Annotated in this window: 52 protein-coding genes and 4 tRNA genes (2 of these 56 cut by a window edge); 33 read left to right on the top strand and 23 right to left on the bottom strand. The window is 65.5% G+C overall.

Annotated features, from left to right (window positions below; translation table 11 throughout):
• The 5 genes from C995_RS0110350 to C995_RS0110370 all read left to right on the top strand — a co-directional run.
• On the top strand, positions 1–387 hold the final stretch of the coding sequence (locus C995_RS0110350; protein ID WP_018864872.1) for a glycosyltransferase N-terminal domain-containing protein. Its footprint begins 753 nt before the window's first position; 387 of the gene's 1,140 nt are visible here — the last part of the coding sequence; its start codon lies off the left edge, out of view; it ends in the stop codon at positions 385–387.
• A gap of 2 nt (positions 388–389) precedes the next feature.
• Positions 390–1,415, top strand: a complete 1,026-nt coding sequence (gene lpxK / locus C995_RS0110355) for a tetraacyldisaccharide 4'-kinase (protein WP_018864873.1) — start codon at positions 390–392, stop codon at positions 1,413–1,415.
• Between the two features lie 29 nt (positions 1,416–1,444).
• The gene (locus tag C995_RS0110360; protein WP_018864874.1) at positions 1,445–1,639 is read left to right on the top strand and encodes a Trm112 family protein; all 195 of its coding nucleotides are present in this window, start codon (positions 1,445–1,447) and stop codon (positions 1,637–1,639) included.
• A 6-nt stretch (positions 1,640–1,645) separates the two neighbouring features.
• Positions 1,646–2,413: a 3-deoxy-manno-octulosonate cytidylyltransferase gene (gene kdsB / locus C995_RS0110365; protein ID WP_018864875.1), complete on the top strand. Its 768-nt coding sequence runs from the start codon at positions 1,646–1,648 to the stop codon at positions 2,411–2,413.
• 138 nt (positions 2,414–2,551) lie between these two features.
• A complete protein-coding gene (locus C995_RS0110370; RefSeq protein ID WP_018864876.1) occupies positions 2,552–4,450 on the top strand; it encodes a SurA N-terminal domain-containing protein in 1,899 nt (632 codons plus the stop codon).
• Positions 4,451–4,567: 117 nt separating this feature from the next.
• Here the strand turns inward: C995_RS0110370 and C995_RS0110375 are convergent, their stop codons facing one another.
• The gene (locus C995_RS0110375; protein ID WP_018864877.1) at positions 4,568–5,374 is read right to left on the bottom strand and encodes an enoyl-ACP reductase; all 807 of its coding nucleotides are present in this window, start codon (positions 5,372–5,374) and stop codon (positions 4,568–4,570) included.
• A gap of 498 nt (positions 5,375–5,872) precedes the next feature.
• Here C995_RS0110375 and C995_RS0110380 point away from each other — a divergent pair, with 498 nt between their 5' ends.
• Genes C995_RS0110380 through C995_RS0110395 form a run of 4 tightly spaced genes read left to right on the top strand, consistent with a single transcriptional unit; the run spans position 5,873 to position 12,014 of the window.
• Positions 5,873–7,732 carry a peptide-binding protein gene (locus C995_RS0110380; protein WP_018864878.1) on the top strand — a complete coding sequence of 620 codons (1,860 nt, stop codon included), beginning with the start codon at positions 5,873–5,875 and terminating at the stop codon, positions 7,730–7,732.
• 33 nt (positions 7,733–7,765) lie between these two features.
• Positions 7,766–9,145, top strand: a complete 1,380-nt coding sequence (locus C995_RS0110385; RefSeq protein ID WP_018864879.1) for an ABC transporter permease — start codon at positions 7,766–7,768, stop codon at positions 9,143–9,145.
• On the top strand, positions 9,138–10,391 hold the full coding sequence (locus C995_RS0110390; protein ID WP_018864880.1) for an ABC transporter permease: 1,254 nt from the start codon (positions 9,138–9,140) through the stop codon (positions 10,389–10,391). The genes C995_RS0110385 and C995_RS0110390 overlap by 8 nt, the downstream gene beginning before the upstream one ends.
• A 3-nt stretch (positions 10,392–10,394) precedes the next feature.
• The gene (locus C995_RS0110395) at positions 10,395–12,014 is read left to right on the top strand and encodes an ABC transporter ATP-binding protein (RefSeq protein ID WP_018864881.1); all 1,620 of its coding nucleotides are present in this window, start codon (positions 10,395–10,397) and stop codon (positions 12,012–12,014) included.
• 10 nt (positions 12,015–12,024) lie between these two features.
• Here C995_RS0110395 and folD read toward each other — a convergent pair whose 3' ends face one another.
• The gene (folD, locus tag C995_RS0110400) at positions 12,025–12,888 is read right to left on the bottom strand and encodes a bifunctional methylenetetrahydrofolate dehydrogenase/methenyltetrahydrofolate cyclohydrolase FolD (RefSeq protein ID WP_018860488.1); all 864 of its coding nucleotides are present in this window, start codon (positions 12,886–12,888) and stop codon (positions 12,025–12,027) included.
• Positions 12,889–12,979: 91 nt separating this feature from the next.
• Positions 12,980–13,855 (bottom strand): diguanylate cyclase, encoded by an 876-nt coding sequence (locus C995_RS0110410; RefSeq protein WP_018864882.1) that lies wholly within the window; start codon positions 13,853–13,855, stop codon positions 12,980–12,982.
• A 167-nt stretch (positions 13,856–14,022) separates the two neighbouring features.
• Here C995_RS0110410 and C995_RS0110415 point away from each other — a divergent pair.
• From C995_RS0110415 to C995_RS0110435, 5 genes are all read left to right on the top strand, one after another.
• A tRNA-Pro gene (locus C995_RS0110415) sits at positions 14,023–14,099 on the top strand.
• Between the two features lie 68 nt (positions 14,100–14,167).
• Positions 14,168–14,244 (top strand) — tRNA-Arg (locus C995_RS0110420).
• Positions 14,245–14,283: 39 nt separating this feature from the next.
• Positions 14,284–14,359, top strand: a tRNA-His gene (locus C995_RS0110425).
• Between the two features lie 14 nt (positions 14,360–14,373).
• Positions 14,374–14,449 (top strand) — tRNA-Lys (locus C995_RS0110430).
• 318 nt (positions 14,450–14,767) lie between these two features.
• A complete protein-coding gene (locus tag C995_RS0110435; protein WP_018864883.1) occupies positions 14,768–16,771 on the top strand; it encodes a nucleoside-diphosphate sugar epimerase/dehydratase in 2,004 nt (667 codons plus the stop codon).
• Positions 16,772–16,833: 62 nt separating this feature from the next.
• Here the strand turns inward: C995_RS0110435 and C995_RS0110440 are convergent, their stop codons facing one another.
• From C995_RS0110440 to C995_RS0110500, 13 genes are all read right to left on the bottom strand, one after another.
• A complete protein-coding gene (locus C995_RS0110440; RefSeq protein ID WP_018864884.1) occupies positions 16,834–17,841 on the bottom strand; it encodes a glycosyltransferase family 4 protein in 1,008 nt (335 codons plus the stop codon).
• A 118-nt stretch (positions 17,842–17,959) separates the two neighbouring features.
• Complete coding sequence (locus C995_RS0110445) at positions 17,960–18,928, bottom strand: D-2-hydroxyacid dehydrogenase (RefSeq protein ID WP_018864885.1); 969 nt, start codon at positions 18,926–18,928, stop codon at positions 17,960–17,962.
• The gene (locus tag C995_RS0110450) at positions 18,919–19,770 is read right to left on the bottom strand and encodes an aldolase/citrate lyase family protein (protein ID WP_018864886.1); all 852 of its coding nucleotides are present in this window, start codon (positions 19,768–19,770) and stop codon (positions 18,919–18,921) included. Before C995_RS0110450 ends, C995_RS0110445 begins: the two co-directional genes overlap by 10 nt.
• On the bottom strand, positions 19,767–20,417 hold the full coding sequence (locus C995_RS0110455; protein ID WP_018864887.1) for a sugar transferase: 651 nt from the start codon (positions 20,415–20,417) through the stop codon (positions 19,767–19,769). The genes C995_RS0110450 and C995_RS0110455 overlap by 4 nt, the downstream gene beginning before the upstream one ends.
• Positions 20,414–21,628, bottom strand: a complete 1,215-nt coding sequence (locus C995_RS0110460) for a glycosyltransferase family 4 protein (RefSeq protein ID WP_026279067.1) — start codon at positions 21,626–21,628, stop codon at positions 20,414–20,416. The genes C995_RS0110455 and C995_RS0110460 overlap by 4 nt, the downstream gene beginning before the upstream one ends.
• A 182-nt stretch (positions 21,629–21,810) precedes the next feature.
• The gene (gene tviB, locus C995_RS0110465) at positions 21,811–23,100 is read right to left on the bottom strand and encodes a Vi polysaccharide biosynthesis UDP-N-acetylglucosamine C-6 dehydrogenase TviB (protein WP_018864889.1); all 1,290 of its coding nucleotides are present in this window, start codon (positions 23,098–23,100) and stop codon (positions 21,811–21,813) included.
• A gap of 73 nt (positions 23,101–23,173) precedes the next feature.
• Positions 23,174–24,520 carry a glycosyltransferase family 39 protein gene (locus tag C995_RS0110470; protein ID WP_018864890.1) on the bottom strand — a complete coding sequence of 449 codons (1,347 nt, stop codon included), beginning with the start codon at positions 24,518–24,520 and terminating at the stop codon, positions 23,174–23,176.
• On the bottom strand, positions 24,517–25,653 hold the full coding sequence (locus C995_RS0110475) for a glycosyltransferase (protein WP_018864891.1): 1,137 nt from the start codon (positions 25,651–25,653) through the stop codon (positions 24,517–24,519). The genes C995_RS0110470 and C995_RS0110475 overlap by 4 nt, the downstream gene beginning before the upstream one ends.
• Positions 25,650–26,987 carry a phenylacetate--CoA ligase family protein gene (locus C995_RS0110480; RefSeq protein WP_018864892.1) on the bottom strand — a complete coding sequence of 446 codons (1,338 nt, stop codon included), beginning with the start codon at positions 26,985–26,987 and terminating at the stop codon, positions 25,650–25,652. The genes C995_RS0110475 and C995_RS0110480 overlap by 4 nt, the downstream gene beginning before the upstream one ends.
• Before the next feature lie 12 nt (positions 26,988–26,999).
• On the bottom strand, positions 27,000–27,719 hold the full coding sequence (locus tag C995_RS0110485) for a hypothetical protein (RefSeq protein ID WP_018864893.1): 720 nt from the start codon (positions 27,717–27,719) through the stop codon (positions 27,000–27,002).
• Between the two features lie 27 nt (positions 27,720–27,746).
• Positions 27,747–28,832: a sugar-transfer associated ATP-grasp domain-containing protein gene (locus C995_RS0110490; RefSeq protein ID WP_018864894.1), complete on the bottom strand. Its 1,086-nt coding sequence runs from the start codon at positions 28,830–28,832 to the stop codon at positions 27,747–27,749.
• Between the two features lie 34 nt (positions 28,833–28,866).
• Positions 28,867–30,702: an ABC transporter ATP-binding protein gene (locus C995_RS0110495; protein WP_018864895.1), complete on the bottom strand. Its 1,836-nt coding sequence runs from the start codon at positions 30,700–30,702 to the stop codon at positions 28,867–28,869.
• Positions 30,702–31,727, bottom strand: coding sequence for an NAD-dependent epimerase (locus tag C995_RS0110500; protein ID WP_018864896.1), 1,026 nt, complete (start codon positions 31,725–31,727; stop codon positions 30,702–30,704). The genes C995_RS0110495 and C995_RS0110500 overlap by 1 nt, the downstream gene beginning before the upstream one ends.
• A gap of 389 nt (positions 31,728–32,116) precedes the next feature.
• Here C995_RS0110500 and C995_RS0110510 point away from each other — a divergent pair, with 389 nt between their 5' ends.
• Genes C995_RS0110510 through C995_RS0110520 form a run of 3 tightly spaced genes read left to right on the top strand, consistent with a single transcriptional unit; the run spans position 32,117 to position 35,896 of the window.
• Entirely contained in the window at positions 32,117–33,247 is a 1,131-nt protein-coding gene (locus tag C995_RS0110510) for a polysaccharide export protein (RefSeq protein ID WP_018864898.1), read from the top strand.
• A gap of 2 nt (positions 33,248–33,249) precedes the next feature.
• The gene (locus C995_RS0110515; protein ID WP_018864899.1) at positions 33,250–33,693 is read left to right on the top strand and encodes a low molecular weight protein-tyrosine-phosphatase; all 444 of its coding nucleotides are present in this window, start codon (positions 33,250–33,252) and stop codon (positions 33,691–33,693) included.
• A 22-nt stretch (positions 33,694–33,715) separates the two neighbouring features.
• Positions 33,716–35,896 carry a polysaccharide biosynthesis tyrosine autokinase gene (locus C995_RS0110520; protein ID WP_018864900.1) on the top strand — a complete coding sequence of 727 codons (2,181 nt, stop codon included), beginning with the start codon at positions 33,716–33,718 and terminating at the stop codon, positions 35,894–35,896.
• Positions 35,897–36,580: 684 nt separating this feature from the next.
• Here the strand turns inward: C995_RS0110520 and C995_RS0110525 are convergent.
• The 4 genes from C995_RS0110525 to C995_RS14055 form a co-directional block, all read right to left on the bottom strand.
• Positions 36,581–38,674, bottom strand: coding sequence for a YjbH domain-containing protein (locus tag C995_RS0110525; protein ID WP_018864901.1), 2,094 nt, complete (start codon positions 38,672–38,674; stop codon positions 36,581–36,583).
• Positions 38,675–38,691: 17 nt separating this feature from the next.
• Complete coding sequence (locus C995_RS0110530) at positions 38,692–39,456, bottom strand: capsule biosynthesis GfcC family protein (protein ID WP_018864902.1); 765 nt, start codon at positions 39,454–39,456, stop codon at positions 38,692–38,694.
• A gap of 17 nt (positions 39,457–39,473) precedes the next feature.
• Positions 39,474–40,013, bottom strand: coding sequence for a YjbF family lipoprotein (locus C995_RS0110535; RefSeq protein ID WP_018864903.1), 540 nt, complete (start codon positions 40,011–40,013; stop codon positions 39,474–39,476).
• A gap of 147 nt (positions 40,014–40,160) precedes the next feature.
• Positions 40,161–40,469 (bottom strand): hypothetical protein, encoded by a 309-nt coding sequence (locus tag C995_RS14055; RefSeq protein WP_081618894.1) that lies wholly within the window; start codon positions 40,467–40,469, stop codon positions 40,161–40,163.
• Positions 40,470–40,746: 277 nt separating this feature from the next.
• Between C995_RS14055 and C995_RS0110540 the strand changes: the two genes are divergently transcribed.
• Entirely contained in the window at positions 40,747–41,202 is a 456-nt protein-coding gene (locus C995_RS0110540) for an RT0821/Lpp0805 family surface protein (RefSeq protein ID WP_018864904.1), read from the top strand.
• A 112-nt stretch (positions 41,203–41,314) separates the two neighbouring features.
• Here C995_RS0110540 and soxB read toward each other — a convergent pair whose 3' ends face one another.
• From soxB to C995_RS0110560, 3 genes are all read right to left on the bottom strand, one after another.
• The gene (soxB, locus tag C995_RS0110545) at positions 41,315–43,123 is read right to left on the bottom strand and encodes a thiosulfohydrolase SoxB (protein ID WP_026279068.1); all 1,809 of its coding nucleotides are present in this window, start codon (positions 43,121–43,123) and stop codon (positions 41,315–41,317) included.
• 406 nt (positions 43,124–43,529) lie between these two features.
• Positions 43,530–44,972 (bottom strand): M48 family metalloprotease, encoded by a 1,443-nt coding sequence (locus C995_RS0110555; protein WP_018864907.1) that lies wholly within the window; start codon positions 44,970–44,972, stop codon positions 43,530–43,532.
• Between the two features lie 58 nt (positions 44,973–45,030).
• On the bottom strand, positions 45,031–45,342 hold the full coding sequence (locus C995_RS0110560) for a hypothetical protein (RefSeq protein ID WP_018864908.1): 312 nt from the start codon (positions 45,340–45,342) through the stop codon (positions 45,031–45,033).
• 264 nt (positions 45,343–45,606) lie between these two features.
• On the opposite strand from C995_RS0110560, the gene C995_RS0110565 reads away from it, so the two are divergent.
• The 15 genes from C995_RS0110565 to C995_RS0110635 all read left to right on the top strand — a co-directional run.
• The gene (locus C995_RS0110565) at positions 45,607–45,936 is read left to right on the top strand and encodes a rhodanese-like domain-containing protein (protein ID WP_018864909.1); all 330 of its coding nucleotides are present in this window, start codon (positions 45,607–45,609) and stop codon (positions 45,934–45,936) included.
• Between the two features lie 140 nt (positions 45,937–46,076).
• Positions 46,077–46,307 carry a sulfurtransferase TusA family protein gene (locus C995_RS0110570; RefSeq protein ID WP_017941140.1) on the top strand — a complete coding sequence of 77 codons (231 nt, stop codon included), beginning with the start codon at positions 46,077–46,079 and terminating at the stop codon, positions 46,305–46,307.
• 187 nt (positions 46,308–46,494) lie between these two features.
• Positions 46,495–47,169 carry a 4Fe-4S dicluster domain-containing protein gene (locus C995_RS0110575; protein ID WP_017941141.1) on the top strand — a complete coding sequence of 225 codons (675 nt, stop codon included), beginning with the start codon at positions 46,495–46,497 and terminating at the stop codon, positions 47,167–47,169.
• 45 nt (positions 47,170–47,214) lie between these two features.
• Positions 47,215–48,621, top strand: a complete 1,407-nt coding sequence (locus C995_RS0110580; RefSeq protein WP_018864910.1) for a heterodisulfide reductase-related iron-sulfur binding cluster — start codon at positions 47,215–47,217, stop codon at positions 48,619–48,621.
• A gap of 23 nt (positions 48,622–48,644) precedes the next feature.
• The gene (locus C995_RS0110585) at positions 48,645–49,673 is read left to right on the top strand and encodes an FAD-dependent oxidoreductase (RefSeq protein WP_018864911.1); all 1,029 of its coding nucleotides are present in this window, start codon (positions 48,645–48,647) and stop codon (positions 49,671–49,673) included.
• On the top strand, positions 49,612–50,484 hold the full coding sequence (locus C995_RS0110590) for a hypothetical protein (RefSeq protein WP_018864912.1): 873 nt from the start codon (positions 49,612–49,614) through the stop codon (positions 50,482–50,484). The genes C995_RS0110585 and C995_RS0110590 overlap by 62 nt, the downstream gene beginning before the upstream one ends.
• Positions 50,485–50,533: 49 nt before the next feature.
• Positions 50,534–51,250, top strand: a complete 717-nt coding sequence (locus tag C995_RS0110595) for a 4Fe-4S dicluster domain-containing protein (protein ID WP_018864913.1) — start codon at positions 50,534–50,536, stop codon at positions 51,248–51,250.
• The gene (locus tag C995_RS0110600) at positions 51,243–52,154 is read left to right on the top strand and encodes a CoB--CoM heterodisulfide reductase iron-sulfur subunit B family protein (protein WP_018864914.1); all 912 of its coding nucleotides are present in this window, start codon (positions 51,243–51,245) and stop codon (positions 52,152–52,154) included. The genes C995_RS0110595 and C995_RS0110600 overlap by 8 nt, the downstream gene beginning before the upstream one ends.
• 95 nt (positions 52,155–52,249) lie before the next feature.
• A complete protein-coding gene (locus tag C995_RS0110605; protein ID WP_018864915.1) occupies positions 52,250–52,696 on the top strand; it encodes a glycine cleavage system protein H in 447 nt (148 codons plus the stop codon).
• An 8-nt stretch (positions 52,697–52,704) separates the two neighbouring features.
• Positions 52,705–53,112, top strand: coding sequence for a DsrE family protein (locus C995_RS0110610; protein ID WP_018864916.1), 408 nt, complete (start codon positions 52,705–52,707; stop codon positions 53,110–53,112).
• Positions 53,113–53,149: 37 nt separating this feature from the next.
• The gene (locus tag C995_RS0110615) at positions 53,150–53,587 is read left to right on the top strand and encodes a glycine cleavage system protein H (RefSeq protein ID WP_081618895.1); all 438 of its coding nucleotides are present in this window, start codon (positions 53,150–53,152) and stop codon (positions 53,585–53,587) included.
• Between the two features lie 76 nt (positions 53,588–53,663).
• Complete coding sequence (locus C995_RS0110620; protein WP_018864918.1) at positions 53,664–54,845, top strand: radical SAM protein; 1,182 nt, start codon at positions 53,664–53,666, stop codon at positions 54,843–54,845.
• Positions 54,838–55,929: a biotin/lipoate A/B protein ligase family protein gene (locus tag C995_RS0110625; protein WP_018864919.1), complete on the top strand. Its 1,092-nt coding sequence runs from the start codon at positions 54,838–54,840 to the stop codon at positions 55,927–55,929. Before C995_RS0110620 ends, C995_RS0110625 begins: the two co-directional genes overlap by 8 nt.
• Before the next feature lie 37 nt (positions 55,930–55,966).
• Complete coding sequence (locus C995_RS0110630; protein WP_018864920.1) at positions 55,967–57,049, top strand: NAD(P)/FAD-dependent oxidoreductase; 1,083 nt, start codon at positions 55,967–55,969, stop codon at positions 57,047–57,049.
• A 50-nt stretch (positions 57,050–57,099) separates the two neighbouring features.
• A protein-coding gene (locus C995_RS0110635) for a radical SAM protein (protein WP_026279069.1) crosses the window boundary here: on the top strand, positions 57,100–57,177 show its 5' end (the start). The gene runs 1,095 nt beyond the window's last position; the window shows 78 of its 1,173 coding nt (coding positions 1–78); its start codon is at positions 57,100–57,102; the stop codon falls past the right edge of the window.

Raw genomic sequence — 57,177 nt, forward strand, 5'->3', positions numbered from 1 at the left:
GATCTCCCGGGGGCCGGGCTGCGGGTCTCGGACTGGGATCGATCGGCACTGGCGCCGGGGACCGTCCTGCATCTGGATGACCGGCGCTGGTTTGCGGCCGCGGCCAGCGCCGCGCATGCGGTACACCTGGCCGCGCCCGACCGTCAGGCCCTCTGGCAGGGGCTTGCGGGGGGCGCGGCCGTGAGTCTGGGAGAGGTGCCGGCCGCCGAGGTGCCATGCCCGGTGCTGGAGGGTGCGTCCGCCGTGCTGGAGGCCTGGGCGCGTCTGCGTGACGACCCCGCCTCCCGGCGCCAGCAGGGCGATGCGGCCCGACGGCGCTTCTGGGAGGAGCGCCGTCAGGTGGATACTAATTTCGATGCCGTGCTGCGGCGGGTCTGGGACTGGTAGCCATGGGCCGGTTCAAGGCGTGGCTGGGTGCCCGAATCTGGGATCAGTGGTGCCAGCGCGGGCCGTTCGCGGCGGCGATGTATCCGCTGTCGCTGGCCTATGCCGGGCTTGTCGAGTGGAATCGCCACCGGCTGGAGCAGGCAAGGCGGGGCATCACGATCCCGGCCAAGGCCGTGATCGTGGTCGGTAACCTGACTGTCGGTGGCAGTGGCAAGACCCCGATGACGATATGGCTGGCGAAGCGGCTGGCGGATGCCGGGTATCGGCCGGGGATCGTCAGCCGGGGCTACGGCGGGCGCGGGGATGTCTCGGGGATTCGGGTGACACCGCTTTCCGACCCCGTGGTGGTCGGAGACGAACCCCTGCTGATCGCACAGCGCACCGGGGTCCCGGTACAGGTCGACCGCGATCGGGTGCGTGGGGCGCGGGCGCTGACCGACCAGGGTGTGGACGTGGTCATCGCCGACGACGGGATGCAGCATCACCGGCTGCCGCGTGACATCACCATCCTGATGATCGACGGCAAGCGCCGGCTGGGCAACGGTCTGTGCCTGCCCTCCGGGCCGTTGCGCGAGCCCCGGTCGGCGCGCGAGCGGGCGGATTTCGTGCTGGTGACCGGGGGCGAGCCCGGGCCTGGCGAGTTTTCGATGGAGCTGGTACCGGCCAGTCGCCTGCAGCGCGTGGATGGATATGGCGAGGGCTACAAGCCGCATCGCTTTGCCCGTCGCGATGCCCATGCGGTCGCCGGTATTGCCGACCCGGAGCGCTTCTTCCGCATGCTCGAGGCGGCCCAGATCGACATTATCCGGCACCCGTTTCCGGACCACCACCGCTTTCGTCCGCACCAGATTCGCTTCGATGACGGTCTGCCGGTTCTGATGACCGAGAAGGATGCCGTAAAATGCCGGACGTTCGCGCAGGAGAATCACTGGTACTGGCCGATTGCGGCCCGCGTGCCGTCTACCTTCGAGTCGGCTTTGCTGGCCCGTCTGGAAACGGTCGCCCGAATCAAGAAGGCGCTGATCTGACCGCGTCGCAACTACTATTGGGGTATTAAATGGACAAGCGTCTGCTCGATATTCTCGTCTGCCCGGTGACCAAGGGCCCGCTCAAGTACGACCGCGAGAACCAGGAGCTGATCTCGGTCTCCGCGGGTCTGGCCTACCCGATCCGCGACGACATTCCGGTGATGCTGGAGGACGAGGCCCGCGTGCTGTCGGACGAGGAGAAGGAGCGCTGGCGCGACGCCTGACTTTCCATGGCTGCCTTCCATGTCGTGATCCCGTCCCGGATGGCCTCCAGCCGGCTGCCGGGCAAGCCTCTGGCTGCGGTCGCCGGACGGCCCTTGATCGCGCATGCGATCGCCCGGGCCAAGGAGAGCCGGGCCACACGGGTAGTCGTGGCAGCGGACGACCAGCGCATCCTTGATGTCGCGCGCCAGTGCGGGGTCGAGGCGTTTGCCACCGATGCCGGTCTGCCCTCCGGTACCGACCGCATCGCGGCGGTGGCGGCCGCCGAGGGCTGGGGCGACGAATCCATCGTGGTCAATCTGCAGGGCGACGAACCGCTGACCCCGGGGCCGCTGCTGGATGATCTGGCCCGCCTGCTGGCCGACACGCCGGAAGCAGACATGGCGACCTTCGGCGTACCGATCCGGCGCCCCGAGGACCTGGCGGACCCGAACCAGGTCAAGCTGGTCACCGATGCGTCGGGGCGCGCCCTGTATTTCTCGCGCGCCCCGATCCCCTGGGATCGCGAGGCCCATCGGGAAGGCCGCGCCCCGGCGCTGGATCAGGCGACCCGGCATCTGGGCGTCTATGCCTATCGCGCCGGTTTCCTGCGCCGCATGAGTGCCGAGCCACCCGCCAGCCTGGAACGGCTCGAACAGCTGGAACAGCTGCGGGCCCTGGCCATGGGCGCCTGGATCCAGGTCGGGCGCCGCCACGAGGCCCACCCCCCGGGGGTCGATACGCCGGAGGACCTCGACCGGGTGGATGCACTGCTCTCTGGGCGGACTCGCGTTTAGCGCTGACCTCGCCCTCGCTACCCCGATTTCTCTGGGTTGACGGAGACTTGGGGCGCTGCTCCTGCTACCATCAACTGTTGATTTTGAAACCCCCGGGCACCGAGCGCCGGGGCGACCCCGGAGCACGCAGAGACCACCATGCTGCAAGCAATTCGCGACCGGGCGAGCGGTTGGCTCGCCTATGTGATCATTGGCCTGATTACCATTCCCTTCGCCGTCTGGGGGCTTGGGGAATACTTCGGTGGTGCGGCGCCGCGGGTGGCGGCCGAGGTGAACGGCAGCGAGATCCAGGTGCGCGACGTGCACAGCGAGGCGCGTGCCCAGCGGGACCAGATGGCCCGCATGTTCGGGGGTCAGATTCCGGATGATCTGCTTGACGAGGAAGGCATTCGCATGCAGGCGCTGGAGACCCTGATCCGCCAGGAGCTGTTGCGCCAGGCGGCTGACTCGGCGGGCTTCAAGGCCGCCCCAGACAGCATCATGCGCGAGATTCGCGGCATGCAGGTATTTCAGGAAGCGGGGCAATTCAGTCGCGAGCGCTATGTCCAGCTGCTCAGCGCCCAGCGCATGAGCCCGTCGGACTTCGAACGGGACATTGGCCAGTCCATCATTCTGTCGCAGCTTCAGGGTGGCATTCAGGCGACCGGCTTCGCGGCGGACGCGATGGTGGACGACTATGGTCGGCTGCGCAATCAGACGCGGGTCGCCAGCTGGCGCATCGTCCCGGTCGATGACTTCGATCAGCCGGACGTGGTCGACGACGAGGCAATCGAGGCCTATTACGAGGCCAATCAGGACGAGTTCACGACCGAGGAACGGGTACGCATCAGCTATCTGCAGCTGGACCCCGAGGCGCTGGAAGACGCGGTGGATGTTTCCGAGGAAGACATCCGCCAGCATTACGAGGTGAACCGCAGTCGTTACGAAGAGCCGGAGCTGCGCGAAGTACGTCAGATCCGGATTCAGGACACTGGCGAGGAAGGCGAGGCGAAGATCAACGAACTGCGTGATCGTCTGGACGACGGGGAGGATTTTGCGGAGCTGGCGGAAGAGTACTCCGAGGACCGCCTCAGCGCCGACCGTGGCGGCAGCCTGGGAGAGATTGCCCGGGGGGATCTGGATCGCACGCTCGAAACCGTCATCTTCACGCTCCCCGAGGGTTTGATCAGCCGTCCGGTGCGCACTGATCGGGGCTGGTTCATCCTCGAGGTAACCTCGATTGAGGAGGCCCGCCCGCAACCGTTTGAGGACGTGCGGGACGAGGTCGAGCGCGACCTGCGCGACCGCAGCGCCGAACAGATGCAGATCGACGCCCTGGATGACCTGATGGGTCAGGCCGCCGAGTACCCGGACAGTCTGGAACCCGCGGCCGAGGCCACCCGCCTGGAGGTCCAGACCAGCGACTGGTTCACTCGCGGTTCCGGCGATGGCATCGCCCAGCACCGTTCGATCCGCAATGCTGCCTTCGATCCCCGTGTGCTGGAGGATGGCCAGAACAGCGAGGCGATCGATCTGCAGGATGGTTCGACCGTGGTGCTGCGGATCGACGAGCACGAGCCGTCCGATGTGCGGCCGCTGGCAGAGGTCGAGGACGAGATTCGCGAGCGCCTGCGGCGCGAGGCGGCCGCCGACGCCGCGCGCGAAGCGGGCGAGGAGCTCGTTGCCCGTCTTCGCGAGGCCGACGACTGGGCGGCCGCCATCGAGGACGAGGAGGCCTGGCAGATGGAGCGCGAGGTGCGAAGGGATTCGCCGGTGGATGGCGACAACGGCGTGCCCGGTGGGTTGCAGCAGCACCTGTTCCGTCTGCCAGCCCCAGTCGAGGATGCGGTCGAGATCAGCGGTACTCAACTGGGGAGTGGCGATTACGCCATCGCGATCCTGCACGAGGTTCGGCTCGACGATGAGGCGGACGAGACGATGCGTCAGCAGGCCCGCGAACTGATGCATAACGCCTATTCCAGCGCCGAGTTCCGCGCCTATCTCGCCTGGCTGGAATCCGAGGCGGATATCAAGCGTTATCCGGAGAACCTGGACTAGCTGCATCCGCTGGGCGGTTCCGGTGAACCGTCTAACGAAAAAAGGCCCGGTCCGCAAATGCGGGCCGGGCCTTTTTCATGCCTCTACTCTCCCCGTGAACGGGGAGGGCGTGAAGACCTAGCTGTCCTTGTCGAGTCCGATCTCGGCGGCGCCCAGGCCGACGGTATTGTAGCCCGAGTCGACGTACATCACCTCGCCGGTGATGCCGGCGGCCAGGTCGGAACAGAGGAAGGCGCCGGCATTGCCGACCTGTTCGGTGGTCACGTTGCGGCGCAGCGGCGCGTTGGCCTCGACATGGTCGAGGATGCGCTTGAACTCGCCGATGCCCGACGCGGCCAGCGTGCGGATTGGACCGGCGGAGATCGCATTCACGCGTGTGGTTTCCGGCCCCAGGGTGTAGGCGAGATAGCGGACGTTGGCTTCGAGGCTGGCCTTGGCCAGCCCCATCACGTTGTAGTTGGGCATCGATCGCTCGGCCCCGAGGTAGCTCAGGGTGAGGATCGACGCGTCGCGGTCCTTCATCATGCCGCGACCGGCCTTGGCCAGCGCCGCGAGGCTGTAGGAACTGACATCATGGGCAATACGGAAGCCGTCGCGGGTCATGTTGTCGAGGAAGTCGCCGTCCAGTTGCTCCTTCGGGGCAAAGGCGACCGAGTGCACCAGGATATCGACGCCGTCCCAGTAGTCGTCCAGACGCTCGAAGACCTGTTCGATCTCGCGGTCGTCCTCGACGTTGCAGGGCACGAGGATGTCGGAGTCGAAGTCGGCGACCAGTTTTTCCACGCGGTCGCGCAGCCGTTCGTTCTGATAGGTGAACGCGAGCTCGGCGCCTTCGCGATGCATCGCCGAGGCAATGCCGTAGGCGATGGAGCGGTTACTGGCCACGCCGACAATCAGCGCGCGCTTGCCCTTCAGAAAACCCATGTGAATCTCCTTGAATCTGGTTCGTGCCGGCGCCCTTGAAAAGGACCGCCCCGTGGCGGCCGGACCAGGCGGGAACCCGGTGCCGACGCGACTGTCTCGGGATCATACCGATGTGCCGCGGGTCGGGCCAGCAAGGGGAACACTGACCAATGTACACGCTCGCTGCTTCGTCGCTTTTGCGTGCGAACAAGGCGCGGTGACTGCCGTGCAGTCATTCTGCACAAGGGAGCCGCAACGCAGTTCCCACGCAAAAGCGTCCGAGCCCCTAGGGGTTGGCACCCCAGGTTCCCCGATCCTGCGTTGCGCCGCTTGCGGGTAGAACCACTACCCGTGGTCTCGGAAAACCTGGGGTGCCAACGCGAGTGTGTACATTGGTCAGTGTTCCCCTGGACCCGGTGAGACCGACTGGCGGGATTGCTATAGTGCACTGAGTGCGGTCCGCGCCGGCCATCCGCGAGGCGAATGCGGACGGCGGTGCCATGTGAGAGTGGAGGCCTTGTGAGTCGTCATTTTGGTTGGATCGTCACCCTGATCGTGCTGGGCATCCTGCTGTTGCTGGTCATGGTGCAGGTGGACCGCCAGTGGCAGCGCATGGCGACCATGCAGAGCATGATGAGCGAGCAGGCGCGCGACCTGCGCGCGCTCCGCCGCAGTCTGCAGAGTCTGGAATCGGATCTGGCCGAGGGGCGTTTTGCGACCGGCGAGGGCGAGCGCGCACCGCGGGTCACGGAAGTGCCCTCGGCGTTCGGGCGAGCGGCCGAGGCCGCGGGACGTGAGGACTACGCGGAGGGTGACTGGCTGGTACAGGCCTTTGGTACGGGGCTGTCGACGATCACGCCGTATGTCTCCGCCGACGCCTACGCCTCCGAGGTCCAGAACTACGTGCTGGAATCGCTGGTGCAGCGCGACCCGGAGACGCTGGAGTGGCAGGGCCTGCTGGCGGCCTCCTGGGACTTCGATGATTCCGGCCAGGAGCTGACCTTCCAGTTGCGCTCCGGCCTGCAGTTCTCCGATGGCGAACCGCTGACCGCAGAGGACGTGGAGTTCACCTTCAACTTCCTGATGACGGACGAGATCGCGGTGCCGCGCGCGCGGGCCTTCCTGGAGAAGGTCGAGAAGGTGGAGGCAGTGGACGAGCGCACCGTCGTTTTCACTTTCGAGGAGCCGTACTTCGATGCCCTGCGAGTCGCGGGTGGCCTGGATGTCCTCCCGAAGCATTTCTACGAGCGCTACCTCGACGAGCCCGAGACCTTCAACGAGTCACGCGGGATCCTGCTGGGTTCCGGCCCCTACCGGCTCGAGGACCCGACCGGCTGGACGCCGGATGCCGGGCGGATCGAGCTGGAGCGCAATCCGCGCTACTGGGGGCCGGTGGAGCCCTCGTTCGACCGGCTCGTCTGGCGCGTGATCCAGAATGACTCGGCCCGCCTGACAACCTTTCGCAACCGCGATATCGATGTCTACGGGGCCCGGCCGCGCGAATATGCCCGGCTGCGCGATGACGAGGCCCTGCGCGAGCGGGCGGATACCCACGAGTACATGAGCCCCACCGCCGGCTATTCCTACATCGGGTGGAACCAGAAGCGCAATGGCGAGCCGACCCGTTTCGCCGATCCCCGCGTGCGCAAGGCAATGAGCTATCTGACGGATGTCGATCGCCTGATCGAGCAGGTCATGCTGGGCTATGCCGAGCGCGCGATCAGTCCGTTCAGCCCGCGCAGCGACCAGCACAACCCCGAGCTCGAACACATCCCCTTCGATGTCGAGCGGGCGCTGGAGCTGCTGGCCGAGGCTGGCTACTCCGAGAAGAACCGGGACGGGGTGCTGGTCAACGAGGAGGGCGAGCCCTTCTCGTTCGACCTGGTGTACTTCCAGGACAACGAGGATACCCGCCGCATCGCGCTGTTCCTGCGCGATCTGTACGCGCGTGCCGGAGTCCATATGCGGCCGCAGCCAACCGAGTGGTCGGTGATGCTGGAGAAGATCAGCCGCCAGGACTTCGATGCCATCACCCTGGGCTGGACCAGTGGCGTGGAGGTGGACATCTACCAGATGTTCCACTCCAGCCAGACGGTTTCCGGCGGTGACAACTTCATCAACTACGAAAACCCCGAGCTGGATGCCATGATCGAGGCCGCGCGCGGCGAGGTGGACGAGGACAAGCGCATGGAACACTGGCGCGAGGCCGAGCGGATCCTGGTCGAGGATCAGCCGTATACCTTCCTGATGCGGCGCCAGACCCTCGCCTTCATCGACCGGCGTATCCAGAACCTGGAGCAGACGGCACTGGGGCTGAACCTCGGGTTTGTGCCGGTGGAGATCTACGTCCCGTTCGACCAGCAGCGGTACGGGCAGTAGCCGGGAGGCCAACGTAGAGATCCCGCGCACGCCATGCTGACCTACATCCTGCGCCGCCTGATGCTGATGGTGCCGACGCTGTTCGGCATCACGGTCGTGGTCTTTGCCGTGATGGCGGCCGCGCCCGGCGGCATCAGCGCGCTGACCCTGATCGAGGGGCAGGGCCTGGAGCCGCAGGCGCAAAAGGCGATGGAGGAGTACTACAACCGCCTCTATGGCCTGGACCAGCCGCCGCCGGTGCAGTACGGGCGCTGGCTGAACAATATCTCGCCGGTGGGCTTTGCCCAGGACGAGGATGGCTCGCTCACCGGCTGGCCAAAGCTGAAGGCCCCCAATCTCGGGACCAGTTTCCGTTTCGGCCGCCCGGTGGCGGATCTGATTGCTGAACGCCTGCCGATTACTCTGCTGTTGAATGTGCTGTCCATACCACTGATCTACATCGTGGCGGTGGCCGTCGGGGTGCGGGCGGCCACCCAGCAGGGACAGGCCTTCGATTCCCAGTCTGGCGTCGTATTGCTGGCCCTGTGGTCGGTCCCGACGATGCTGGCCGGGGTCCTGCTGATTGGCTTTTTTGCCTCCGACCAGTTCTGGCAATGGTTCCCGACTGGAGGACTGAGCCAGCGCGCGGCGCTGGATATGACCTTCCTGCCTACGGTGGAGGTGGCCTGGGCCATACCGCTGCTGCTGGTGCTGCCGTTTCTGGGGGCGGCGCTGGGCCTTTACCTGGCGCGCTATCTGCCCGCGCTGATCCGGGGTGGACTGGGTGCGGCGATCGGGGCCTTCTGCGGCTGGCTGATGTTCAGTGACCTGGCCCCGGCGGGCTGGATCAGCACGACGGTTGCCATGGGGATCGGCCTGGTGCTGGGCTGGCTGATGGCGCACAGCGACTGGGGCGTGCTGCGCGGTTTCTACCTGGGCACGGTGGGGCTGGGGGCGGGGCTCGCACTGGCGCTGGGCCTCGCGCCTGGCAGCATGGTCCCGGGCTTCCTGCTCGACCGCGCCTGGCACCTGGTGCTGCCGGTGCTGTGCCTGTCCTACGGTGGGCTCGCCTTCCTGGCCAAGCTCTCACGTTCGTCCGTGCTGGAGAACCTGAACTCGGACTATGCGCGCACCGCGCGTGCCAAGGGTGTGCCCGACCACGAGGTGCTGTGGCGTCATGTGTTCCGCAACAGCCTGCTGCCGCTGATCACGGTCTCGGCGACGTTGTTGCCGTCACTGCTGGCCGGTTCGGTGATCGTGGAGGCGATCTTCTCCATCGACGGGATGGGCAAGCTCGCGGTGGAGGCGGTGCAGACCCGCGATCGCGAGCTGGTGCTGTCGATCACCCTGATCTCCGGCGTGCTGACCCTGGTTGGCTATCTGCTGGCGGATCTGGCCTATGCCATTGTCGACCCGCGGGTGAGTTATGACTGAGTCGGTGCAGCAGGGCGAGGGCCGTCGCAGCCGTTCCTGGGCACGCCGCGTGGTCGGCGAAGTGCTGCTGCGCTGGGGGGCGCGGCTGGGGATTGGCTGGATCGCGCTGCTGACGCTGGTGGCGATCCTGGCGCCCGTGCTGGCCAGCTCGCATCCGCTGCTGGTGCAGACGGCGGACGGCTGGTCCATGCCGTTTCTGCGCTACCTGACCGCGGCGGATGTCACGCTGTTCGGGATGCTGGTGCTGGCCGGCGTGTTCTGGCTGCTGCCCGGCCGGCCCTGGCGGCGCTTTGTGCTCTGGGGGGTGCTGAGTGCGATCCTGGGCGCGGTGGCCTGGCAGACGGTCTCGCCCCCCTCACTGGTGATCTACGAGCAGTACCGCGAGGCCGAGGTGCAGGGCGAGTACCAGACCGTGATCCGCGCGCCGATCCCGTATTCGCCGCGCGACTACCTGCGCGACTATGCGGATACCGGGCTCGAGGCCCCGCGCGAGGCCCCCGACCGCGTGCACTGGTTCGGTACCGACGACAATGGCGCGGATGCCCTTTCGCGCATGATCCATGCCTCGCGCATCGCCCTGTCCATCGGCTTCATCGCCACCGGGATCGCACTGGGGATCGGGGTGATCCTGGGCGGGTTGATGGGCTATTTCTCGGGAATCGTGGACATCATCGGCATGCGCCTGGTGGAGATCTTCGAGGCCATCCCGACGCTGTTCCTGCTGCTGACCTTTGTCGCCTTCTTCGGGCGATCGCTGTACCTGATGATGCTGATCATCGGCCTGACGTCGTGGTCCGGCTATGCGCGCTATGTGCGCGCGGAGTTCCTGCGCCTGCGCCAGCAGGACTTCGTGCAGGGGGCGATCGCCTCCGGGCTGTCGCTGCCCTCGATCCTGTTCCGCCACATGCTGCCGAACGGGATCGCGCCGATCCTGGTGGCGGCCAGCTTTGGCGTGGCCTCCGCGATCCTCGCCGAGGCCACGCTGTCGTTCCTGGGCCTGGGGCTGGTGGACGAGCCCTCCTGGGGGCAGATGCTGAACCAGGCGGTGCAGAGCTCGACCTTCAATTGGTGGATGGCGGCCTTCCCGGGGGGCGCGATCTTCCTGACCGTGTTTGCCTACAACCTGATTGGCGAGGCCCTGCGCGATGCGGTGGACCCGCACTCGCGCTCGGCCGCCAAGGCGGCCAGCCATGCCGCGCCGGCCCGGCCGGCCGCCTCGGGTGCCACCAGCGGGGGGGTGCGCTAGGCCATGCTCGAGGTGCGCAACCTCCGCATTCGCCATCGCGACAGCGAGGCGCCGCTGGTCGAGGACATCAGCTTCTCGATCCGCGCAGGCGAGCTGTTCGCGCTGGTGGGCGAGTCGGGGTCCGGCAAGTCGATCACCGCGCTGGCGATCATGCGGCTGCTGGACGGGGGCTTCGAGCCTTCCACGGGCGAGGTCTGGCTGGCCGGGCACGGCACTCGCCAGGAACTGCTGGGCTTGCCGGACCGCGTGATGCAGCAGGTGCGCGGCGATCGGGTGGGCATGATCTTCCAGGAACCGATGACCTCGCTGAACCCGGTGCTGACCGTGGGCGACCAGATCGACGAGGTCCTGCGCCTGCACCGTCCGCAGATGACCCCGGCCGAGCGCGAGGCCCGGGTGCTTGAAGTGCTGCGCGAGGTCCAGCTTCCGAACCCGGAGCAGCGCCGCGACGAGTACCCGCACAAGCTTTCGGGGGGGCAGCGCCAGCGCGTGATGATCGCGATGGCGCTGGTGGCGGAGCCGGATCTACTGATCGCCGACGAGCCGACCACCGCCCTGGACGTGACGATCCAGGCCGAGATCCTGAGGCTGATCGATCATCTGCGCGAGAAGAACGGCATGGCCGTGCTCTTGATCACCCACGACTTCGGGGTGGTCGCCTCGGTGGCCGACCGTGTCGCGGTGATGCACAAGGGCCGGCTGGTGGAACAGGGCGAGTGCCACCCGCTGCTGCGCGACCCGCAGGATGCGTATACGCGCAAGCTGATCGGAGCGTTGCCGGAGAATCTGCCCGCATTGCCCGCTGTGCCCGGGGCCGGTCGCGAGACGCTGCTGGACGTGCGGGACCTGCAGGTGCACTTCCCCGTGCTCAAGGGCCTGATGCGCCGGCAGGTGGATGTTGTGCGTGCAGTGGACGGTGTGTCGTTTCAGCTCGAAAACGGCGAGGTGCTGGCGGTCGTGGGGGAGTCCGGTTGCGGCAAGACCACGCTGGGCCGTGCGATCCTGCGCCTGATCGAACCCACCGGCGGCGAGATCCGCTATCGCGACCAGCCACTGACCGGGATGCCGCGCAAGCCCTTGCGGCGCCTGCGGCGTCATTTGCAGGTGGTGTTCCAGGACCCGGCCTCGTCGCTGAACCCGCGCCTGAATGTGATGACCCTGCTGACCGAACCCATGGCCGTCCACGGGATCGGCGAGGATCAGGAAGACCGCATCGAACGCGCCCGGGCGACCCTGGATCAGGTCGCGCTGCCGCCGGACACGCTGTGGCGCTATCCCCACGAATTCTCGGGCGGCCAGCGTCAACGTATCGGCATCGCCCGCGCGCTGGTGCTGGATCCGGATGTGATCATCTGCGACGAGGTGACCAGTGCGCTGGATGTCTCGGTGCAGGCGGAGGTCCTGCAGATCCTCGGACGGCTGCGGGTCGACCGCCGCCTGGCGCTGATCTTCATCACCCACGACATGGGCGTGGTCGAGTATTTCTCCGACCGCATGCTGGTGATGCACGACGGCCGCATGGAGGAGATCGGCAACACCGCCGAGGTGCTGGCCAATCCGCGCGCCGACTACACCCGGCACCTGCTGGACGCGGTCCCCCGGGTCTCGCGCTATGTGCAGTAACCTCCCCCGGCTAGCTTGCCTCGTGGGTGCCGAAGGCGCGGGCGCGCAGGGTGTTGTCCAGTAGCATCGCCACGGTCATCGGCCCGACCCCGCCGGGCACCGGCGTAATCCAGTCGGCCTTTTCCGCGGCTGCATCGAACTCCACATCACCGCAAAGGGTGCCGTCCTCGCGGCGGTTGATGCCAATGTCGATCACCGTGGCCCCGGGCTTGACCCAGTCGCCCTTGACCAGGCCCGGCTTGCCGGCCGCCGCGATCAGGATGTCGGACTGGCGCGCGATACCCGCGGTATCCGGCGTGAAGCGGTGGCAGATGGTCGGGGTCGCGCCGGCCAGCAGGAGTTCCAGCGCCATCGGGCGGCCCACGATATTGGAGGCGCCGATCACGCAGGCGGTGCGGCCCTTGAACGGTTCGTCCAGGTGGCGCAGCAGCTGGATCACGCCCCAGGGGGTGCAGGGACGCAGGCGCGGGATCCGGGCGACGAGCCGGCCGACGTTGTAGGGGTGGAACCCGTCGACGTCCTTGGCGGGCGAGATGCGCTCGATCACCGTCTCCGGATCGATATGGCTGGGCAGGGGGAGCTGCACCAGGATGCCGTCGATGGTGCGGTCGGCATTGAGCTGGTCGATCAGGGCCAGCAGATCGGTCTGCGGGGTGCCCGAGGGCAGATCATAGGAGTGCGAGACCACGCCCACCTGCTCGCAGGCCTTGCGCTTGTTGCGCACATAGACCTGGGAGGCCGGATCGGACCCGACCAGCACCACGGCCAGACCCGGCGGACGCAGGTCGCGGGCGGTCATGGATTCGATCTCGGTGGCGATGCGGGCGCGATGGGTCTGGGCAATCGCGCGGCCGTCGATGAGCTGGGCGGTCATGGGAGGCTCTGTCTCGGAAACTGGCCGCGATCATCCCATGCGCGCGGGAGCGCCTCAAGCCGGGCCGGTTGCGTACCGCCTCGGAGCGGCCTCAGCCGACCGCCGTGAGACTCGAACGATCGTTGCCCGCCTCGCAGCGATTGCGGCCGCCGGCCTTGGCGCGATAGAGGGCGTCGTCCGCCCGCTGGATCAGGAAATCCGCATCGTCACGTGAGTCGGGTTCGAGGTCGAGACTGGCGACCCCGACCGAGACCGTCACGTAGAGTTCATCCGGGGCGCAGGGCGGTACATGCTCGTGGCCCTTGAGCCCAATCGGGGTCTGAGCGATCTCGCCGCGCAGCTTTTCGGCCAGCTGCAGCGCAGAGTCCAGATCGGTGTGCGGAGTGATGATCACGAATTCCTCGCCACCAAAGCGCGCGGCCAGGTCTACGCGGCGCAGGTTCTGCTGCAGGCGCAGGGCGATCGACTGGAGGATGTAGTCACCCGCCAGGTGCCCCAGGCGGTCGTTGATCCCCTTGAACGCGTCGATGTCCAGCATGACCACCGACAGCGGCTGGCCATAGCGCCGCGAGCGGGCGACTTCCTCGTCCAGGCGGCGGTCCATGTGGCGGCGGTTGAACAGACCGGTCAGGGGGTCGGTGATGGACTCGTGTTCCAGTCGGGTGATGCGGCGGATGCTCTCCACCGAGCTGTAGGTCAGGCGCACGACGGTGCAGACGAAACAGCCCCCCAGCAGGAAGATGATCGGTACCAGCAGGTCGGGGACCGAGTGGTACAGGCCCCAGTTCAGCGGGATGAAGCCGAGATAGCCCAGGATGAAGACCGGGATTAGCAGGAACATCAACAGCCACCCGGTGCGCACGCGGCTTTCCGGGAGCTCGCGCAACAGACGGGCGAGGTTCCACTGGGCATAGACCAGGCCTGCTGCGCCCAGCACGATGGCCCCGTTGGCGACCCAGTTGAGCATGTCCCTGTCCGTGTCCCCCGCCCGCAATCCCCGCTTGCGTACCTGCAACGTAGCACGAAACATGCACAAAAGAATAACGTCTAGAACCCCTTGTACCTTGACCGCCGGCGGTGGCAGCGCTACCATCCTGCGCTCGCTGTGTAGGCCCTTTTGCGGGGACGGCTCGACGGGGTATAGCGCAGTCTGGTAGCGCGCCTGCTTTGGGAGCAGGATGTCGGGGGTTCGAATCCCTCTACCCCGACCACCCCTCCCGGCCAATGGTTTGCAGGCAGGCTCGAGATCAGGCGTGGCACCTCGACGTTCGGCGGTAACGCGCTCGTAGCTCAACCGGATAGAGCATCGGCCTTCTAAGCCGACGGTTGCAGGTTCGAGTCCTGCCGGGCGCGCCAGAGCCGCCCTGTGGCAGTTGCCTGGACAGTGACACGGTGGTGACCGTAGCTCAGTTGGTAGAGTCCCGGATTGTGACTCCGGTTGTCGTGGGTTCGAGTCCCATCGGTCACCCCATCCCCTTTTCCCGGGGGCCGTTAGCTCAATTGGTAGAGCAGTGGACTCTTAATCCATTGGTTGTAGGTTCGATTCCTACACGGCCCACCATCTCCTTGCATCACCTGTCGCGTGTGATCCGGCCTTTGCCTGCTGTTGGCGGTCACGCCTGTGCAGTCTGGCTGCGCTGGGCTGTGCCCATATCTCGGGTGGGTGTGACGGGACTCGGTCAACCTTTTTCTCTGACCTTGCAGCGATCTGCCGACAGCGTGATGGTGCCCTCAGTCGTTCGTCTGACAGCGTGATTTTCCCCCCAATTAGCCTCCGATCGAGGTGCTAGCCTTCCCCCAACGTTCGTGGTGCCAGGCGAGCCAGCAGGTTCAGCGAGTGCACCGCGCCCGGTTGCTGATACATGGGAGGCCCTAAACGATGGCGGTACTGGATCGTAGTCTGGAGAACCTGCTGCGATTGCCGCGCGGCAAGAAGCAGGGATTGATGGTGCTGACGGATCTCGTGATGCTGCCGCTGGCATTGTGGCTGGCCTTTGTGATCCGTAGCGGGCAGCCGGTGCCACCCATGATGGTCGAGGCCTGGTGGCTGTTTGCCCTGGTCCCGGCGGTTGGCGTGCTGGTGTTCGTTCGCCTCGGCCTTTACCGAACCGTCGTACGCTTCATGGGGGCGCGGGCGATCCGCTCGGTGATTGTCGGGGTCTGTGCACTCTCGTTGATGATCTGGGCCTCCGCCGAGCTGACGCAGACGCCCGGTTTCTTCGGGGCGGTCGCGGTGAACTTCGCGCTGCTGGCATTTGCCCTGGTCGCGGCGGGCCGTTTTCTGGTGCGCAGCTGGTACCAGGCCGTATCCGACGCGCGTTCTGGTAGCGAACGCGTGGTCGTCTTCGGTGCCGGCGAGGCGGGCGTCCAGCTGGCATCCGGCCTGCAGTCCAGCGGCCGCTTCCGGGTGATGGCCTTCATCGACGAGGACCCGGCGGTCCAGGGCCGCTCGATTGACGACATCCCGGTTTGTGGCCGGGAGGCCCTGGGTACGCTGGTGGAGCAGTGCGGCGTGCGCCGGGTATTGCTGGCGGTGCCGTCGGCGAGTCGGGCCGATCGCCGGCGCATCCTCGAATGGCTGGAGCCCTATCCGCTGCATGTGCAGTCGGTGCCCTCGCTGGAGGCGGTCGTCTCGGGCCAGGCCCCGCTGGATCAACTGGAGGATCTGGATGTCGCCGACCTGCTTGGCCGTGACCCGGTGCCGCCCAACGAGGCCCTGCTCGCGCGGAGCATCCGTGGACGCGTAGTGATGGTCACCGGTGCCGGCGGGTCCATCGGTTCGGAGCTGTGCCGCCGCATCCTCAGTCTCGAACCGGCCGCCCTGGTGCTGTTCGAACGTAACGAGTTCGCGCTCTACCGGATCGAGCAGGAGATCATGCAGCGCCGGTCGTCCATGCAGGCGGGCGTCGAGGTCCACGCCGTGCTGGGATCGGTCGCCAACCAGGCGCGTGTGGAAGAGGTCCTGCAACAGTATGGGGTGCAGACGCTTTATCACGCGGCCGCCTACAAGCATGTGCCGCTGGTCGAGGGCAATCTGCTGGAGGGCCTGCGCAACAATACCCTGGGTACCGCCGTGGTGGCCGACGCGGCGATCGCGGCCGGCGTCGAGCGCTTTATCCTGGTGAGCACGGACAAGGCCGTGCGACCCACGAATGTGATGGGCGCAAGCAAGCGCCTGGCCGAGATGGTCCTGCAGGACCGTGCTCGCCACCAGAACTCAACCGTGTTCAGCATGGTGCGGTTCGGCAACGTCCTGGGTTCTTCCGGATCCGTCGTACCCCTGTTCCACCGCCAGATCCGCGAAGGCGGGCCAGTTACGGTGACCCACCCGGAGATTACCCGCTATTTCATGTCGATCCCGGAGGCGGCCGAGCTGGTGATCCAGGCCGGGGCGATGGCACAGGGGGGCGAGGTCTATGTGCTCGACATGGGCGAGCCCGTGCGCATCATCGACCTGGCGCGGCGCATGATCCGTCTGCACGGCCATCAGGTCCGCGAGGACGACTCCCCTGACGGAGAAGGAATTGCCATTACCTGTACCGGGCTGCGCCCCGGCGAGAAGCTCTACGAGGAGCTGTTGATCGGGGATAACGTGGAAGAGACCCCGCACAGCAAGATCATGCGTGCGCGCGAAACCTGCGTTGAGCCGGAGGTTCTCGCTCAGGCGCTGCGTACACTGGAAAAGTCCGACCGCGAACGCAATGTCCAAACGGCGTTCGAGGTGTTGCGCAAGGTTGTCGATGGTTACGAGCCGGGTCGGAAGGAAGAGACCGAGCACAGCGCCCCGATACCGACCACTCGTCCACGTCCGGTTCCTGCCCCTACGGTACGCCCGGCGGCGGTCGCCTATGCACGGGTGACCGATTCGGTTCCACGCTACTAGGAAACGCGAAGTCCTCTGGAGGGGTGCCTGTGGTGATCCGGGTTTCCTCCGCGAAACCCGGATCAGTCGTGTCCGGCACGCAGGGCAATCGCCAGCAGGAGCAGGGGCAGGTAGCCGATCAGGATGCCGGCAGCCCCTGGCAACTGGTTGGTGACCACCAGGGTTGCGATCGGGAGTAGCCAGAGCAGGTTGATCGCGGCGACACCCAGTGCCACCGGGACATGCGACCCGAACCGATGGGCAGCGTGCTGGTAGGCATGGCTGCGATGGGCCTCGTAGACCCTCATGCCCCGGAAAAGGCGTACCGCCAGTGTCGTGGTGGCATCGACAATGAACACCCCCAGCAGGATCAGCCAGGCGGCCAGGAAGTTGGTGTCGATCCCCGCCGCGTGCAGCGAAAGCAGCCCCAGCAACAACCCGAGCGTGCCGCTTCCGACATCACCCATGAAGATCCGTGCCCGTGGAAAATTCCAGACGAGGAATCCCGCACTTGCCGCCGCCAGCAGCGCTGGCAGCCACCAGGCGTGCGTGTCCCCCCACCCAAAGAGCAGGCCGGCCATGGCCAGGCAGGTTGTGACCGCCTGAATGCCGGCCAGACCGTCGATCCCGTCCATGAAGTTGTACAGGTTGAGTAGCCAGACGATGTAGAAAAGCGCAAGCAGATGGCCGATCCAGCCGGCGTCGATCTGGACGCCGACAATCGCCACCGGCGGCAGTCCGCCGAGCCAGGCCAGACCCCATCCGGCGGCGAGAAAGTGCACCAGCAGTCGCCAGCGCGCGGCCAGGTGACCGTGGTCATCCAGCCAGCCAACCCAGGCGACGGTACCGGCTGCTCCGGTCAGGGCGACCGCAGTGGGGAGGTCGACCCAGCCGATCCAGGCGGACAGCAGGGTGCCGAGCAGGAATACCAGCACGATCGCCAGGCCGGCACCGCGCGGTGTGGGGGTCTGGTGCGAGCTGCGTGCGCCCGGGATGTCGACCAGCTGCTGCGCCAGGGCGTAGCGGCGAATCCAGCCCGTGATCACCACCACCAGCGCGAAGGCGGCCAGCAATCCGATGGTCTCGATCACGAAAGGCGTCCCCCCATGGGTCCCGGGTAGCGGCCTGGGGAGGCATCTGGATCGATGTCTCCCCAGGGCCGGATGCCGCGCATTGTGGGGGAAGCAGGGGTGGGACTCCAGTGTCTGGCTAGTATCCGGCGACGGGGTCGACCGGTGTGACCGGGGCCTCGCCCCGCGCCATTGCGCGGGCATTGCGGATGAAGATCTCCAGCGCACGTTCCATGTAGTGTGGCGAGGTGCCCGAGACATGGGGCGTGACGAGGACGTTGTCCCGGTTCCACAGCGGCGATTCCGCGGGCAGAGGCTGCTGCTCGAAGACGTCCACCGCCGCACCGCGCAGTCGCCCGGCATCCAGTGCCCGGACCAGCGCCTGCTGATCCACAACGCCACCGCGCGAGATGTCGACCAGCACGGCACCCGGTTTGAGCAACTGGAACTGGTCTTCGCTGACCCGATGCCGGGTGTCCTGGGTGAGCGGCAGGCAGACGATCAGGTCGTCCACCTCCGGCAGGCGGTCCTCCACGGCATCCAGGGCGATGACCTCGTCGGCGCAGTCATGGGCGCGCGGGTTGCGCTGGACCCCGATCACGCGCATGTCGAAGGCGCGCGCCCGGCGCGCCACCTGGGTCCCGATATGACCCATTCCGAGCACCATGGCGGTGCGACCGGTCAGTTCCCCGAGCCAGCAGCGCTCCCAGCGCTTTTCACGGCCTTGCGCGTTGAAGCGGTCGAAGTGCTTGGCGAAATAGAGCATGGCGCCGATTGCATACTCGCTCATCGGGGCGCCATGGACGCCACTGCTCTTGGTCATCAGCAGGCCATCCTTGGGGAAGGGCATTTCCCAGATTTTCTCCACCCCGGCGGACAGAAAATGGACCCAGCCATAACGCGAAAGCCGGCCGAGAGCCTCGGGCAGCCAGGGCAGGGTGGGGGCGATCACCGCATCGACCGCGAGTCCCTCGGGGATGGCCTCGGGCTGACCGGCGAAGGTCAGTGTGGTGCCGGGCAACGCCTGCTGCAGGCGGGCCTCGATCGTGTCCTGCTGCTTCTCCAGGACTTCCGGTTTTTGCAGGAACAGGGTGTGGCTTACGCGCATGCACGGCTCCGGTTGTGCATGCGGGCCGCCAGCCGGAAGATGCGGCTGCGGACCTGATCGCGGTTCTCCAGCAGCGCTTCCGGGGGGGCTGTGCGAAACTGCTGTTCCGTGGCCCGCAGCCGCTCCAGCTCGCGGCGCAGGCGCGCCGTCCCGGTGGCCGGATCTTCCTGAGTGACCACCTCGCGGAAGGCGCGCGAGAGAATCACCCATTCGGAGCCAAGGCGCACATGTTCGCCCAGGATGGACTCCGCGGGGATCTCGCCCTTGCCCACCGCGCCGATGCCCCCGAACCCGAATGCAACGCCTGCCTCGCGACACAGGGCGGCCGGCGTCTCCAGCATGCCGCCGGCCAGGGGCTCGAACAGGAAATCGAGTCCGGATGCCAGGCTGAGATCGTTCAAACCAATGTGGATCTGGTCCCGGGGTCCGAGCAGAGGGAGGTAGGACGGCAGCCGGGTCAGGGCCTGGGGCGTCTCGACCAGCAGGGTCACCGGAACGAGTTCGTCCACTGCGTCGAGGAAGTGCTGCACTTCGTCGAGGTGGGTAAACATGGGCAGCATCAGACGGTCGGCTCCGGCCTCGATCGCCTGGCGGGCTTCGGAGGGGGTTTGCGGCGCCGGCGGGTTGATACGCACCATCAGCTCCGCGGTCGTCAGCGCGCTGGCAATGCGTCGGACGTCGTCAAGCGTGTGCCGGGCCTTGTGGGTGTCCAGATGGCCCTGGCGTTCGGCTTTCCCTCGCGTCTCCATATCGACAAAGATGCGGGCGATTCCCGCTGCCTCGGCCTGACAGGCGACGTCGGCGGAGGCCGTGATGAACATGTGTTTCAGGGCCGAAGTCATTTCGTGTCCCCTTGCTGTCGGTTCCGCAACGAGTCGCGATAGGTACGCCAATTGATCCCGGCTTCGCCGTAGACCCCCTGGCCGGTGAGGACGACGTAAACGGTCTTCAGGATGAGCCCCAGGTCGTGCAGCAGGTTGTGCTGCGCGGCATATTCGGTGTCGGCCTCGAGCTGCTGGATCCATCCCAGGGTGCGGCGCCCGCGGACCTGAGCCAGGCCGGTCAGGCCGGGACGCACGGAAAACCGGGAGGCGTAGGAGGGGGGCACGACCTCCACCTGTTCCGGCAGGATCGGGCGAGGGCCGACCACGCTCATGTCGCCCCGCAGGATGTTCCAGAGCTGCGGCAATTCGTCGAGGCTGGTAGCCCTCAGCCAGCGGCCTGCCCGGGTGATGCGCGGGTCGACACCGGCACTGACGACCTGCTCCTGGTGCTGGTCGATCGAATCCGGGTCGCGATCCACCATGGTGCGGAACTTCAAGACCCGAAATGGCTGACCGTCCAGACCAATTCGTCGCTGACGGAAGAGGATCGGGCCGCGGCTGTCGAGGCGGATCGAAATGGCGATCAGCAGCAGCAACGGGGCCAGCACAAGCAGCGCCGCCGTGCTGGACAGGATGTCGAACAGGCGTTTGAGGGTGGCGTTCATGCGAGCTCCATCGATCGGAGAATGACGAGGTTCACCTGGCTCACTTCGTACTTCGCCTCCACCCGCTCGCGCGAGGACCTGGCCATGCGGGACAGCAGATCCGGATGGTCGACAAGGCGCTGCATGGCCTCTGCCAGGGGCGCGGAGGTGCGCGGCGGGACGAGAAAGCCGTTCTCGCCGTCGACGACGGTCTCGCGGCAGCCAGGGGCATCGGTGGTGATGATCGGCCGGCCCACGCTCATCGCCTCCAGTACAGAGCGTGGCGTGCCTTCCCGGTAGGAGGGCAGGACGAATACGGAGGCCTTCTGGAGCCAGGGGCGAACATCCGCGACGCCGCCAACGAATTCGACGATGCCTTCGCGCTTCCAGGCCTCGACCTGTTCTGCGGAGATCGTATGGGGCAGGTCCGGGTTATGGGGGCCGACCACCACGAAGCGGGCGTTGGGGTGTTGCGCGTGGACCTGGCGTGCGGCCTCCACGAACTCGAGGATTCCCTTCTCGGTGAGCAGGCGACCAACAAACAGAAAAAGGGGGTCGCCTTCGGGCAGAGGATGCTCGGCGAAGCGGTCCACGTCGACGCCGGAGCCGTTGATGCGCACGACCCGCTCGGCATCCGGCAGCACTCCGCGATCGAGGAAGTCCTGCAGGTCGTCCGGGTTCTGGAAGAACACGCGGTCACAGCGGGCCAGGGCCGTGCGATACAGGCTGGAGCTGATGGTGCGCAGGACACGCGTGCGCCACGATTCCGTGGTAAAGGCATGTCCGAGCCCTGTGATCATCGCGTAGACCCGCGGGACTCCGGCCCAGCGCGCCGCCAGGGAGCCGTACACCACCGGTTTGACGGTGTAGCTGAATACGGCCTCCGGCCGCAGGCGGCGCATCAGCTGCGTCAGGGCGAGGGTGGTGCGCAGGTCTTCGATCGGGTTGACACCGGTACGGCCCAGGTCGAAGGGGTAGATCGGGATACCCAGTTCCTCCACTTCGGGCAGGTAGTCCTTGCGCGGGACGGCGGCGGCCACCGATTGACCGCGGCGGCGTATCTCGCGGATCAGGTCCCCACGGTTGGCGATCAGTGAGCGGGCGTTGGCAGCCACGATCAGCAGATCGACGCCGCCATGCTCCTGAGCCTCGGTTTCCCTGGCGGTTCGTGTCGTGCCCGGGGCGTCCCCGCGCAGGGTTGTTGCGGCCCTGCGATGCTCGGTCTTCTCCATGTCCATTGCTCCTGTCTCCGAGAGGCACCGGCTGGCTCCAGTCGCGGTGGAGAGGCCTCTGGAAAGCCCTTGTGTATGGGTACAAAAGGTAAACAGGACAAGGGGTTATGGCTATGTTTCGGGGTGCTCAAAGTGTGCGAGACACCCCGAAAAGGCGGGTCGGTCGAGGAGGGATAGCCCGTTTATAGACGCAAGTCACTCGCCTCTGGCGGGAGCACCGATTTTACGTCGAAGATCACTGCGCGCTCGCGTCCGTACTTTTGCAGGCCCTGGGCGCCGAGTTCGACGAACTCGAGGTGCGGGACGGCTAGGATGATCGCGTCGTAGCGCGCCGATTCCGGTGTTTCGGCCAGCAGGTCCAGCCCGTATTCGTGACGGGCCTCGGCGGCATCCACCCAGGGGTCCCAGATGTCGACCTCTGCGTTGTAGCCATGCAGGTCATGGATGATGTCCACCACGCGTGTGTTGCGCAGGTCCGGGCAGTTTTCCTTGAATGCGAGCCCCATCACCAGGATGCGCGAACCCACCACCGGGAATCCCTTGCGGATCATGGTCTTGATCGTGCGATCCGCGATGTATCCGCCCATGCCGTCGTTGGTGCGGCGCCCGGCAAGAATCATCTCCGGGTGGTAGTCCGCGGCCTGTGCCTTGTGGGTCAGGTAGTACGGGTCGACGCCAATGCAGTGCCCGCCCACCAGACCGGGTCGAAACGGCAGGAAGTTCCACTTGGTCCCGGCTGCGGCCAGCACGGCCTCGGTATCGAGGTCGAGACGTTCGAACAGCATTGCGAGTTCGTTGATCAGCGCGATGTTCACGTCGCGCTGGGTGTTCTCGATGACCTTGGCGGCCTCGGCCACGCGGATGCTGGGCGCGGGATGGGTGCCGGCACGGATGATGCGGGCGTACAGCGCGTTGACGAAGGTCGCGACCTCGGGGGTCGAACCCGAGGTGACCTTGACGATATCGGGGATGCGATGCTCCTTGTCGCCGGGGTTGACGCGCTCCGGGCTGTAGCCGAGGAAGAAATCGCGGTTCAGTTCCAGGCCGGATTCGCGGGCCAGCACCGGGGCGCAGTCTTCCTCGGTCGCGCCGGGGTAGACGGTGGACTCGTAGATCACCACGTCCCCTGGCTTCAGGACGCGTCCCACCGTCTGGCTGGCGGCCAGTAGCGGGCCCAGGTCCGGGCGCCGGTGGGCATCGATCGGTGTGGGTACCGTCACGATGAACACGTTGCAGTCCTGTAGTTTTTCCAGGTCCGCGGTCAGTTCCAGATGTTCGGCGGCGGCGAGCTCCTCGCGGGAGACTTCGCGTGTACGGTCATGCCCCCCGCGCAGTTCTTCGACCCGGCCCGTATCGATATCGAAGCCCAGCGTGGGCAGGACACGACCGAACTCGGCTGCCAGGGGCAGGCCAACATAACCCAGACCAATAATGGCCAGACGCGGGGCGTCCGGTGCCGCAAATTCCGCCATCTTGCAATCTCCTGTGTAGCATGTGGGTGAGGGCTCCTGAAGGGGCGGGTGCGCGCGAGTTGCGCGCGGCCAGTCAGGGCGAGGCGTGCCGCGTTTGCGGCAGGCCGGCACCGGAGGTCTCCGGTGGGTCGGTGGTGCCGGCCGTGGGTGCCGAGCGACCATTGGCGAGGCGTCGCAGCCGTTCCCAGCGCCACAGGCGGCGCCCGGCCAGGCCCGCCGCCAGGGCAATCAGGATCCCGAGGAACTTGGCGCGGTGGCGGGCGGCGGTCCCGAAGTTGCTGGTACCCCAGGCGAAGATGATCGCCAGTACGATGAACACGACCACCAGCAGGCGAAAGTCCTGGCGCTTCCACCAGTGGCGGCGATACACCGCCAGCAGCAAGACCAGCGCCAGATAGAACAGCCCCTCCAGCATGCCGATCAGATGGACGGGGGAGCGTACCTCCCACAACGGGGGACCGAACAGCAGATATCCGGTACGGATCGGTGTCAGGACCAGGGCCTGGAGATCGTTGGACGGGATCAGGAACGAGGGATAGGCCGCGCCGCCACGGGCACTGCGCTCGGCCCGTTGATCCAGTGTTTCCGTTTGCTCCATGACGTCGCCCAGCTGCCCGATGGACGAGAACCGCATCTCGTCCATCACCAGGAATCCCAGTACCCCGGCCGTGCCGAGCAGGAGGCCCCCGAACAGCAGACCGGGTCGCATGTGCCCCAGATCCGAGGCGCGCAGGAATTCCTTGATCGACCAGCCGACCAGTACGACCGCGATGCCCGCGATCGCAAATACCGCCGCGCCGTGCACGATCGCCGCGGCCAGCAGTACCCCGACGGCAGCTACCAGGAATCCCGTGTGCTGACTCTGAACCCAGCGCACCAGCCAGAGCACGCCCAGCAGGAAGAAGGCAGTGAACCAGACCTCGCGCAGCGGCACGGCGGCATTCACGATCAGGATCGGGAACAGGGCGGCAATCCAGGCCGCGCGCACGGCGGCCTGGCGGTCCCAGAGCTGTTCGGCGATGCGCGCGATCAGATAGACCGTCAGTATGCCCAGGGCAATGTTCACGGACTGGAAGGCCAGGGGGGCGCGATCGGTGCAGGCGTAGAGATTCGCGATCAGCCAGCTGTGCAGGTACGAGCTGCCCATGCTGAAGTGATCGCCGAGATTGCCGCAGCCGCTCTGGGCCCAGAACCAGGCCCGGTTCTCGAAGCTGATGGCATCCGCACCACCCTGGGGCAACGGGAAGTGGAAGCGCTGTACCAGCGCCGCCACGATGCGGGCCACCAGGGCCGCCAGCAGCGGCCACAGGTAGCCTTCGCGCATGACTCCCGTCCACAGCACCGCCACCAGAACTACCATCAGGAAGCTGGCCGTCAGCAGCAGCTCCATCAGGGTGAACGGGATCAACGTATAGCTCATGGCGATGCGGGCGCGGCATCCGCCACGGCATCCTGGAACAGGGCCTGGTAGCGCCCGGACACGGCCTCGAGGGCGTAATGCGATTCCATGCGCGCGCGTGCTTCGCCCCCCAGCCCGCGCAGGTGCGCACGGCCATGGCCGATGGCCCGAGTAATGGCGTCGGCCAGGTCCAGCGGCTCGGGACTTGCGGCGACGAAACCGGTTGACCCCACCACGCTGGCGGCATCGCCGATATCCGTGACCACGGCCGGGATGCCGCAGGCCATGGCCTCGCCGACTACATTGGGGAACCCCTCGCCCCAGCGCGAGGGCAGTACCAGCAGATCCAGGCCCGGGTAGAGGGCTTCGGGTTCGGGGGTAGGCGGCAGCAGTGTCACATACCGGTCCATCCCGTGTTCGCGAATGGCCCGGGCCAGCGGATTGTCCTCCGCGGACACCCCGGTACCCACCATGACGCAGTGCATGTCTGCCCCCGCTTCGACCAGGCGCGCCATCGCGGCCACCAGAGCTGCATGGTTCTTCATCGGATGGGCACGCCCCACCATGCCCAGCAGCCAGGTATCCGGACCGATGCCCAGCTGCGCGCGCAGTTCAACGGGGGCATCCGGGGCGGGATGAAAACGCTCCAGGTCAAAGCCGTTGGGCAGCACCACGCGGCGATCCGCCGAAAACCCCAGTGCCTCGTGCTGTGCCGCAGCGGTCGCGCTGTTGTAGACGATCCGGGCCGGATGCCGCGACAGCCAGGCCCCGGAACGGATCACCCAGCGGGTCCCGCGTTTCTCGTGCGCCAGGTCGTGCACCGAGTGGCGCACGTTCCAGAACACCGGGCCCTGATGACCCAGGCGCCGGGTCAGCAAGGCCGCCAGGTTGCCGTGGTACATCCAGCCCATCACGCCATCGGGCTGATAGGCGGCCAGTGCTCGGCGCAGCGCGGCGATCCATCCCGTGGAGAGGGGGTTGCGCAGTCTTCCGGTATAGACCGGGATGCCCTGCGCGCGAATGTCGCCGGCCATCACCCCGGGCTCCTTGAGTGCGAACACGGCGCCGGCGTCCGGTGCCGCGCGCAGCAGGTTGCCCAGCTGGCGTTCCGCGCCGCCCTGGTCGAGCCCGTTGATCACGTGCAGGATCTTCACTGCCGGTTCTCCTGCAGCTCGCTGATTACATGCAGATGCTTGCCACTGGGCGACGGCGGAATCTCGTCCACACGCTCGACATCAAGGCGTGTGTTCGCGCCGAGTTGCTCGCGGATTACGGGCTCCAGGCGTGCCTGCAGACGCCGTTCGCGCTCTCCCTGCGGGGCACGGTCGATGGGGATCAGGCGCAGGCGGATATGTTCTTCTGCGTGCTGGACCCACTGGTACTGTCCGATCCAGTCTTCCGGGTACAGCAACTGGCGCAGCCACCCGCCGAATACGACGGCACCGTTGGCGCCGCGGATGTGGTCGGTCACGCGCCCCCATACCCCCTCCAGCAGCGGCCATTCCCGCCCGCAATCGCAGGTCTCGCCGGACCAGCTGGCCAGGTCGCCGATCGCATAGCGCAGCAGGGGCATGCTGTGGTTCGTCAGCGAGGTGACCACGACCCGCCCAACGGTACCGGGTGGTGTCGGGCGGCCGGCGTCGTCGAGGATCTCGAGGTACTGGGTCAACGGGTTCACGTGGAGCCCGCGGTGACGCTCGCATTCGCAGGCGATGTCACCTACCTCGCGCGAGCCGTAGCGGTTGAACACCGGGGCATCGAACGCCTCCTCGATGGTCTCGCGCATGTCGGGAAAGAGGGTGCCGGCCGAGCTCAGCACGCTGCCGATACCCGGCATACGGACCCCCCGGCGCAGGGCATGCCGGGCCAGCTCGTGGCCACTCTCCGCGTAGATCTGCAACTGAGTGGGTGGCGCGGCACGCAGCTGCTCGAGGTGCGCGTCCATCGTCTCCGGATCCATCCGGTAGGCGTTCAGCAGGGTACGATTCTTCAGGCGCTCGGCGAGGCGGCGGGTGCCGCGGGGCGCGGTCAGGTCGCGCGAAGCCGCCCACAGAACGGCCTTGGGCTGACCCGGGCGATAGCCGGTCCAGCCGTCGAACAGGGCCTTGGTGGCGCGACCCCAGCGGCGGTATGTCGTGTCCTGATAGAAGGTGGCGGGCTCGCCGGTGGAGCCCCCCGAGGTGTTGCGCCGCAGCCCGGGACGGGGCCGCTCCGAGCACAGTCGTTCGCCCTCGCGACGGATGGTGTCCTTGTCGAGGACCGGGAGCGACAGCAGCGTCGCCACCGGATCGGCGTTGATGGCGTCAGCCTCCGGCAACAGTTCGCGGTAGTACGGCACGTCGGCGCGTGCCTGTACCAGCAGATGCGCCAGCCGTTCCACCTGCAAGCGCTGCAGGGCGGGGAAGGACAGCCACTCGGCCCGGCGCAGCGCGGCATATTCGCGCGGGCCGGAGAGCCAGGGGAGGAGGGCACCAAAGGCCAGGGACATCGCGGCTGGGCCTCAGGCGTCGGCGGTGCGCATCGAGCGCAGGCTGGAGCGCGCGCGTCGGGCGAGCTCCAGCAGCGGCCCCAGGCGCGAATACTGGATCGTGCGCCGCGACTCGCGCGAGAAGCGGCAGGGCTGACAGTGACCGCAGGGCTGGCCGAGGATCGGCGAGTGGCAGAACCAGGACTGTTCGAGCAGCGGCAGGAAGCCCTTGGCCTCGGCGTCGTACTTCATCGCCTCCTTGGTGACCGACAGCAACGGGAAGCGGTAGTACTGGAACAGCTCCCAGGCAAAGTCGTCCTCGCGAAAGCGGAAATCCCCGTACTGCGGGTTGCGGAACAGCCGCTCCTGCAGCTCGGTGCCGGCCTCGTGACCGGTAAGCGACAGCTCCAGGTCCCGCAGGCCCTCCTGCTCGCACAGGCGGGCGAGCCAGTCGTACTGGGTACCCACATGCACCTCGCTGGCCAGACGATGGTAGAGCTCGGTGATGTTCGGGTCCTCGAGGATGTCGCTGCGCAGATAGACCCGAACCGGCGCCACGCGCCCGCGGGCCTCTGCACGTGCCTCGATGCCCGCGCGGATGCTGGCCATGGCCCGCAACTCGTATACGTAGGATTTCCGGCGCGGGTCCAGTACGTAGATTGGCTCGACCTTGCGGCTGCGATACAGCGCCAGGTCCAGCAGGCGGTAGCTGGAATCCCAGCCGCCAGTCCACAGTAGTTTGATCGCATGCATGTCGTTCTCCTGATGGCGATGGCGGGATCAGCGCGGGTAGCCGCGCGGGACCGAGGGCAGCAGCGGACCGAAGCAGGACTCGTTGCGCGACCAGGCCACCTGCTCGGCGTTCCATTCGAGGATCACGGGGTTTCCGCTGGCCTGAATGCAGACGTCCCAGCCAATGAAGCGCAGATAGGGGATGCGGCGATGGGCGTTCAGGCACAGCTCGCGAACCGCCCCGAAGTTGGGGATCCGGCAATCCTTGACGTCCACACCGCTGTCGGGGTGGACCGATCCGATGCTGACGCAGACCGGGTCGCGCAGGTGTCCGTCCAGCCAGCCGTCGCCATCGACACCGACGAAATAGCCCCCGGTGGAGACGTTGTCGGTGCGCTGTCCCTCGCGCCCCAGACGGAGGAAATGGTTCAGGATGCGCAACTCCCCGGACTCCGGATCAAGGAAGGTCAGCACCCTCAGGGTGTTGACCGAGCTGGCGTTGATTCGCGCGATGTCCGGGTGTTGCTCGATCAGGGGCTGCACGATGCAGTTGCCCGGGACCTTGCCGAGTTCCTCGGCCACCTGTTCGGCGGTGGTAAAGGTCACGCCGAGGCCCTGGCGCCCCTCGTCGGGCTTGATTACGTAGGTCTGGCCCGTGTCGAGTCGCGAGAGGGCGGCTTCCAGTGGTTCCGGTGTCCCCTGGGCATCCAGGTACTGGCCACCCACGCGCACGAAGACCGGTGGTACCACACTCTCCGGGAACAGGCGCGAATCCATGGTCTTGAGGCCGCTCAGGCGGCGGATGTCCTGCCGGTTCCAGAGCGGGTTGAGGTGTTCGGTGTAGTAGTCGTCGCCGATCCAGCCCTCGACGAACTCGCGGCGTACCTCGGTGTAGGCGGCTAGCCATGGCCACCAGGTGTCGCTGCCGTAGGTGTCGGCCGCGTAACGCTTGATCCGCTGCAGAATCGGGCGTGTGACCGCGGATTCGCCATGCGCGCGGATGAGTTTCTCGCGCCACTGGATGGCAATCTTGCGCGACTTCTGCAGATGGCGCAGATGGACTGCGCGCGCGATGGTGCGGGCGATGCGCCCGCTGTTCTTGATCTGCAGCGGCTGGGATTGAACGTGCGTCACGGCAGTTTCCTCGCGTTGGGTCGGCACGGCGGGCTCACCCATGGGTGCCGGAGGCCGGGGGTTCGGGAACGGGCTGGACCTGGGGTGTATCCGCTTCGGGCTGGGCGACCAGTTCGTCGAAGTGGCCCACCGACGCGAACGACCCGCGCTCCAGGTGGGCGACCTGATCGCAGGCGCGCACGGTGCTCAGGCGGTGCGCGATCAGGATGATGGTCTTGCTGCGCGACAGGGACTCGATCGCCTCCATCACGGCGCGCTCGGTCGCGGTGTCCAGGGCGCTGGTGGCCTCGTCGAACACCAGGACGTCGGGGTCGTGGTAGAGGGCGCGGGCGATCCCGATGCGCTGGCGCTGGCCCCCGGACAGACGCACGCCGCGTTCGCCCACCATCGTGGCGTACTGTTCCGGCATGTCCTGAACGATGAAGTCGTGCACCTGTGCCATCCGTGCACAGCGTTCGACACGCTCGTGGTCGATCTGCCCCGCGGGTATCCCCAGCGCGATGTTTTCGGCCACGGTGGAGTCAGTCAGGAAGATATCCTGGGGGACGTAGCCCAGGGACTGTTGCCAGGCGCGCAGATTGGCTTCCGTTACCGGTTGGCCATCCACCAGGATGGCGCCCTGGGTCGGGCGCAGCAGGCCCAGCAGGACATCGACCAGCGTGGTCTTGCCGGAGCCGGTGGTGCCGATGATCCCGACGGAACTGCCGACCGGGATCTCCAGGTTGATGGACTGAAGCGCGGGCCGGTGGCCGCCCGGGTAGGTGTAGTCGATGCCCTTGAGTTCGATGCGCTTGTGCGGCACCAGCGGCCGGGGGGCTTGTCGATGCAACTCCGCCAGGGCCTCGCGTTCGCGCAGGTCTTCGGTCACGCTCTCCACGGCGGCGGCGCCGAAGCGAAGCTTCGCAAGGCCCGCGTAGATGTGCTGCGCGGCCGGCAGCAGGCGGTAGCCGGCAAAGGCGTACAGCCCGAGGATCGGCAGGATCTCGCCCAGCGCATCCGTACCGGTGCCGCCCTGGGTGTGCAGCAGGATCAGGGTGAGCCCGATGATGCCGCCGAAGCCGATCGCCTCGATCAGGAATTTGGGCACCTGGGAGATGGTCTGGTTGGTCGCCTGGTGCCGGGCCTGGCGCTTGGAGGGGGCATCGAAGCGCGACAGGTAGGCGTGTTCGCGACCCAGCAGCTTGATGTCCTTGATGCCACCGAGGGCCTCGCCGGCGGCGGTGAAACGTTCCTGGTTGGCGCGCGAGCGGTCGCGGCCGATGCGCCCGAGCAGGCCGCGCACGAACACGAAGATCGTGCCGTACACACCACCGATGACGACCGCGACCCCCAGCGCCAACCACGGATCCACGAAGATCAGCAGCGCGACGATGGCGATGGTCACGACCAGGTAGGCGATCATCGTGATCCCGGGACGGAAGACGTTCAGCACCAGCTGGTCGACCTCCGACAGGATGCTCTTCGCCATGTCGCCGCTATGGCGATTGAGGAAGAACGCATACGGCTGGCGCAGGTAGGTCTCCAGCAGCCGCTTGCCAAGACTGTGTCGGCGCATCTCGATGAAGCGGTTCATCGCATAGTGCGTGAGCGTGCGAAACACCGCCGAGAACAGGATCAGCGCGAAGGCCGCCGCACCTAGGGCAAAGATGAACTGGTCCACCGAGGCAAAGCCCAGCCCCGTGTAGAGATAATTCAGGACCGGATTGGTGTTGACCAGATCCGGATTTCCCAGCACGGACAGAAACGGCATGATCGAGGCGACGCCGGCGGTCTCCAGTACCGCCATGACCATCACCATGCCCAGTACCAGCGCACCCCGGCGCTTTTCCGCCGGGGTGAGTAGTTGCAGCGTCTTGCGGTAGACACCCATCAGGCGGCTGCCCGGTAATACCCCAGGTACCACTCGACGAAGCGGGCGATGCCCTCCTCGACCGAGGTGGTGGGTTCATAGCCGGTGTCGGTGCGCAGGGCCTCGACGTCGGCGTAGGTGTCCGGTACATCCCCTGGCTGCAGCGGCAGGAGGTTCTTCTCGGCCTTGCAGCCCAGGCAGTCCTCCAGTACCTCGATGTAGTGCATCAGCTCCACCGGGCGATGCGCCCCGATGTTGTAGAGCCGATAGGGGGCGGCGCTGGTGGCCGAATCCGGTGCCTCGCCGCTCCACTCGGGACTGGGCTGGGCCGGGCGGTCCAGCGTGCGGATCACACCCTCGACGATGTCGTCGATGTAGGTGAAGTCGCGCCGATGATGGCCGTAGTTGAAGACGTCGATCGGCTCGCCCGCCAGGATCTTCTTGGTGAACAGGAACAGCGCCATGTCCGGACGGCCCCACGGGCCGTAGACGGTAAAGAAGCGCAGCCCCGTCACCGGGAGCTGGTACAGGTGCGCATAGGTATGCGCCATCAGCTCGTTGGCCTTCTTGCTCGCGGCATAGAGGCTCAGCGGGTGGTCGACGTTGTCGTGCACCGAGAACGGCATCGTGGTGTTCGCGCCGTAGACGGAGCTGGAGCTGGCGTAGACCAGGTGCTCCACGCCGTTGTGCCGGCAGCCCTCCAGGATGTTGCCGAAGCCGACCAGGTTGGTGTCGACATAGGCCGCCGGATTCTCCAGCGAATAGCGCACCCCGGCCTGGGCCGCCAGGTTCACCACCCGCTCCGGGCGGTGCTCGCGAAACACCCGGTCCATCGCGGCGCGGTCGGCGATGTCCTTCTGCTCGAATACAAAGCGCTGGCGGGCGGCTGGCAGGGCACGGATGCGATCCAGCCGGGCTCGTTTCAGGCTCGGGTCGTAGTAGTCGTTCAGGTTGTCGACACCGATCACGGTGTCGCCACGCTCCAGCAGGCGCAGGGCCAGATGCGAACCGATAAAACCTGCCGCGCCGGTGATCAGGACTTTCATGTCGCCGTTTCCTCGTCGGACTGAATGGGGCCGTTGTGCCCGGGCATCGGCCGCCCGAAGGCGGTGTGATGGAGATCCGGGCGCTCGTTCATAGGGTGAACGCGATGGATTCAAGCATCGGCTTGGATGGCCCCGCAACGCCGGTTCCGGGAAACGTGAGGTCGATCCTCCGAAGCTGTGATCAGCCCCGTAAGTTTCGGATCGGGGCGTTGTTCGCAAGGGGTCGCGTGCCGATATTTTGCGCCAGTTCGACGAAGATGCTGGCCATTCGTGACAAGGTCAGCCCGCTTGAGGCGGAGCCGGCGGGGCTCGCCACGATGTATCGCAAGGCATGACGCGACCGTTGGCGCCAGGGGGCGTTGCGGACATGCGCATAAAGAGGAAGATCCATGAACGTGATTCGCCCCATACGCTGGGTCCTGTTGCTGGCCATGCTGGCGGTTCTGGCTGGGTGTGCCTTTGCGCCCGGTGGGCATATCGCCGAGCGCACCGACAGCGCCCCGATCGATGAACTGGTCGACATCGAGCCCATTACCTTTGGCCTGATTCGGGCCCAGGAGACGCGGTCCGTACCGCCGGACCTTCGGCGCGTGAGCGACGAAATGGCGCAGGACGTCGACGAGTACGACTACCGCATCGGGCGTGGTGACGTGCTGGCGGTGATCGTGTACGAACACCCCGAGTTGACGATCCCGGCCGGGAGCGAGCGTTCGGCGGTGGAATCGGGGAATACCGTGCATCCGGACGGGACGATCTTTTATCCCTACATCGGTCGCGTGGAAGTCGAGGGGTACACGGTGTCGCAGGTACGCGACCGGATCGCCCGCGATCTCGCGACCTTTGTGAATGAACCCCAGGTCGAGGTGCGCGTGGCCGCCTTCAACTCGCAGAAGGTGCAGGTGACGGGCTCGGTGCGCGAGCCGGGTGTACAGCCGGTCACCAATGTGCCGCTGACCGTGCTCGATGCGATCCATCATGCGGGCGGGCTTGCGGACGATGCCAACTGGCACGAGGTGATCCTGACCCGGGAGGGCGAGGAAATCGTTATCTCGCTGTACGACATGCTGCGCTACGGCGACATGTCGCAAAACCGGCTCCTGCGCGATGGCGACGTTCTGCATGTCCCGGATACCGCCGGCCAGCAGGTCTATGTGATGGGCGAAGTGGGCGAGCCACAGCGGCTGGCGCTGGGCCGTGGTCAGCTGACGCTGATGGATGCGCTCAGTCAGGCCGGGGGCTTTAACGAAACCCGTGCGGACGCCAGCGGCATCTTTGTGATCCGCCGTGCACCACCGGACAGCGACAAGCTCGCGACCGTCTACCAGCTGGATGCGCGTAATTCCACTGCACTGATGCTGGGGGCCGAATTCGAGCTGGAGCCACTGGACATCGTCTATGTCACGACGACGTCGCTGGGTCGCTGGAACCGCGTGATCAGCCAGCTTCTGCCCACGGTCAGTGCCGTTTATCAATCCTCCCGTACCACGCGCGATGTGCGCCGCCTGTCGGATGACTTCTAGTTATGTTTAACCGGATTCTCGTGGTTTGTACCGGCAACATCTGCCGCAGTCCCGTAGGCGAGGCGCTACTGCGTGAGCGCTTGCCCGATCGCACGGTGGAATCCGCGGGCCTTGGGGCCGTGGTCGGGGAAGGTGCTCACCCGGAGGCACGGCGCCTGGCCGAGGCCGAGGGGCTGGATCTGTCCGCCCACACGGCCCGGCAGGTTGAGCCGGACTGGTTGCATCACGCCGATCTGGTGCTGGTGATGAGCGAGGGCCAGCGCCAGGCGGTGGGTGGACAGCACCCCGAGGTGCTCGGCAAGACGATGCGCTTCGGCCACTGGCTGGAAGACGGGCGGGGCCGCGACATTCCCGATCCCTACGGCAAGAGCCCCGAGGTTTTCGCCCAGGCTCATGCCTTGCTCGTGGAGGCCGCCGATGCCTGGGCTTCGCGGCTGAACCGATGATCTCCGACACAGGTATATCCCGATGACAAAGAACCATTCCCCCGGGGTGCCGGAAGGCGAACTGGATATCGGCCGACTGCTCGGCCAGTTGCTGGATCACAAGTGGCTGATCATTTTTGTCACTGCGCTGTTCGCTGCCGCGGGTGCGGCTTATTCGACGTTGTCCACCCCGATCTACCAGGCGGATGCGCTGGTGCAGGTGGAGGACATGGGACGCTTTAGCAGCCCCTTGTCGAACATGCGCGAGATGCTGGGGCAGGAGCCCCGGGTCGAGGCCGAGCTGCAGATCCTGCGTTCACGCATGGTGCTCGGGCGCACGGTCGACCAGGAGGCGCTGGATCTGGTGGTACGCCCGCACCGCATGCCGGTGGTGGGCGACTACCTTGTTCGCCGGGGCATGGAGCGCCCCGCGTTTGCCCGGTCCAGTGTCTGGGCGGGCGAGTCGCTCAACGTGGGCGAGTTCCAGGTGGCTCGCGCCTACGAGGGGCGGACCTTCACGCTGGAAGTGCTGGACGATGATCGCTACCGCCTGTTCAACGGCGACAATGAACTGGGCGAGGGGCGTGTCGGCGAGGACGTGGAGTTCTTCGATGGAGATGTGCGCCTGCGCCTGGCCGAAATGGACGCCGGTGCCGGTGCGCGCTTCGATATCCAGCGACGCTCGCGTCTGGCCGCAATCAATACCCTGCGTACGCAGTTCGAAGCGGGCCAGCAGGGGCGCGAGAGTGGCGTGTTCAGCCTGACGCTGACCGATCCCGATCCGCAGCAGGCCCAGCGTGTGCTGAACACCATCAGCCAGATCTACTTGACGCAGAACGTTCAGCGCAAGGCCGCCGAGGCCGAGAAGAGTCTCGAGTTCCTCGAGGAGAAGGTGCCGGATGTGCAGGAGCAACTGCAAACGGCCGAGGATGCGCTGAACGAGTACCGTACGGAGCGCGACAGCGTGGATCTCTCGCAGGAGACGCGTGCCGTGCTCGACCGTCTGGTCAACCTGGAGCGTCAGCTCAACGAGCTGGAGTTCGAGGAGGCCGAGATCTCCCGGCGGTACACACCCAGCCATCCGACCTATGCGGCCCTGATCGACAAGCGCCAGAAGCTGCAGGAGGAGCGCGACCGGCTGAACCAGGAGGTCAGCGCGCTGCCGGAGACCCAGCAGCAGATCCTGCGTCTCAATCGGGACGTCGAGGTCAACCAGGACATCTATGTCCAGCTGCTCAATCGCATGCAGGAGATGGATATCGCCCGTGCCAGCACGGTGGGCAATGTCCGCATCCTGGATGACGCTCAGGCGGGCCTTTCCGCGGTCGAACCGCAGCGCAATCTGATCGTGATGCTGTCCACGGTATTTGGTGGTGGCCTGGCGATCGCGCTGGTGCTGGTGCGCGGGATGTTCAACCGCGGGGTGGAATCGCAGGAGGAGATCGAGGGGATCGACCTGCCGGTGTATGCCAGCGTGCCGCGTTCCAGGGCGCAGGAGAACCTGCTGCGCCGCGTGAAACGGCGCAACCAGCCCCGCGGCTACGATGTCCCGGGGGGCGTGCTGGCTTCGATCGATCCGGCCGACGATTCCATCGAGGCACTGCGTGGCCTGCGCAGCAGCCTGCACTTCGCGATGCTCGAGGCCGAAAACAACCGCCTGGTGATTACCGGTCCGAGCCCGAATGTGGGCAAGAGCTTTGTCTCGGTTAACCTGGCGACCGTCTGTGCGCAGGCGGGGCAGCGCGTGCTGATCATCGACGCCGACCTGCGCAAGGGGCATGTCCACCATGCCTTTGGGGAGCGCAGCGACGGGGGGCTCTCGGAGTTTCTCGCGGGCCAGGAACCCCTGGAGGGAGTGTTGCGCCGCACAGAGACCCAGGGGCTGGATTACATCGCCCGTGGCAGTGCTCCGCCGAACCCGTCGGAATTGCTGATGAGCGATCGTTTCAGCCGTCTGCTGGAACAGCTCAGCCGGGGCTACGACCTGGTGCTGATCGACACGCCGCCAATCCTGGCGGTCACCGATGCGGCCGTGGTCGCACGCCAGTGCTCGACTACCTTGATGGTGGTGCGCTTCCAGCTGAACCCGCTGCGCGAGATCGAGTCGGCACGGCGTCGTCTCGACGCGGCGGGGGTCGAGGTGCGTGGCTGTATCCTGAACTCGATCGAGTACAAGGCCTCGACCAGCTACGGCTACGGCTATTACCACTACTCCTACAAGTAGCGGATCGCGGGGCCGCGAAGCGGCGGCCCCGATTGATTCCCCTCGTGGCCCCGGCGATTGCCGGGGCTTTTTTTGGTTTGTCGCACATCACCCATCGGGGAATGCGGCGCGGATCGCGAGCCATGAGTGTTCGTGGTCGCGATGGCCGCAGGCGCGGCGGGCTAGTGCAGCGAGCGTGGTGGTATCTGTTGCCTGTCGGGTTCGGGGCAGGCAGGCGCGTGTCCCGGGCACGGCGTTGCGGCTCCCTTGGGCAGAATGACGGTACGGCCCTCACCGTGGCCTGTTCGTACGCAAAAGCGACTCGAGCGCGGACGCGTGATTCAATCAGCGCCTCGCCAGGCAGGAGACCGAACAGGCGGGTCTGACTGAGGGTCGTCGGACGATCAGAACGCACGCGTCTGCCTGCGGAGGGTGGTGGAGCGCCGAGGCGAGAGGGCGTAACGAGTATGTCGCCATCGACAGTCCTGGTGTTCCCTGGGAGGGGCGGCTGGTGCCGGGCTGTCCTGTCATGGATTCGCGACCGGCGCGTATGCGCAGGTGTGCCGGGATCGTCCCGACTGCGTCGGAGGTGGCAAGGGGGAGGAAGCCGGGGGGCGCGAGTGCGAACCCACACGCGCCTGACTCGGCGTCTCGTCAATCGGAGGGAAGGGGTGTCCGGGACGCGATGCCCCGGACACCGGGGGATTAACGCCAGGTGGCGTCGGGCTCGTCCCAGTAGCGGCCGACCTGACGTTCTTCGGTGATGTCGAACAGCTGATGACGCCGGTTCAGGCGCGCACCACCGTCGCGGGTCAGCGGCTGCCAGGCGATGTTGGCCCGGTTGCGGCTGGAGGTGGAGAAGAAGGAGTCGTAGGGGACCGACAGGTACAGGCCCTTGTCGAAGCTGCCTTCGCCGAAGTCCTCGCCCGCATCGGTGAAGGTCGACCAGGCCCCGACCCGCACGCCGTTGGCAAACTCGCGCGAGAAGTCGAGGGTGGTCCCGAAGTCACCGGCCAGATAGCGGCCCACGCTCACCCTGGCATGGATGTCCTGTATCCCGGTGTCGACATAGGTGGTGACGTGCCCGGTCACCTGTTCATAGTCGCGCAGGCCGAACTGCTGGTTGAATTCGCGCTGGCGCACCCAGTTGGCATCCACGCCGATGGCCCAGCGACTGTTGAACGGACGATACATCAGTTCGCCACCCACGCCGGCGTACATCGTCTCCAGAAGGCCGCCATAACCCATTGCGTACCAGTTCTTGCCCAGACGCTTGGTATGGGTGGCCTGGAGGTTGGAAATGCCGACGTTGGTCTCGGCGAGGTAGTCGCCGATGTGCGTGCGCACGCGCGGCAAATCCGAATCCGCGATGTATTCGTAGTTCTCGAGGTTGTCGGCCAGGGTCGTCGTGAGCATGGATGAGATCCAGGTGCCCTGGGCGAGGTGATAGCTGGCATCGAGATAGGCGGAGAGCCGGTACAGATAGCCGTCGGGGCCGCCAAAGTTCTGTTCCAGGGACGGACCCGCTCCCCATTCGAAGCGTCGGGGTTCGGCCTCGTAGAGGACCTCGCCTCGATCCTCGTTCGCGCTGGGTTCGATGTCGCGCACCCGCACGCTGTGGCGGTAGTCGGTCTCGTGATCGGCCGAGGCCAGGGCGCGGCCGAAGGCCTCGCGGTCGTGCAGGCTCTCGCGCAGCTCGAGCCCCAGTGTCTGCCAGCGGTACTGGAAGGTGTGGATGCCGGCATCGGCCTGGGCCTCGAGCAGGCGGTTGGCCCGCCCCTCGGACTGCTTCAGGTTGCGGAAGCGGTTGGGTTCGCCCGTCACCTCGATGGTGTCGCCGACCTGGCGAATCTCGGTCACGTAGATCCCGGCATTGGTATTGAGGTCGGCGGCCACCGCGTCCCAGTCGCGGCGTTCCACATGGGCGGGGTCGACCGGGGCCGGATCGTCGGCCTTGGGCTGCGAGAGCCGCGCGAGATTCGTCGTGAAATGCAGCCCGACCATCGCGGTATTGCCACGCTGCCAGCCGGTATGCAGTTCGACATTGTTGGTCAGGCGCAGCCGTGCGCCGAAATTGAAGCGCGAATCCTGCTCCTGGAAGTTGTCCTGCGGCTCGTTCTGATAGGTGTTGCCCTCGTATTCGACCTGCAGCAGCAGCCGGTCCCAGGGCGTCTGGTATTCGACCCCGCCGAACAAAGCCGCCGGGCCACGGAACATCTGATGCGTCGCGATCTCGCCGCCCTGGCCGCCACCGGCCGAGCGGGGTCGTTCGTCAAAACTGTCGTCAATCCAGCCAAGCGGTGATTCGATATCGCCGTGATTGCCCAGGTATCCCCAGCCAATCCCCAGAGAAAAGTCGAAATTGTTCCAGCGCTTGTTCGCAACGAGGTACTCACCACCAAACAGGGTAGTGCCGCCGAGGTCCTGAAAGCCGAGTGCGACCTCCGGGATGAAGCGACTTTCCTCGACCAGGCGGAGTTTTAGGTCGGCACCCTTGTCGATGTTGTGCCGGTCATCGTCACCCGCGGCCAGGAAGGGGCGGTTCTCGATTTGTACGTAGCGAAATCCGAGCTCCATCCAGTCAAGCGGCTGGACGAAGACGCTCCAGCGGCGATAGGGAAACGTGCGGTTCCAGCCCGCGGCAAAGTGGCCCGCATCTCCGGTGCGGGCCGTTGGGGTTTGCATCAGACCAATGCCGCCGGTATCCCGCTGGCCCTGGCCCAGCCCGAACTCCTCGGCCTGCGCGGTGGGCAGGCCCAGGCCGAGGAGCACCGCGGCCACCAGGGTGCGGCGGCGCATGCGCAGAGGTGTAGCATTCATGGCAGTTCCCGAATTGTGCAGTTGTCACCCGGCAGTCGGGTTGCGAGAAAGCGGGGCAGGCGCTGGTTGAGGAGATCGCCCTCCACCGAGCTGCCCAGGTCGCGAACATGTAGATGCGCCATCACGCGGGTCCCGGGAGCGATCGTGGTGTCCTCGCGGTTCCAGGGCGCGACCCCGAATACGTGGACCTCCCCCAGTGGTGTAACCACGGCGGCGGTGTCGGTGCCGCGCAATGCGGCGCGCGAGGGCTTGTCCAGCACATCCTGCAAGGTCATGCCGGGAGTCCATTCATGACGGTCGACACCGTCCAGCGACCACAACTCCACCCAGTCGGGTGGGGTGCAGTACCCCATGTGCTCGATGTCTGTCTGCGCTGGTGCATGACGCAGATTGGCGAGCAGCCAGGGCAGGTCGAGGCGTTCCGCACTGCGAACCTGCGGTGATGCGTCCATGGCATCGACCGTCTGGTTCCAGGTATCCAGCGCCTGAGCCACTTCGGGCCGGCCGCCGACATCCATCGTTTGTCCGATCAGTTCGATCTCGGCCAGAATCCGCCTGCGTTCGTGCTCGATGGGGCGCACATCGCGGCTCCGCAATGCGAAGCCGTAGGCCCAGTCGATGGGCTCTGACAGTTCGTCCTGCCAGGTCACCCAGCTATCGGCAAGGGATTCCTCGGCGGGCTCTTGTTCGGCCGAGCCAACGTATGGGGCAAGGGCCAGCAGACCCGCGGCCAGCCAAAGGGAGTGAGAATGGTTGCGCATTAGACCTCCTGAGATGGCTACCACCAGGGTCGGGCCACCTGCCAGGCGATCGAGGGACCGTCCGGCCAGGCCTGGCCGTCGTAGGCCCACAGGTCGAGTGTTTCGGGGTCACGCCAGAAATCGGCGCGAGTCGTTCCGGCGCCTTCCCAGTCGATGCGTTCGCGGCAGCGCTCGAGTTCCAGGGTCGCCAGCGGCAAGTCCCGCGACGTGCGAGTCCCGCATTCCAGCGTGCCTTCGCCGACATGCCGTACGACCGTGCCGGTGGGTCCGCGCACATGGCGCTCGACGCGATAGGTGTCGGGGGTTGTCTGGCGCCAGGGGGGCGAGTCCGCACCGGGGTGGTGTGTCCCCAGCAAGTCCTGTTCAAGGCCGGATGTGGCAAACAAGCCGCCGTCACGCAGTTGCAGCGAGAGGCCCTCGGCGCTCGGCCAGTAGGTGTGCTCATTGGAGGTGGCCCCCAGGATCACCAGTCCCTGGTGATCCTCGGTCTCCACCGCCAGCGAGGCATACGGGATCTCTTCCGCATGGGAGCTTACGTCCGGGCCGCCCGAGACCATGCCCTGTAGTGATGCCCCAAGCGGCGTGGGACCCCCGCTGCCACAGCCCGTGACCACGCTCACGAAAACCCCAAGCCCCAGACATGCGAAAGCCGCCCGGAGGCGGCCTTCACGAAGGAAGTGCGAATTGGTTCGCATGGGCTTTCGCTACCGAGTGCCCGTCGCCGGGGTGGTACCGGTGCCCGGGGTCGTGCCGGTGGAGGCAATCAGGCCCACGAGACGGCCGGAACGGGTCGCGGTACGGGAGACGGCGCCCGGTTCTGATCGGGCCGCCGCGGAGATGCCGCCGGAGGCCGAGCCGCCGGCTGCCGGCGAACTGGGGTTCCCCTGCGGGGCACTGGCGCTGGCGCCCGCGCCGGCACCAGCAGAGCCGCCCGCACCAGCCGACTGCGCCATTACCGGGCCGGATACGAAAAGACTGGCAACAATTGCCGTGGCAAATATCTTCTTGATCATATTCACATTCCTCGCTTCACTGGGGGTGTCTGTTACCCGGTGGACAGTCTAGGAAGGAGGGCCCCGAGGGAACAGGGGGGCCAACCAATTCTGAGAGGTCAGTACGAGGTTTCTCGCACGTGTTTTGAACGGATTGGAAGTTTTGCGGCCTGGAGGTCACATTCGGCCGGCGGGGTTCCTTCTGTCTGCTTTCTTCACGCAGTGTTCAGGTCTCGCTCGCTAGCCTGATCACTGTAGTTGAGCAGCGCGGTCACGTGGCCGCGCAACGGAGGCAGAGATGAAGAAGGCAGTGGTGTTAGCGGCGGTGGCGAGCGTGGTCTTTCTGCTCGCCGGGTGCCAGACCCCGCCCACCAAGGAGCAGACCGGGGCGGTGATTGGTGGCGCGGCCGGTGGGGTGATCGGTTCGCAGATCGGAGGCGGCCGGGGACGCACCGCCGCCATTATCGCCGGGACCCTCGCCGGAGCGGCGATTGGCGGGTCCGTGGGTCGCACGATGGATCAGGTGGACAGGCAGCAGGTGTCGCACACGCTGGAACACAACCCCGATCAGCGTGCTTCGACCTGGCAGAACCCCAACACGGGTTACGAGTATCGGGCCACGCCCACTCGCACGTACCGGTCGGACGGTCGCGACTGCCGGGAATACGAGGTCGAGGCCACAATGAACGGGCAGCCGGAGACCGTAACCGGCACGGCCTGTCGCGACGACCAGGGGCGCTGGGTGAATCAGTAGCCTGGGCTGTTCGACCACCTTGCCAATCGTTTGACTGGTGCCCGACAAGAAAAGCCCCGCGTAAAGCGGGGCTTTGGGTTCCGGTGCACCGGAAATGCGTGGCGGACGGTCGTCAGCCGCGGTACATGACCTCGGTTGTGGGCACGTAGCCGAGGTTGTCATCGCCGATGTTCTTGACCTTCGGTTCGTTCAGGTCGGTGATGCGCACACCATCGGTCTGGTCACGCAGGTACTCGGCGACGCTGTCCCAGATCATCGTGCCCGTGCCCCCGGCCGGTTCGCGCTGGACGCTGGCCCAGCCCGCTACCACGTATTCCTTGTCCGGGTCGATCTTGCGACCGTCGAGTTCCATCTCGGAGATGCGGTTGCCGATCTCGCCTTCCGGGTTGATCGCATACCGGAGGCCGCCCACGCGCACCATGTCGCCGCCCTGCTGGTAGAACGGGTCGGCGTTGAACAGGTTGTCGGCGACGTCTTCAAGGATGTCCTTGATCTGTGCGCCAGTCATCGCGTTGCGGGTGGTCTCCGGGTAGGTCAGGCCGGTCTGGTCCATCACGTGCTCGAAGGTGATCGGCATGCCGGGGAGGACCGTCGTGCCCCAGCGGAAGCCCGGCGAGAACGCGATCTGGGCATCATGGACCTCCATCAGCGCATCGCAGATCAGCTGATCGAAGGTGCCGTTGAAGTTGCCGCGACGGAACAGCAGGTCCTCGGCGACCGCCAGTTCCTCGGAAAGCTTCTCCTCCATGTTGAAGGTTTCGCCGTTCCAGGTGACGTCCTGGCTGCGCATGTTGTCGATGAAGGACGCCATCTCCGGATCTTCGTCCAGCAGGTTGGCGAACACCGGCACGAGGCGGTATTCCCAGTCCTGGATCTTGCCGTCGCGGAAGTCGAAGTCGAGCACGCCGACGAACTTGGCGTTGGAACCGGCATTGGTGACCAGGCAGGTGCCGCCATCGGGGCGTTCCACCGGCAGCGGCTGGGGTACGGCATCATGGGTGTGGCCGCCCATGATGGCGTCCAGGCCCTCGACCATGCCGGCCATCTTGATATCCACGTCCATGCCGTTGTGCGACAGCGCGACGACGATCTCGGCGCCTTCCTCGCGCGCGGCATTGACCTGCTGCTGCATGTCGTCCGGGCGGATGCCGAAGGACCATTGCTCGATCATCCAGCGCGGATTGGCGATCGGGGTGTAGGGGAAGGCCTGCCCGATCACGGCGACGTTGACGCCGTTCATTTCGCGGATCACGTAGGGCTTGAACACGCGATCGCCCCAGTCCACGTCGGTGACGTTCTGCGCGACAAAGTCGATGCCCGCATCGGCGAAGTCGTTGTCGATGACTTCCTGCACGCGCTCGTCGCCGTAGGTGAACTCCCAGTGGCCCGTCATGATGTCGATGCCAAGCAGTTTCTGTGCATCGACCATGTCCTGGGCGTTGGTCCACAGCGCGGTGCCGGACCCGCCGCCCCAGGTGTCACCGCCATCCAGCAGCAGGGCGCCCGGGCGCGAGTCACGCAGCTTGTCGACCAGTGTCTTCAGTTGGGCGAAGCCCCCGACACGGCCGTACTGTTCGGCGGCCTCCATGAAGTTCAGGTTGGTGTAGGCATGCGCAAAGATGCTGTCGCGCGGGATGTCGTAGTGCTTGAGGAAGTGCTCGCCGACGATGTGGGGCGGACGGTTGCGCATGTCGGCCACGCCGATATTTACGTTCGGTTCGCGGAAGTAGATCGGCTTCAGCTGGGCATGGCTGTCGGTGTAGTGCAGCAGGTGCACGTTGCCGAAGCGATCCAGCATCTCGTACGGGTCTCCCGAGGTGCCGTACTTGCCATTGGCGGCCGGGGCGCAGCCCGCCAGGGGGAAGCCGGCCACGCTGGCGGCCGCCAGCAGCTGCATGAATTCTCGCCGTGAGATATGCATGAGGGTCCTACCTCTCTTCTGTGGTTTATTCTGGTTATGGGGCTCGAAGCAGCAACACAGACGCTGCGTCGATGGGGAACATTCCCCGAATCCGAAACTTGGTGCTGCTCGGCAATGGCCTGATCAAGTTGCCGCTTTGCCCGGCTCGGTGCGACTTCACGAATGATGGCCCACTGGCCCCGGAGGGCGTCTGCGTGTGCCAGTACTCCCGAGCGTGTTCCTCCGTGTCGCGGGAGGCAGGGAGCTTCCGTGGCCCGAGCACCTCATAAGTGTCGTGCTCTTCGTTGGCGCTTGTCCGCATCCGAACAAGTAGCTTTCGTGTTCGACCTTGCAGCAGCCGGGGGCGGACGACTCTTCGAGAAATCCCTGTACGGCCGGCAACGCGCGACTGCATGAAACATTCGGGCTAGCGGCGTTGTTCGCGGACCTCCCGCGCCGTCTGCTTGGCCGTGTCGCGCTTGTCCTCGATCCGCTGGATATCGCGCTCGCTGGCATCGCGTGCGTCGATGGCGGCCTCGAACTGACGCACGGACTCTTCGTACTGCGCCCGGTGGAAGAAATACTCGGCCATGGCCTCGCGGCTGATCGCAATATAGCCGGCCGCGTCGGCGATGTCTGCCTTCAGTCGCAGCAGCTCGGGGTTGGGCGCGTGTTCGTGGCGAATCATTTCGTTGACGATGCGGATGGCACGGTCCGGGTTGCCCAGGTCTCGGTGCACGCGGGCGAGCAGCTCGCGGATCACCGGGTGTCCGGGGTAGACCGCATCCAGGTCGTTAAGGATGTCCAATGCCGCTTCGTGGTCCCCGCGTTCGCGTTCCAGTGAGGCACGGGCAAGGTCCAGGGTCATGCCGGGGGCCTCCTCGACGGGGATCTCCTCCAGCCGTTCGGCGGCGCGTTCCAGTTCCCCGCGCTCCAGGTGCGCGACCATGGCGCCGTAGATCTGATGCGGTGTCGGGTCGGACGCCCCGCGGTGAATCTCGATCGCGCGGCGCGGATCCTTCAGGGCGCGGGCTCGGGACTGCATCCATTGGAACTCGGGCCCGCGGTTGCGTGTATCCACCGCCGGCATCCCGGCTGCGCGGTTGCGGGCGTCGGTAATGCGATCGAGCGTGACCGGGTGGGTGCGCAGGTACTCGGGGACCGCGTCACCGACGCCGCGCGAGAGTTCCTGCAGGCGCTCGAAGAAGTCCGCCATGGCATTGGGGTCGAAGTCCGCGCTGGCGAGGATGCGCATGCCCGCGCGGTCGGCCTCGGCCTCGTTGGCGCGCGTATAGTTGATCTGCTGCTGAATGCCGCCCGCGACGCCACCGGTGATGATGGCGGATCCCAGGGTCGGGTCGGCCATCGATGCCAGTACGCCGGCGAGGATCGCAAGGCCGGTGGTGAAGTTCACCTCGCGCCCGCGCGCGAACATGCGGGCCAGGTGGCGCTGGGTCACGTGCGCGATTTCGTGGGCCATGACGGCGGCCAGTTCGGCCTCGTCGCGGACCTCGAGCATCAGCCCGGAATGCACCCCGATGATGCCGCCGGGCATGGCAAAGGCGTTGACCTGGCCGTTGTCGATCGTCAGGAAATAGAACGGGCCATCCGCGTCGGGTGCATTCGCGAGCAGCTGCCGGCCCAGCGAGTCGACATAGAAGGATACTTCCGGGTCCGTCACCAGCGGCAGGGACCGGCGAATCTCGCGCAGCAGGGAGCGGCCGAGTTCGCGCTCCTCGGCCGGGGTCAGTATGCCGCCGGAGGCATCGCCCAGATCGGGTAGTGCGGTTCCGGAGGCCGAAACCGTCGGAGCTCCCAGCGTGAATACCAGGAGCAGGGTTGAAAACAGTGCGAAAAGCGAAGTCTTCATGCGACGGAGGCCGGCCGTTGGGGCCGGCCTCCGAAGGTTATGGGCAACGTGGGTTCGGTTATTTGCCGAGGCCCGGAGCCGAAGAATACGTACGCATGCTGTCACGGGTTTCCCAGAGCTTCGGCTTGAGCATGGCTTCCGGAACCATAAACTTCTTGCGATCCAGCACCTTGTGGGTGCGCACGATCTTGACCACGTCGTCGTACTTCAGCTTGAACAGCAGGCCGACATCGCCGCCGGAGGTGCGGCGCACGATCATGTAGTCGTCTTCCATGCTGTGCACGTAGATGTTGGCCGGGCGCAGCTTGCCGTTTTCTTCCTTCAGGGTTACGGCGTAGTGGCCGTCGACCTGGAATTCGCTCTTGTCCACCGCAAAGTCCTCCGCGAATGAATCTGGGGGTTGACCGTCTGCACGCGCCCGCCCGAGAGCCGGGCGCGTCCATCAGTATTTGCTTCAACTCGGAACGATAGCACGACTTCCATCCGCGAGAGAACAAACCACCTGTCACGCGTCCGGCAAGTTTGCATTTGTGGCCCGTTTCGCTATTCTCCGCGCCCATCCTTCGCGACCGGTGCCTGTTGGCGGGATCCGTGAGCGAGGCAGGCGCGGTTCAGCACACTTGGAGTGGCACACATGTACGGATTCTCGGAGATCACGGCCGACGAACTCGAGCAGTGGCGAGCGGAAGGCAAGGACTTCCGGCTTGTCGATGTGCGCTCCCCGGGCGAAACGGCCCGTGGCGTGATTCCCGGCGCAGAGCTGGTGCCACTTACGGTCCTCCCCCTGCGCAAGGACGAGTTTCTGGGAAGCGACACGCCGCTGGTCCTGTATTGCCAGAGTGGGGCCCGTTCCGCGCAGGCCTGTGCGTTCCTCGCACAGCAGGGCCTGGAAACCGCCAACAGCCTGCGTGGCGGTATCGTGGGGTGGGCGCAGTCCGGCAAGTCGGTCGTCACCCCGGATTAGAATTCGGTTGTATTCCGATCCCGTTTCCCCTATAAGGGTGGATTCGGCTGGCAAGGGTTCGATCGTCGTGGTCCCCAAACCACCCCGATTGGTACCTCAGCACCCAACTGATTTTGGTAACGCACTAAAGGAGACACACCATGGCCAACTTTGACCAAGAACTCGACGCTTCCGGCCTGAACTGCCCGCTGCCGATCCTGCGCGCCAAGAAGGCCCTGGCGGCCATGGACGCCGGTCAGGTTCTGCACATCATCGCCACCGATCCGGGTGCCGTGAAGGACTTCCAGGCCTTCGCCAAGCAGACCGGCAACGAGCTGATGGAACACAAGGAAGAGGGCGGCAAGTTCTACTTCCTCGTGAAGAAAGCCTAAGGCGTCTCTAAGTGCCTGAAACGGGGCGGCGATCCGGAAGGGTCGACCGCCCCGATTCCTGAAAAACGACGGTTGCCATGCGGTAACTGGATAGGTGCCTGGACGCGGTCTAGGCTGGCTGAGCAAGGTTCTCAAGAAACCTGCATCGCCAACAGCGAAGAGGTGACATATGGCGACATACGCTGAGATGCAGCAAATCTTCGACGACATCCGCGGAGATTTTCGCTACGACCACGAACTCAACGGCTGTCTGAACTGCGGCATCTGCACGGCGACGTGCCCCTCCGCTCAGTTCTATGACTACTCCCCGCGCGAGATCGTCCAGCTGCTGTGGACCGAAAACGTCGAGCAGATCTACGACGCGATGCAGGAAAAGATCTGGGCCTGCGCTCAGTGCATGACCTGTGCCGCTCGCTGCCCGTTCAAGAATTCCCCTGGTGGCCTCGTCGCGATCATGCGCGAGGTGGCCATCAAGCACGAAATGCAATCCGCGAAGGACGTGCTGCGCCCGTTCGGTCGCGTGATGCTGAAGCTGATCACGACGGGCAACCAGCTGTCGCCCGACATGATCCAGCCCGACCACTTCCCCGACTGGGGTCCCAATATCCAGAAGGTGGAAGGCGACCTGCGCATCCTGCGCAAGGCGATTCCGGTGAAGACGCTGCAGACGGTCGAGACCGCCTGGGAAGTGTCCCTGAAGACCTCGGTCGAGATGTACACCATCTGGGAAATGACCGGGGTGCTCAAGTCCCTCGAGCTGATGGACGAGAACCTCTTCGACGTGATCGAAGACTTCATCGACGAGAAGCGCGAGGACTACGAAGACTGGCTCGAGGAGCAGGAAGAGGAAGACGACGAGTAAGTCGTCCCGTTTCCGACTCCACTCCAGGACATCAGGAGAAGCGTTATGAGTGAACAGACCCCAGGCAATCACAACCAGAACGGCGAGGGTGCCGGCGCCGGCACCATGAAGCCCGGCTTCCACAACACCGACGGCCAGGGCATCGCCGGTCACGGCTCCTTCTTCCAGGCGACCGACCTGTCGAAGGAAGACGCGATCAAGGCGACCGACTGGGTGCGCAAGCATGTCGACCGCCGCACGATCGACCTCGGCGACCGTATGGATGACATCCGCGAGCATATGTACGAGCTCGAGAAGGATGGCCAGATCATCATCCATCGCATCAATGACGAACACGAGCCGGCGACGGTGAATACCCTGTTCGGCTGGGAAAAGAAGGTCCCGACCAAGCAGCTGTGGCACCACAAGTCGTGCGGTCAGTGCGGCAACATCCCGGGCTACCCGACCTCGCTGCTGTGGTTCATGAACAAGTTCGGCTTCGAGCCGGGCAAGGACTACCTCGACGAGACCGACCAGACGTCCTGCACCGCGTGGAACTACCACGGCTCCGGCATCGGGAACGTCGAGTCGCTGGCCGCGGTGTTCCTGCGCAACTTCCACCAGGCCTACGTCTCCGGCAAGCAGCACGGACACGAGCTGGGTCATTTCTACCCGCTCGTCCACTGCGGCACCTCCTTCGGCAACTACAAGGAGATCCGCAAGTACCTGGTCGAGTCCGCCGAGCTGCGCGAGAAGGTCACCAAGATCCTCGGCAAGCTGGGTCGCCTGGTCGACGGCAAGCTGGTCATCCCGGAAGAGATCATCCACTACTCCGAGTGGGTGCATGTGATGCGCAACCGCATCGCTTCCGAGCTGCAGACCATCGACGTGTCCAACATCCGCACTACCTCCCACGTGGCCTGCCATTACTACAAGATGGTCCACGAGGATGCGGTGTATGACCCGTCCGTGCTGGGTGGCAACCGCACCGCGATCATCACCTCCACTGCCCAGGCCCTGGGTGCGCAGGTGATCGATTACTCCACCTGGTACGACTGCTGCGGCTTCGGTTTCCGCCACATCATCTCCGAGCGCGAGTTCACCCGCTCGTTCACGATGGATCGCAAGATCCGCGTGGCCCGCGAGGAAGCCAACGCCGACGTGATGCTGGCCAACGATACCGGCTGTGTCACCACGATGGACAAGAACCAGTGGATCGGTAAGGCCCACAACCAGAACTTCCAGATTCCGATCATGGCGGAAGTCCAGTTCGCGGCCCTGGCCTGCGGCGCGGATCCGTTCAAGATCGTCCAGCTGCAGTGGCACGCATCGCCCTGTGAAGACCTGGTCGAGAAGATGGGAATCTCCTGGGACGAGGCCAAGAAGACCTTCCAGGAATACCTGAAGGAAGTCGAGGCCGGCAATATCGAATACCTCTACAATCCTGAGCTCGCTTACGGGGGCAAAGTCTGATGCAGCAAGATACTGTTCTAGTAGTGGGTGGCGGCCCGGCCGGGCTGGCCGCCGCCGCCAATGTCACCTCGGCCGGTTTCAAGGCCGTGATGGTCGAAAAGGAAGACGTCCTGGGTGGCGCGCCGATCCTGTCGGGCTACGCCAAGCTGGTGCCCTCCGGCGAGTGGGCGAAGGACGCCATCGGTCGCATGGTCAAGCGTGTGGAAGACGATTCCAATGCGACCGTGCACAAGGGTGCGAAGGTCGAGAAGCTGGATGGCGAGGCCGGTAACTTCACCGCCACGCTGACCAATGGCGAATCGGTCCAGGCGGGCGCCGTCGTGCTGGCCACGGGCTTCACCCATTTCGATTCCATCAACAAGCCGGAGTGGGGCTTTGGCACGTACGAAGACGTGCTGACCACCACCCAGATGGAACAGATGGTGGCCTCCGGCAAGATCGCCTGCCCGTCCGACGGCCGTGTGCCGGAGCGGGTCTGCATCCTGCTGTGCGTGGGTTCGCGCGATCGCCAGATCGGTCGTGAGTGGTGCTCCAAGATCTGCTGCACCGTCTCCGCCAACCTGGCCATGGAGATCAAGGAGATCTCGCCGGAAACGGACGTGTTCATCTATTACATGGACATCCGGACCTTCGGCCTGTACGAAGACAAGTTCTACTGGAAGTCCCAGGAAGAGTTCAAAACCAAGTTCGTCAAGGCGCGTATCGCCGAAGTCACGTCCTCCGGCGACGGCCGGCTGCTGGTCAAGGGCGAGGACACCCTGGTCAAGCGTCCGATCGTAATCCCGTTCGACATCGTCGTGCACGCCATCGGGATGGATCCGAACGCCGACAACCCGGAAATCTCCCAGGTCTTCGGTGTCGGGCTCGAGAAGCACGGCTTCATCGAGAAGGCCGAGCAGTACACCAACACCTGTGGCACCACCCGCAAGGGAATCTACTCCTGCGGTGCGGCCTACGGCCCCGAGACGATCGACGACTCGATCACTCAGGGTGCCGCCGCCGGTGGTCGCGCGGTCGCGGACCTGCATGCGCTGGTTTCGAAAGCCGGCTGAGGTCGTCAGCGACGAAGCGGCTCCGGGTGTGAACCCGGAGCCGCTGCAGGTGACCTTTGATCAGGAGATCCTCGCGACGAAGCTGAACAGCCTGAACGAGGCCATCGCCGAGGCCGGCGGGGTTGACGGGCTGGAAACCTTCATCGAGGCATTGCGCTCCAAGCACGAAGTGTTTGCGGGTGTGGTCGCGAAAGGCGACGACATGGATGCCGAGGACCTGCGTACGCTCGCCGGTCTGGTGTTTGCGGTGCGCCGCAAGCTGGCGAGCGTGATGGGTGAACGTCAGGGGGCCCTCGTGGACGGGATGCGCGCTCTGGTGCGCCCGGATGCGGACCTGGACTCGCGGCTGGAGGCCTTTGCCGACCTGGCCGGCGACGACAAGAAACTGCGACGCGGGTTTTGGGACTTCGGTGCCGAGATCCTGCATTTCGCGGATCCCGAGACGGTCCCGCTGGCCACGCGCTGGGTGTGGGACACGGGGACGACGACTGGGGCGTTGCGCGAGTTTATTCGCGGGAACGACACCCTGCGGTCGATTCCGATTGGCGAGACCGTCGGCGCGATCGAAGGGGCCAGACGCTGGTTCTACGATGCGCTGGCCGAGGAAGGCTTCTACCGCGACCTGCCGTTTGTCACGGATCTGGTCTGGGTGCAGGCCTACTCCGACTACGCGCGTTCGCTGTCGATGAGTCTGGGCATGATCGACAACCAGTTCGGGGCGAAGCAGGACCCGCTGGAGCTGGGCGTAAAGCTCCTGGGGATCGATTCCCCGGAAGGACGCCTGAAAGGTCACGATGCGTCGCTGCATTGAATAATGGAACGAACTTGAGCCTGGTAGCACAGGTTTTCGGAGAGACGTCATGGCAATACATGAAAAGGCACTGATCGAGGACGAACGCCTCCAGCAGCACGACGAGCTGGTGGTCGACGGCGTGGACGTGTCCGGACACTGGAACACGATGATCGCGCCGCGGACCGTTCGCGATTACGACGACGATTTCGAGACGAAGATCCAGGGCTATGCCGGTGGCGAGTATGTGCACCGCTGCTGGCAGTGCGGGTCCTGTACCAACTCCTGCACCATGTACGCGCAGAACGTGCAGTTCAATCCGCGCTACTGGATCTACCTGACCCGCCTGGGCATGAAAGAAGAGCTGGTCAAGGACAAGGACATCATCTGGCAGTGCGTGTCGTGCAACAAGTGCACCAACATCTGCCCGAAGGACGTGAAGCCGGAAGGCGTGATGAAGGCCCTTGCGCACTGGATGGAAGAGGAAGGGATCACCGAGAAGGCCCCGTCGACCATCTTCGACGAAGAGTTTGCCGATCAGATCTACAAGACCGGCCGCATCGAAGACGGGAAGGTGATGCAGAACTTCTTCAAGAAGACCGGTCAGCCGCTGGTCCAGGAATGGCTGAAGGTGTTCATCTTCCGCATGATGAAGCACCTGCCGGTGAAGCACCTGATGGCGATGGGCATGAACACCGTACATACGCCGCGCACCAAGTCCTGGGGCAAGACCGGGGACGTGCTGAAGAACTACGTGCGCGAACAGAAGGAGGCCGCTCATGGCTAAGGTTGCTTACTACCCGGGTTGCGCCCTCGAGGGGTCCGGCGGCCCGTACGACCGCTCGACGCGCGTGCTGGTGAAGGCGCTGGGTCTCGAGATGGAGAACCTGCGCGACTGGAACTGCTGCGGTGCGATGGAGGTGAAGAACATCCATCCGATGCTGCAGACGTACCTGTCGGCCCGAAACATGGCCATCGCCTCCGAGCAGATGGGCATGGACACCGTGATGGCCCCGTGCAACGGCTGCTATCACAACCTGAAGAAGGCCGAGTACGAGACTGCCACCTCCCAGGACGCGATGAATACCGTCCAGGATCTGGCGCGCAAGTCCGACGACCCGGTCTACACCGGTGACGTGCGCACCCTGCATCTGCTCGAGTGGCTGATGGAGGAGCTGGGGCCCGAGGGCATCAAGCAGAAGATGACCAAGAGCCTGAACGGCATCAAGATCGCCAACTACTACGGCTGCATGTACACCCGGCCGCGCCAGATCTTCCCGGAGAAGGACAACGGCCCGGGCTCGGATTCGAGCTACCAGCCGCACTTCATGGATGACCTGCTGGGTGCCGCCGGCGCGGTGAACGTGGACTATCCGTTGAAGACGTCCTGCTGCGGCGGTGCGCACACGCTGTCGGATTCCGATACCTCGACCCAGCTAGTGCTGAACCTGCTGCAGTCGGCGGAGGATTCCGGGGCCGAGGTGATCGCGACCGAGTGCCCGACCTGCCACTCCGGTCTGGAGATGCACCAGGTCCGCGCCGAGACCGAGTTCGGCATCAAGACCGACGTGAAGGTGCTGTACTTCACTCAGCTGCTGGGTCTGGCGATGGGGCTGTCTCCGCGCAAGCTGGGCATCCACGAGAACGTGAGTGATTCCATCGGGCTGCTGAAGGAGAAGGGGGTCATCTGATCCCCGGATATCTGGCCCGCATGGCCCAGTAGTATCTTCGAAAAACGGGCGCCTGGCGCCCGTTTTTTGTGTCGATGCCGGGAACGAGGCGAAACATGGATTGCAACGGTTGCGAGTTTCATCCCGAACTGTTCTACGACGACGAGTTCCAGATCTGGTTGCGCCGCGAGGACGATGACACCCTGACCGTGGGGATGACGGATCTGTCGCAGACGATCGCGGGCAAGATCATTCACGTGCGCGTGCGCCGTCCTGGCACCCGGCGGCCGCCCGGGAAGCCGGTCGCCACCATCGAGAGCGGCAAATGGGCCGGTCCGATACCGAACTTCATCGACTGCAAGATCGTCGAGGGCAATGAAGAAGTGCTGGAGAATCCGGTGCTGTTGAACTCCGACCCCTATAACGCATGGATCGCGCGTGTCGAGGCGACCAACGGCGCGGACGCCGCGCTGGAGCAGTTCCTGACCGGTGACAAGGCCGAGGAAGGCTACTGCAAGCGGGCGAAGGATGAAGACATCGAGTGTCAACGCAAGCTGCGATAGAGGGCACGATGGCCGATCTGGACAACGAATATTACCTGGACAACGACGAGCAGACGGTCGTGTTCATCATGACCTCGGGCCCGTCGACACCGCAGCGTTGCGCGACGCCGTTCTATCTGGGGGCTGTGATGGCCTCGATGGACGTGGACGTGTACATCTTCTTCACCATGGAAGGGGTTCGCCTGATGGAGAAGGGGGTGGCCGACGACCTGAGGGCCATGGAAGATGGCAAGCTGATCAAGGATTTTATCCAGGACGCAAAACGCGCGGGCGTGCGTTTGCACGTTTGCCAGCCCGCTTTGCCGGGGTATAGAATCGACGCGTCTTTGGATCTCATCGACGAGGTCGATGAAGTGAATCGGGCGAGCGAGCTGGCGGACCTGATTCTGCGTAGTGATAAAACGATAACGTTTTAATTTTCCCGCATTATTACTTTCACGCTTGGAGGAAAACATGGGCGCAGTACGGGGTTGTGATATTCCGGAAGATCTGATGTACAACGTTGAGAACAACGTGTGGGTGCGCAAGGAAAGCGACGGTACCGCGACCGTGGGCCTGACCTCCTACGCGTGCTCGCTGGCCGGCACCATCGTGTCCTTTACCCCCAAGAAGGTCGGCAAGACCGTGAAGAAGGACAAGTCCTGCACCACGGTGGAATCCGGCAAGTGGGTGGGTCCGGCGAAGACCCCGGTGACCGGTGAAGTGACCGAAACCAACGAAAAGGTCGCCGCCAATCCGGGTCTGATCAACGAAGATCCCTACGGCGAAGGCTGGCTGATCAAGCTGAAGCCGGAAGACTGGGACGGCGAAGTCGGCGACCTGAAGACCGGCTCCGACGCCCTGGCCGCGTTCGAGGCCAAGATGGAAGCGGACGGTTTCGGCGGCTGCTGAGTCAGCGTCTCCCTACGGCCGCCGTTCCCCAGTGTTCGGCGGCCTTTTTTGATTCTGTGGTATCCGGAGCAAGCTGATGACGACCTGGAACGAGGTAATCCAGCGGGTCGAACCCCTGGAAGACATCCCTGTCGATGCGGCGTTGGTGAACGATCTCCAGCAAAGCATTCAGCGGGGCTCCGATCCCGGATCGGTGCATTTCTATACGCCGACGTTCAAGTCGTACCAGACAAGCGAACTCGCTGATTGCGGCAAGAGCGCCTGGCCGGCGATGTCGATCACCGGGGGCGACTGCAAGCTCGCCTGTGATCACTGCAAGGCCAAGATCCTGGAGCCGATGATCCCGGTGCGTACGCCGGAAGACCTCTGGGCCCAGGTGAACAATGTGATCGAGTCCGGCGCCCAGGGCATGCTCCTGACGGGCGGCTCGAATCACCGCAACGAGGTCGAGTACGACCCGTACTACTCCACGATTCGTCGTATCAAGGACGAATTCCCCGAATTTCGTATCGCGCTGCACACGGCGCTGGTCGACGACAACATCGCGACGTCGATGGAGCAGGCCGGCATTGATGCGGCGATGATGGACGTGATCGGTGCCCAGGACACGATCACGCAGGTCTACCACCTGCGCCGCAGCGTGGATGACTTCGAGCAGACGCTCGAGAGCCTGGTGAACACCAACATGAAGGTGGTCCCGCACATCGTGATCGGCCTGCACTACGGCAAGCTGCTGGGCGAGTGGAACGCGCTGGAGATGCTCGCGCGCCACCTGCCGGATGCCGTCGTGCTGGTGGTCGTGATGCCGTTTTACGCCCCGGCCAGTCGCCCGTTCGAGACCCCGGATGTGCATGCGGTCGGGCGCTTCTTCCATGATGCGCGCGAGCGTCTGGGGGATACCCCGCTGCTGCTCGGCTGTGCGCGTCCGCCGGGCGAGGCGAAGAGCCAGATCGACAGCTATGCAGTGATGGCCGGCCTGTCCGGTATTGCGCACCCGGCCGAGGGTGTGGTCGAACTGGCCGCGCGCCTGGGCAAGAAGGTCCGCGTGACGCCGGCCTGCTGCTCGATCGCCGTCGGCGACGAGGTGATGGCGGAGGACGGCACCTCTGCGGAGAGCGGAGTCGAAATCGATCTGGACACCATCGTGGCAGAGGAGGCCCGGCGTCGCGAGCAGGAACGCAAGGCGCGCCAGGGCCTTGGCGGGATCCGAATCGTGACCGAGGGCAACGCCGCGGCCGGAGGGGGTTGCCATGTCTGAGCGCGACCAGAAGACCCTGCGCGTCCTGGACACCGGGCTGCGCCCGGCGGCCGAGAACATGGCCTTCAACCGGGCCCTGCTCGAGTGCCACCAGGAAGGCGTATCGCCGCACACCCTGCGCTTCCTGCAGTTCGAGCCCTGTGCGCTGGTGGGCTTTCATCAGAACGTGGACCAGGAGATCAATACCGAGTACTGCAAGGAAAACGGTATTGCGATCCAGCGCCGGATCACCGGCGGCGGCGCGATCTACTTTGATTCGACCCAGCTCGGCTGGGAGCTGTACCTCGACAAGCGTTTCCTGGGGACCGCGGACATGGGGCAGATCGCCCAGCGCATCTGCAATGCCGCCGCTGCCGGGATCCGCACGCTGGGCGTGGATGCGCAATTCCGCCCGCGCAACGACATCGAGGTCGACGGGCGCAAGATCTCCGGCACGGGAGGCGCATTCGACGGCGACTCGATCATGTACCAGGGCACGTTGCTGATCGAGTTCGATGTGGAGGACATGCTGCGCATCCTGCGGATCCCGGCCGAGAAGCTCTCCAACAAGGCGATCGAGTCGGCTCGCGATCGTGTGGTCAATCTGGCGACCCTGCTGGGCGAGCGACCGGATCTGAACCACGTGAAGGACGCGATTGCCAGGGCCTTCGCCGAGGAGTTCGCGGTCGAGCTGGCCCCCTCGGATCTGCTGCCCGAGGAGCAGAAGGCCTTCGAAGAGGCCCTGGCCGAGATCGATACCGAAGAGTGGGTCTACCAGCGCAACCGCCCGGCCACCGATGCCCCGATGTTCGAGAGCATTTTCAAGTCCGACGGCGGTCTGATGCGCGTCGGTGTCGCGCTGGACCCGGAGCGCAAGCGCCTGAAACAGCTCTGGCTGACCGGGGACATCTTCGTCAAGCCCGCGCGCACCATCGCCGATCTCGAGGCGGCCCTGCGCGACACGCCGCAGGCCGAGATGGAAGAGCGCGTGCGCGCCTTCTTTGCCGAGCGCGACGTCGAGATGCTGCAGTTGACCGTGGATGACTTCATTGCGGCGATCCAGTCCGCCCTGGCGATGGCCGAGACCGAGGAATCGGCGGGATGACGGTCCTGTGGGCGCCACTGGTCGGGGGACGGCCGTAATGCTCCCCGAGAAGGTCGACGTCCTGGTGGTCGGGCTGGGGCCGGGCGGTGCCTCGGCGGCACGCGTGTGCGCGGCGGCCGGGCTGTCGGTCCTGGCGGTCGAGCGCAACAAGGCCTTCGGGGAACCGGTGCAGTGCGCGGAGTTCATCCCCAACCCGATGGGCGCCTATGCCCAGGCGGAGGGGGTGCTGTTGCAGCGTATCGACTCGATGCAGAGCTTCCTGCCCTCCGGGGCTGTGGAGCACTCCGACTTCCCCGGGCTGATGGTGGATCGCGGCGAGTTCGACCGCGCGATCATCCAGGCGGCGCAGGCCAATGGCGCACAGCTGGTGACTTCGACCCCGCTGCAACGCGTGGATGCCGAACGGCATGTGGCGACCGTGAAGCACCAGGGGCAGGAACGCGCGATCGAGTACCGGGTGCTGATCGCGGCCGACGGCCCGCATTCCCCGGTAGCCGAATCTTTGGGTCTGCCTGCGTTGCCGGTGGTGCAGACCCGCCAGTACACGGTGCCGCTGAAAAAGCCCTATACCGCGACCGACGTCTGGCTGTCGGACGACTACCCGGGTGGGTACGCCTGGCTGTTCCCCAAGGGGGAATGGGCGAACCTGGGGTTGGGTGCCGACAAGCGCATCGACAACGACATGAAGACGCCGCTGGATTCCCTGCATGCCCAGCTCGTCGAGCAGGGGCTGCTGGGCGAGGAGATCCGCCACCGTACGGGCGGCGCGATCCCGGTCGGCGGCCTGCGCGATTCCCTGTACCGGGGCGATGTCCTGTTCGTGGGCGATGCCGGCGGGTTTACCCATCCGATTACCGGGGCCGGGATTGCCGCGGCCGTGGTGTCCGGCGAGGCGGCGGGCGAGGCCGCGATTGCGCATCTCGAGGGTGACGCCGAGGCCTTCGACGATTACGATGAGGAGATGCGCGATCAGTATGGTCCGGCCCTGGAGCGCGCCTGCAAGCGCCGCGCGTTCCTGAACGAACACTGGCGAACGCCGCGGGCGCAGGAAGACGCCACGCAGCGCCGCGGATGGATTGCATTTTCCGAGTATTTCAACGATGGTGACCAGGCCGCGTAGGCCCGGTTGGCGGGTGCCCCGCACCCGGTGAACAACGCTGGAGGAATTCCATGAGTGCAAGTGCAGAGGAGATGGTCGCGCCGATCAACTTTTACCGGCCCGACTATCACATCAAGACCCCGGACATG

Source organism: Thioalkalivibrio sp. ARh3 (assembly GCF_000377265.1).
GTDB lineage: Bacteria > Pseudomonadota > Gammaproteobacteria > Ectothiorhodospirales > Ectothiorhodospiraceae > Thioalkalivibrio > Thioalkalivibrio thiocyanoxidans.

Coding starts and splice junctions, on each gene's coding strand:
- lpxK (WP_018864873.1), top strand. CDS start 390: ATGGGCCGGTTCAAGGCGTGGCTGGGTGCCCGAATCTGGGATCAGTGG.
- C995_RS0110360 (WP_018864874.1), top strand. CDS start 1,445: ATGGACAAGCGTCTGCTCGATATTCTCGTCTGCCCGGTGACCAAGGGC.
- kdsB (WP_018864875.1), top strand. CDS start 1,646: ATGGCTGCCTTCCATGTCGTGATCCCGTCCCGGATGGCCTCCAGCCGG.
- C995_RS0110370 (WP_018864876.1), top strand. CDS start 2,552: ATGCTGCAAGCAATTCGCGACCGGGCGAGCGGTTGGCTCGCCTATGTG.
- C995_RS0110375 (WP_018864877.1), bottom strand. CDS start 5,374: ATGGGTTTTCTGAAGGGCAAGCGCGCGCTGATTGTCGGCGTGGCCAGT.
- C995_RS0110385 (WP_018864879.1), top strand. CDS start 7,766: ATGCTGACCTACATCCTGCGCCGCCTGATGCTGATGGTGCCGACGCTG.
- C995_RS0110390 (WP_018864880.1), top strand. CDS start 9,138: ATGACTGAGTCGGTGCAGCAGGGCGAGGGCCGTCGCAGCCGTTCCTGG.
- C995_RS0110395 (WP_018864881.1), top strand. CDS start 10,395: ATGCTCGAGGTGCGCAACCTCCGCATTCGCCATCGCGACAGCGAGGCG.
- folD (WP_018860488.1), bottom strand. CDS start 12,888: ATGACCGCCCAGCTCATCGACGGCCGCGCGATTGCCCAGACCCATCGC.
- C995_RS0110410 (WP_018864882.1), bottom strand. CDS start 13,855: ATGCTCAACTGGGTCGCCAACGGGGCCATCGTGCTGGGCGCAGCAGGC.
- C995_RS0110435 (WP_018864883.1), top strand. CDS start 14,768: ATGGCGGTACTGGATCGTAGTCTGGAGAACCTGCTGCGATTGCCGCGC.
- C995_RS0110445 (WP_018864885.1), bottom strand. CDS start 18,928: ATGCGCGTAAGCCACACCCTGTTCCTGCAAAAACCGGAAGTCCTGGAG.
- C995_RS0110450 (WP_018864886.1), bottom strand. CDS start 19,770: ATGACTTCGGCCCTGAAACACATGTTCATCACGGCCTCCGCCGACGTC.
- C995_RS0110455 (WP_018864887.1), bottom strand. CDS start 20,417: ATGAACGCCACCCTCAAACGCCTGTTCGACATCCTGTCCAGCACGGCG.
- C995_RS0110460 (WP_026279067.1), bottom strand. CDS start 21,628: ATGGAGAAGACCGAGCATCGCAGGGCCGCAACAACCCTGCGCGGGGAC.
- tviB (WP_018864889.1), bottom strand. CDS start 23,100: ATGGCGGAATTTGCGGCACCGGACGCCCCGCGTCTGGCCATTATTGGT.
- C995_RS0110470 (WP_018864890.1), bottom strand. CDS start 24,520: ATGAGCTATACGTTGATCCCGTTCACCCTGATGGAGCTGCTGCTGACG.
- C995_RS0110480 (WP_018864892.1), bottom strand. CDS start 26,987: ATGTCCCTGGCCTTTGGTGCCCTCCTCCCCTGGCTCTCCGGCCCGCGC.
- C995_RS0110485 (WP_018864893.1), bottom strand. CDS start 27,719: ATGCATGCGATCAAACTACTGTGGACTGGCGGCTGGGATTCCAGCTAC.
- C995_RS0110495 (WP_018864895.1), bottom strand. CDS start 30,702: ATGGGTGTCTACCGCAAGACGCTGCAACTACTCACCCCGGCGGAAAAG.
- C995_RS0110500 (WP_018864896.1), bottom strand. CDS start 31,727: ATGAAAGTCCTGATCACCGGCGCGGCAGGTTTTATCGGTTCGCATCTG.
- C995_RS0110510 (WP_018864898.1), top strand. CDS start 32,117: ATGAACGTGATTCGCCCCATACGCTGGGTCCTGTTGCTGGCCATGCTG.
- C995_RS0110515 (WP_018864899.1), top strand. CDS start 33,250: ATGTTTAACCGGATTCTCGTGGTTTGTACCGGCAACATCTGCCGCAGT.
- C995_RS0110520 (WP_018864900.1), top strand. CDS start 33,716: ATGACAAAGAACCATTCCCCCGGGGTGCCGGAAGGCGAACTGGATATC.
- C995_RS0110525 (WP_018864901.1), bottom strand. CDS start 38,674: ATGCGCCGCCGCACCCTGGTGGCCGCGGTGCTCCTCGGCCTGGGCCTG.
- C995_RS0110530 (WP_018864902.1), bottom strand. CDS start 39,456: ATGCGCAACCATTCTCACTCCCTTTGGCTGGCCGCGGGTCTGCTGGCC.
- C995_RS0110535 (WP_018864903.1), bottom strand. CDS start 40,013: ATGGTCTCGGGCGGCCCGGACGTAAGCTCCCATGCGGAAGAGATCCCG.
- C995_RS14055 (WP_081618894.1), bottom strand. CDS start 40,469: ATGATCAAGAAGATATTTGCCACGGCAATTGTTGCCAGTCTTTTCGTA.
- C995_RS0110540 (WP_018864904.1), top strand. CDS start 40,747: ATGAAGAAGGCAGTGGTGTTAGCGGCGGTGGCGAGCGTGGTCTTTCTG.
- soxB (WP_026279068.1), bottom strand. CDS start 43,123: ATGCATATCTCACGGCGAGAATTCATGCAGCTGCTGGCGGCCGCCAGC.
- C995_RS0110555 (WP_018864907.1), bottom strand. CDS start 44,972: ATGAAGACTTCGCTTTTCGCACTGTTTTCAACCCTGCTCCTGGTATTC.
- C995_RS0110565 (WP_018864909.1), top strand. CDS start 45,607: ATGTACGGATTCTCGGAGATCACGGCCGACGAACTCGAGCAGTGGCGA.
- C995_RS0110570 (WP_017941140.1), top strand. CDS start 46,077: ATGGCCAACTTTGACCAAGAACTCGACGCTTCCGGCCTGAACTGCCCG.
- C995_RS0110575 (WP_017941141.1), top strand. CDS start 46,495: ATGCAGCAAATCTTCGACGACATCCGCGGAGATTTTCGCTACGACCAC.
- C995_RS0110580 (WP_018864910.1), top strand. CDS start 47,215: ATGAGTGAACAGACCCCAGGCAATCACAACCAGAACGGCGAGGGTGCC.
- C995_RS0110595 (WP_018864913.1), top strand. CDS start 50,534: ATGGCAATACATGAAAAGGCACTGATCGAGGACGAACGCCTCCAGCAG.
- C995_RS0110600 (WP_018864914.1), top strand. CDS start 51,243: ATGGCTAAGGTTGCTTACTACCCGGGTTGCGCCCTCGAGGGGTCCGGC.
- C995_RS0110605 (WP_018864915.1), top strand. CDS start 52,250: ATGGATTGCAACGGTTGCGAGTTTCATCCCGAACTGTTCTACGACGAC.
- C995_RS0110610 (WP_018864916.1), top strand. CDS start 52,705: ATGGCCGATCTGGACAACGAATATTACCTGGACAACGACGAGCAGACG.
- C995_RS0110615 (WP_081618895.1), top strand. CDS start 53,150: ATGGGCGCAGTACGGGGTTGTGATATTCCGGAAGATCTGATGTACAAC.
- C995_RS0110620 (WP_018864918.1), top strand. CDS start 53,664: ATGACGACCTGGAACGAGGTAATCCAGCGGGTCGAACCCCTGGAAGAC.
- C995_RS0110625 (WP_018864919.1), top strand. CDS start 54,838: ATGTCTGAGCGCGACCAGAAGACCCTGCGCGTCCTGGACACCGGGCTG.
- C995_RS0110630 (WP_018864920.1), top strand. CDS start 55,967: ATGCTCCCCGAGAAGGTCGACGTCCTGGTGGTCGGGCTGGGGCCGGGC.